General features: G+C 59.1%; 39 protein-coding genes and 1 pseudogene (2 of these 40 only partly in view). 22 read left to right on the top strand and 18 right to left on the bottom strand.

Annotated elements, in window-relative coordinates; all coding sequences use genetic code 11:
- From LOY36_RS04750 to LOY36_RS04735, 4 genes are all read left to right on the top strand, one after another.
- Positions 1-1,468, top strand: partial view of an alkaline phosphatase D family protein gene (locus tag LOY36_RS04750; protein ID WP_258672424.1) — the 3' portion only. The gene continues 470 nt to the left of window position 1, outside the view; only the last 1,468 of its 1,938 coding nucleotides appear in the window; its start codon lies beyond the left edge, outside the window; the stop codon is at positions 1,466-1,468.
- A gap of 16 nt (positions 1,469-1,484) precedes the next feature.
- The gene (locus LOY36_RS04745) at positions 1,485-2,012 is read left to right on the top strand and encodes an adenylate kinase (RefSeq protein ID WP_258672423.1); all 528 of its coding nucleotides are present in this window, start codon (positions 1,485-1,487) and stop codon (positions 2,010-2,012) included.
- Positions 2,013-2,240: 228 nt separating this feature from the next.
- Positions 2,241-2,495 (top strand): type II toxin-antitoxin system prevent-host-death family antitoxin, encoded by a 255-nt coding sequence (locus LOY36_RS04740; protein ID WP_007940444.1) that lies wholly within the window; start codon positions 2,241-2,243, stop codon positions 2,493-2,495.
- A complete protein-coding gene (locus LOY36_RS04735; protein ID WP_007940443.1) occupies positions 2,492-2,746 on the top strand; it encodes a Txe/YoeB family addiction module toxin in 255 nt (84 codons plus the stop codon). The genes LOY36_RS04740 and LOY36_RS04735 overlap by 4 nt, the downstream gene beginning before the upstream one ends.
- 6 nt (positions 2,747-2,752) lie before the next feature.
- Here LOY36_RS04735 and LOY36_RS04730 read toward each other — a convergent pair whose 3' ends face one another.
- On the bottom strand, positions 2,753-3,928 hold the full coding sequence (locus tag LOY36_RS04730) for an aspartate aminotransferase family protein (protein WP_258672422.1): 1,176 nt from the start codon (positions 3,926-3,928) through the stop codon (positions 2,753-2,755).
- Between the two features lie 102 nt (positions 3,929-4,030).
- On the opposite strand from LOY36_RS04730, the gene LOY36_RS04725 reads away from it, so the two are divergent.
- Both LOY36_RS04725 and LOY36_RS04720 read left to right on the top strand, forming a co-directional pair.
- Positions 4,031-4,936, top strand: a complete 906-nt coding sequence (locus LOY36_RS04725; RefSeq protein WP_138866847.1) for a LysR family transcriptional regulator — start codon at positions 4,031-4,033, stop codon at positions 4,934-4,936.
- A gap of 75 nt (positions 4,937-5,011) precedes the next feature.
- The gene (locus LOY36_RS04720) at positions 5,012-6,025 is read left to right on the top strand and encodes a sensor domain-containing diguanylate cyclase (RefSeq protein ID WP_258672421.1); all 1,014 of its coding nucleotides are present in this window, start codon (positions 5,012-5,014) and stop codon (positions 6,023-6,025) included.
- A 15-nt stretch (positions 6,026-6,040) separates the two neighbouring features.
- Here LOY36_RS04720 and msrA read toward each other — a convergent pair whose 3' ends face one another.
- The 3 genes from msrA to msrB are packed head-to-tail and all read right to left on the bottom strand — an operon-like array spanning position 6,041 to position 9,153.
- A complete protein-coding gene (msrA, locus tag LOY36_RS04715; protein ID WP_258672420.1) occupies positions 6,041-6,757 on the bottom strand; it encodes a peptide-methionine (S)-S-oxide reductase MsrA in 717 nt (238 codons plus the stop codon).
- Between the two features lie 28 nt (positions 6,758-6,785).
- Positions 6,786-8,594, bottom strand: coding sequence for a cytochrome c biogenesis protein DipZ (locus LOY36_RS04710; protein ID WP_258672419.1), 1,809 nt, complete (start codon positions 8,592-8,594; stop codon positions 6,786-6,788).
- Between the two features lie 43 nt (positions 8,595-8,637).
- Positions 8,638-9,153, bottom strand: a complete 516-nt coding sequence (msrB, locus tag LOY36_RS04705; RefSeq protein ID WP_019651784.1) for a peptide-methionine (R)-S-oxide reductase MsrB — start codon at positions 9,151-9,153, stop codon at positions 8,638-8,640.
- Positions 9,154-9,305: 152 nt separating this feature from the next.
- Between msrB and LOY36_RS04700 the strand changes: the two genes are divergently transcribed.
- The 4 genes from LOY36_RS04700 to LOY36_RS04685 all read left to right on the top strand — a co-directional run bounded on the left by LOY36_RS04700 (position 9,306) and on the right by LOY36_RS04685 (position 12,965).
- Positions 9,306-10,022, top strand: a complete 717-nt coding sequence (locus LOY36_RS04700) for a response regulator transcription factor (RefSeq protein ID WP_018930163.1) — start codon at positions 9,306-9,308, stop codon at positions 10,020-10,022.
- Positions 10,019-11,542, top strand: a complete 1,524-nt coding sequence (locus LOY36_RS04695; RefSeq protein ID WP_258672418.1) for a HAMP domain-containing sensor histidine kinase — start codon at positions 10,019-10,021, stop codon at positions 11,540-11,542. The genes LOY36_RS04700 and LOY36_RS04695 overlap by 4 nt, the downstream gene beginning before the upstream one ends.
- A 66-nt stretch (positions 11,543-11,608) precedes the next feature.
- Positions 11,609-12,124 (top strand): hypothetical protein, encoded by a 516-nt coding sequence (locus LOY36_RS04690; protein WP_258672417.1) that lies wholly within the window; start codon positions 11,609-11,611, stop codon positions 12,122-12,124.
- Positions 12,125-12,260: 136 nt separating this feature from the next.
- A complete protein-coding gene (locus LOY36_RS04685; protein ID WP_258672416.1) occupies positions 12,261-12,965 on the top strand; it encodes a hypothetical protein in 705 nt (234 codons plus the stop codon).
- 132 nt (positions 12,966-13,097) lie between these two features.
- Here LOY36_RS04685 and cyoE read toward each other — a convergent pair whose 3' ends face one another.
- The 8 genes from cyoE to hmpA form a co-directional block, all read right to left on the bottom strand.
- The gene (gene cyoE / locus LOY36_RS04680) at positions 13,098-13,985 is read right to left on the bottom strand and encodes a heme o synthase (protein ID WP_007941628.1); all 888 of its coding nucleotides are present in this window, start codon (positions 13,983-13,985) and stop codon (positions 13,098-13,100) included.
- Positions 13,986-13,996: 11 nt separating this feature from the next.
- A complete protein-coding gene (gene cyoD / locus LOY36_RS04675; protein WP_007941629.1) occupies positions 13,997-14,326 on the bottom strand; it encodes a cytochrome o ubiquinol oxidase subunit IV in 330 nt (109 codons plus the stop codon).
- The gene (locus LOY36_RS04670; RefSeq protein ID WP_258672415.1) at positions 14,327-14,953 is read right to left on the bottom strand and encodes a cytochrome o ubiquinol oxidase subunit III; all 627 of its coding nucleotides are present in this window, start codon (positions 14,951-14,953) and stop codon (positions 14,327-14,329) included.
- A 3-nt stretch (positions 14,954-14,956) separates the two neighbouring features.
- Entirely contained in the window at positions 14,957-16,987 is a 2,031-nt protein-coding gene (gene cyoB / locus LOY36_RS04665) for a cytochrome o ubiquinol oxidase subunit I (protein WP_018930157.1), read from the bottom strand.
- 3 nt (positions 16,988-16,990) lie between these two features.
- Positions 16,991-17,935 (bottom strand): ubiquinol oxidase subunit II, encoded by a 945-nt coding sequence (gene cyoA / locus LOY36_RS04660; protein WP_026286728.1) that lies wholly within the window; start codon positions 17,933-17,935, stop codon positions 16,991-16,993.
- A gap of 828 nt (positions 17,936-18,763) precedes the next feature.
- Positions 18,764-19,273: a disulfide bond formation protein B gene (locus LOY36_RS04655; RefSeq protein WP_019582334.1), complete on the bottom strand. Its 510-nt coding sequence runs from the start codon at positions 19,271-19,273 to the stop codon at positions 18,764-18,766.
- 25 nt (positions 19,274-19,298) lie between these two features.
- Positions 19,299-19,859 carry an ester cyclase gene (locus tag LOY36_RS04650; RefSeq protein ID WP_258672414.1) on the bottom strand — a complete coding sequence of 187 codons (561 nt, stop codon included), beginning with the start codon at positions 19,857-19,859 and terminating at the stop codon, positions 19,299-19,301.
- Between the two features lie 249 nt (positions 19,860-20,108).
- A complete protein-coding gene (gene hmpA, locus LOY36_RS04645) occupies positions 20,109-21,290 on the bottom strand; it encodes an NO-inducible flavohemoprotein (protein ID WP_258672413.1) in 1,182 nt (393 codons plus the stop codon).
- A 147-nt stretch (positions 21,291-21,437) separates the two neighbouring features.
- Between hmpA and norR the strand changes: the two genes are divergently transcribed.
- The 5 genes from norR to LOY36_RS04620 all read left to right on the top strand — a co-directional run bounded on the left by norR (position 21,438) and on the right by LOY36_RS04620 (position 25,800).
- Entirely contained in the window at positions 21,438-22,991 is a 1,554-nt protein-coding gene (gene norR / locus LOY36_RS04640; RefSeq protein ID WP_258672412.1) for a nitric oxide reductase transcriptional regulator NorR, read from the top strand.
- 189 nt (positions 22,992-23,180) lie between these two features.
- A complete protein-coding gene (locus LOY36_RS04635; RefSeq protein ID WP_018930150.1) occupies positions 23,181-24,083 on the top strand; it encodes a chemotaxis protein CheV in 903 nt (300 codons plus the stop codon).
- A gap of 27 nt (positions 24,084-24,110) precedes the next feature.
- Positions 24,111-24,569, top strand: a complete 459-nt coding sequence (locus tag LOY36_RS04630) for a GNAT family N-acetyltransferase (protein ID WP_258672411.1) — start codon at positions 24,111-24,113, stop codon at positions 24,567-24,569.
- Positions 24,570-24,640: 71 nt separating this feature from the next.
- Positions 24,641-24,967 carry a hypothetical protein gene (locus LOY36_RS04625; protein ID WP_258672410.1) on the top strand — a complete coding sequence of 109 codons (327 nt, stop codon included), beginning with the start codon at positions 24,641-24,643 and terminating at the stop codon, positions 24,965-24,967.
- Between the two features lie 83 nt (positions 24,968-25,050).
- Entirely contained in the window at positions 25,051-25,800 is a 750-nt protein-coding gene (locus LOY36_RS04620) for a YkgJ family cysteine cluster protein (RefSeq protein WP_258672409.1), read from the top strand.
- A gap of 55 nt (positions 25,801-25,855) precedes the next feature.
- Here the strand turns inward: LOY36_RS04620 and LOY36_RS04615 are convergent.
- The 3 genes and pseudogenes from LOY36_RS04615 to LOY36_RS04605 all read right to left on the bottom strand — a co-directional run.
- Positions 25,856-26,611, bottom strand: a pseudogene (locus LOY36_RS04615) (transporter substrate-binding domain-containing protein); the annotation flags it as partial.
- A gap of 139 nt (positions 26,612-26,750) precedes the next feature.
- Entirely contained in the window at positions 26,751-27,008 is a 258-nt protein-coding gene (locus LOY36_RS04610) for a hypothetical protein (protein ID WP_018930146.1), read from the bottom strand.
- Between the two features lie 161 nt (positions 27,009-27,169).
- Complete coding sequence (locus LOY36_RS04605) at positions 27,170-27,541, bottom strand: DUF6124 family protein (protein ID WP_258672407.1); 372 nt, start codon at positions 27,539-27,541, stop codon at positions 27,170-27,172.
- Positions 27,542-28,615: 1,074 nt separating this feature from the next.
- Between LOY36_RS04605 and LOY36_RS04600 the strand changes: the two genes are divergently transcribed.
- The 7 genes from LOY36_RS04600 to LOY36_RS04570 all read left to right on the top strand — a co-directional run bounded on the left by LOY36_RS04600 (position 28,616) and on the right by LOY36_RS04570 (position 38,581).
- Positions 28,616-29,776, top strand: a complete 1,161-nt coding sequence (locus LOY36_RS04600) for an efflux RND transporter periplasmic adaptor subunit (protein ID WP_258672406.1) — start codon at positions 28,616-28,618, stop codon at positions 29,774-29,776.
- Positions 29,773-32,874: a multidrug efflux RND transporter permease subunit gene (locus LOY36_RS04595; protein ID WP_258672405.1), complete on the top strand. Its 3,102-nt coding sequence runs from the start codon at positions 29,773-29,775 to the stop codon at positions 32,872-32,874. Before LOY36_RS04600 ends, LOY36_RS04595 begins: the two co-directional genes overlap by 4 nt.
- A 9-nt stretch (positions 32,875-32,883) precedes the next feature.
- On the top strand, positions 32,884-33,561 hold the full coding sequence (locus LOY36_RS04590) for a heavy metal response regulator transcription factor (RefSeq protein WP_007943491.1): 678 nt from the start codon (positions 32,884-32,886) through the stop codon (positions 33,559-33,561).
- A complete protein-coding gene (locus LOY36_RS04585) occupies positions 33,551-34,915 on the top strand; it encodes a heavy metal sensor histidine kinase (RefSeq protein WP_258672404.1) in 1,365 nt (454 codons plus the stop codon). Before LOY36_RS04590 ends, LOY36_RS04585 begins: the two co-directional genes overlap by 11 nt.
- 282 nt (positions 34,916-35,197) lie before the next feature.
- On the top strand, positions 35,198-35,422 hold the full coding sequence (locus LOY36_RS04580) for a hypothetical protein (RefSeq protein ID WP_258672403.1): 225 nt from the start codon (positions 35,198-35,200) through the stop codon (positions 35,420-35,422).
- A gap of 194 nt (positions 35,423-35,616) precedes the next feature.
- The gene (locus LOY36_RS04575; protein ID WP_258672402.1) at positions 35,617-36,936 is read left to right on the top strand and encodes an OprD family porin; all 1,320 of its coding nucleotides are present in this window, start codon (positions 35,617-35,619) and stop codon (positions 36,934-36,936) included.
- A gap of 148 nt (positions 36,937-37,084) precedes the next feature.
- Positions 37,085-38,581 carry a sensor domain-containing diguanylate cyclase gene (locus LOY36_RS04570; protein WP_258672401.1) on the top strand — a complete coding sequence of 499 codons (1,497 nt, stop codon included), beginning with the start codon at positions 37,085-37,087 and terminating at the stop codon, positions 38,579-38,581.
- Between the two features lie 67 nt (positions 38,582-38,648).
- On the opposite strand, the gene lpxC is transcribed toward LOY36_RS04570, so the two are convergent.
- The 3 genes from lpxC to ftsA all read right to left on the bottom strand — a co-directional run.
- The gene (gene lpxC / locus LOY36_RS04565; protein WP_007939852.1) at positions 38,649-39,560 is read right to left on the bottom strand and encodes a UDP-3-O-acyl-N-acetylglucosamine deacetylase; all 912 of its coding nucleotides are present in this window, start codon (positions 39,558-39,560) and stop codon (positions 38,649-38,651) included.
- A gap of 112 nt (positions 39,561-39,672) precedes the next feature.
- Positions 39,673-40,866 carry a cell division protein FtsZ gene (ftsZ, locus tag LOY36_RS04560; RefSeq protein ID WP_007939850.1) on the bottom strand — a complete coding sequence of 398 codons (1,194 nt, stop codon included), beginning with the start codon at positions 40,864-40,866 and terminating at the stop codon, positions 39,673-39,675.
- A gap of 66 nt (positions 40,867-40,932) precedes the next feature.
- A protein-coding gene (gene ftsA, locus LOY36_RS04555; RefSeq protein WP_007939849.1) for a cell division protein FtsA crosses the window boundary here: on the bottom strand, positions 40,933-41,968 show its 3' portion. 224 nt of this gene lie beyond the right edge of the window; only the last 1,036 of its 1,260 coding nucleotides appear in the window; its start codon lies beyond the right edge, outside the window; its stop codon occupies positions 40,933-40,935.

The following is a 41,968-nucleotide window of genomic DNA, read 5'->3' as shown; positions in this document are numbered from 1 at the left end:
CGCAAGCAAGCGTCCTGCTCTATTAATGATGAGCGGCGATCAGGTGTATGCAGATGATGTCGCGGGGCCGATGTTGCGTGCGATTCATGCCTTGATCGAACATCTGGGGTTGTTCGACGAACACCTCGACGGCGCAGTAGTCAGCGACAGCGCCAGACTCTACGAACATCCGGCCAGTTACTACCATCGTGCGGATTTGTTACCGGCGCTTGAGAGCAACGAAACCCTGCGCGAGCGATTTTTCGGTGGGGTGAGTAAGCCGATTTTCACCAGCAGCAGCGCCGACAATCATTTGGTGACCTTCGCCGAAGTCATGGCCATGTACCTGCTGGTGTGGTCGCCAACGCCCTGGACGTTGATCGCGCCGCAACCACCGACACTGACGCCCGAACGACGCAAGCGTTATGCCCTGGAGCAGACGCGCATCGATGGGTTCAAGGCGGGGCTGGGTGGCGTCGCGCGAGCGATGGCGCATTTGCCATGCCTGATGATTTTCGATGACCACGATATTACCGATGACTGGAATCTTTCTGCGCAATGGGAGGAAACGGCCTACAACCATCCGTTCTCCAAGCGCATCATCGGCAACGCGCTGCTTGCTTATATGTTGTGTCAGGGTTGGGGTAACAACCCGGATGCGTTTGGCAGCGTACTGGAAAAAGCCCGGTTATTGAGCGTCACGGGGCAAGACCATCACCTCGACAGCGAGGTCCAGGACGAATTGATCGATGAACTGCTGAGTTTTCAGCAGTGGCATTACGTGCTGCCCACCCGCCCGGCGCTGGTGGTGCTCGACACCCGCACCCGGCGCTGGCGCAGCGAGATGAACCTCAAGCAGCCGTCAGGCCTGCTGGATTGGGAAGCGCTCAGTGAGCTGCAACAGGATTTGCTCGATCATCCTTCGGCGATCATCGTTTCACCGGCGCCGATCTTCGGCGTCAAACTGATCGAAACGGTGCAGCGAGTGTTCAGCTGGTGCGGTTATCCACTGCTGGTGGACGCCGAAAACTGGATGGCTCATCGCGGCGCGGCGCAGGTGATCCTGAATATTTTCCGACACTCCCGCACACCCGGTAACTACGTGGTGCTGTCCGGTGATGTGCACTATTCCTTCGTCTATGAAGTATTGATCCGACACCGCAAGGCCGGTCCGCGTATCTGGCAGATCACCAGCAGCGGCATCAAAAACGAATTCCCACCCGCCCTGCTCGAATGGTTCGACCGCCTCAACCGTTGGCTCTACTCGCCCCGCTCCCCCCTTAACTGGCTGACCAAACGCCGACGCATGCGCATTGTTCCGCACATTCCCGAACACGCCGAAGCTGGGGAACGGCTGTGGAACTCGGCAGGAATTGGCCAAGTGTTCTTCAATGAAAAGGGCCAGCCACAGGAAATTTATCAATTCAATGCAGATGGATCGCCGAAGACGCGAATGATTGCGCCAGAAATGTCCGAAACAGCCGACTGACTTTGCACGAACGACCATGAGCAATCATTACCCGGCGACCCTAAACCTCACTCGAACCCTGATCATCGGCAACTCCGGCTCGGGCAAGAGCTGGCTGGCCAAACGACTGGCCGAGCATCTGCAAGTGCCTTGGACCGATCTCGACCTGATTCACTGGGTATCCGATGAACACAGCATCGCCCGTCCCCGCAACGAAGCACTGGGAATGGCGCGGGTGGCGGCGAGTGAAGAGCGCTGGGTTATCGAGGGTGTTTACGGCTGGATGGTCAGCGAACTTCTGGAGCAGGCCACTGCGCTGATCTGGCTGTGTCTGGAGGACGAAGATTGTGTGAGCAACATTCGCCAGCGAGAAGCGACGCGGGACGAGAAGGAAGAGTTGATGATTGCGTTACTCGATTGGGCCGGTAGCTACCGTACTCGCGAAGACTCCAGTGGGTTTGCCGCGCATCAGCGTTTGTTTGAAGGGTTTAGCGGTTCGAAACGCCAACTGATGAATCAGGCTGAAGTCTCGGCTTTCGTCAGTGCGGTGCAACCAACCGACTGATCGTCCCTGCCGTTTTCTGCGTGCGAATCGGACTCCTACATTGGACACGACTAGCTGGCGAGATTGTCAGAATGGGATTACATCGTTCGCAGAAACGTCTTGAAGAAGCTTCAGCGATACTTTAACCCAAGCGTGGATATGTCGTCTGCGTAATGACCACTCGTAGGTGTCGCCTTGTCATCATGTACTCATTTCTGTACGTTCTTTGCATTGAGCGAGGACTACAACATGCAAACCATCAACTACACCACCGCACGTGCACATCTGGCCGAAACCATGGATCGGGTCAACGAAGACCGTGCCCCATTGCTGGTTACCCGCCAGAAAGGCGAACCTGTGGTGATGATGTCTCTGGCGGAGTACAACGCTCTCGAAGAGACAGCCTATCTGCTCCGTTCTCCAGCCAATGCCGAGCGGCTGATCAAATCAATCGGTAACCTGCGAGCAGGGAAGACCAAAGTCAGGCAACTTATCGAAGAATGAATATCGAGTTCACTCCTGAAGGCTGGGACGACTATTTGTGGTTTCAGCAAAACGATAAGGCCGGGCTCAAACGAATCAACCTACTGATCAAGGCGATCCTGCGTGAGCCCTTCGAAGGTTTGGGGAAACCTGAACCGCTCAAACACAACCTGAGCGGCCTCTGGTCACGCCGAATCACCTCCGAGCATCGTCTGGTTTATGCAATCGAGAATGGTGAGGTGCGCATCGTGCTTTGCAGGTATCACTACTGAGCACATTCAGGCCGCTTTCACCGCCCGCCCCACTCCTCTGACAATCATTTCCACTTCCCGCTCATCGATCGTCAGCGGTGGCAGCAGGCGAATGGTCTTGCCCCGTGTCACGTTGATCAGCAAACCGTGATCCCGTGCGGCGATCAGGGTCAGGTCGCGGATTGGTTGGGCGAGTTCGATGCCGACCATCAAGCCCTGGCCGCGGATCGCCAGGACGTTCGGGTCGTCGGCCAGTTCGACGCGCAATCTGGCAAGCAGGCGTTCGCCCTGAAGTCTGGCGTTTTCCAGCAGGCCTTGTTCCTCGATGATCTCCAGCACGGTGCAACCCACCCGACACGCCAGCGGATTGCCGCCGAATGTACTGCCGTGGCTGCCGGGTGTGAACAAATCTGCGGCTCTGCCCCGGGCCAGGCAGGCACCGATGGGCACTCCGTTACCCAGGCCTTTGGCTAAGGTCATGACGTCCGGGATGATGCCTTCGTGCTGGAACGCAAACCACTGGCCGGTACGGCCGATGCCGGTCTGGATTTCGTCGAGCATCATTAACCAGGCGCGCCGGTCACAGAGCTCGCGCACCGCTTTGAGATAACCGGGCGGCGCCACTTGCACACCACTTTCGCCCTGAATCGGCTCCATCAGAATCGCCACAATGCGTGGGCCGTGGGCTTTCTGCGCCTTCTCCAGGGCAGCAAGGTCGCCGAATGGCACTTTAATGAAGTCCCCCGGCAACTTGTTATACCCCAGGCGCACCGCCGGGCCGTCACTGGCCGACAAGGTGCCGAGGGTCCGGCCGTGGAAAGCGTTCTCCATGACCACTATCAGCGGCTGCTCGATGCCTTTGTGCCAGCCGTAAAGCCGCGCCAGTTTCAGCGCGGTTTCGTTGGCTTCGGCACCGGAGTTATTGAAGAACGCCCGCTCCATGCCCGATAGCCGAACCAGTTTCTGCGCCAGCCGCTGTTGCCAGTCGATGCTGTACAGGTTGGAAGTATGCAACAGCAACCCGGCCTGTTCGCTGATGGCCGACACGATTCGCGGGTGGGAATGGCCGACGTTGGTCACCGCCACACCCGCCACCGCGTCCAGGTATTCACGACCGGCCTGATCCCACAGGCGCGTGCCCAGGCCTTTGCTGAAACTCAGGGCCAGTGGTTGGTAAGTGCTCATCAGGCAGGTGGCGGTCATGACATCAAGCTCCATCAATGGTCGGTGTTTTTGCAGTATGGTTAGCCACCTGAGCTGGATAAACATTGCAACACTTCAATCATTTTAAAGCTGGGCTTGATAATGGATTTATTCCAGGCAATGACGGTTTACGTAAGAGTGGTGGAAGCCGGCAGCATGACCGCCGCCGCTTTGCAATGCGAAATGTCCACGACCATGGTCGGTAATCACCTGCGGGCTCTGGAGCAACGCCTGGGTGTGCGCTTGCTCAACCGTACGACACGGCGTCAGCGTTTGACGGAATTCGGCACGGCGTACTATCAGCGGTGTCTCGAAGTGCTGGGGCTGGTGGCTGATTCCGAACGCCTGGCCGAACAAACCCTCGATGAGCCGAGCGGCACTCTGCGCATCACCGCACCGCTGACCTTCGGCACAGAACGGCTCGCGCCGGCCCTGAGCGAATTCACCCTGCGCTGTCCGCAAGTCAAACTCGACGTCGTTTTGACCAACCAGCGCCTGGACTTGCTCGACAACGGTTTCGACGTGGCGATTCGTCTGGGCACGACCGAACTGTCCAACATGATTTCTCGCCCGCTCATCGACTACACGATGACCCTGTGCGCATCGAAGGATTATCTGGAGCGTCGAGGCACACCGGAGAAACCCGCCGACCTGCAACACCATGACTGTTTGGCCTTCGCCTACCCGGCCGGAGATGACTGGCACTCGGTAGCCAAACAATGGCGCCTGAAGGGGCCCGAAGGTGAAGTCATGGTGGCGGTCAGCGGGCCGATGTTGATCAACAGCTCGGCGGGGCTGCATCAAGCAGCGCGAACCGGCATGGGCATCGTGATGGTGCCCGATGCGCTGGTGGAGCAAGACCTTCGGGACGGAAAACTGGTGGCCTTGATGCAGGACTACCAACTGCCAAGTCGGCCGATGAACCTGGTGTATGCCCAGGACCGCTACCGTTTGCCGAAATTGCGCAGCTTCGTTGACTTTGCACTGCAGTGGTGGGGCAAGCACTAGCCGGGGCAATACGCCATGAACTAATCTCCTCGACTGACGAGTCACGTTAATATCAGGACGGCAGGGAGACCGATGATGGGTGAGGCATCGAAAATCGAGCCGTTGAAGTTCGATCTGTCAGATTTTAACGAAGACATGCTGCACACCATTCTGGAACTGGTCAGCGATGGTATCTGGGACTGGAACGCCAACACCGGGTTCGTCTATCGCAACCCCGGGTGGTACGAGATGCTCGGCTATACGCCTCATTCCCTGGATAACAATGTGTTGACCTGGGAAAACGTGATCCACCCCGACGACTATTCGCGGGTCATGGCGTTGTTTGATGACTACCTGGATCAGCGCGCTCCCGGTTATCAGGCCGAGTATCGCTGCCGCATGCGCGATGGCACTTACACCTGGATCGAGGATCGCGGCTACGTGCTGGCACGTAATGCCGACGGCTCGGTGGCGCGAATGATCGGCGCGCACCGCAGCATCGAAGACAAGAAACGCCTGATCGAAGAAATGGAGCGGCGTAATCAATCCCTGGAAGCCATCGTCAAGGAACGCACTCGGGAGTTGTCCCGGGTCAATCAGCAGTTACAGACTCAACTCGAAGAAAATCGCAAATTGGCAGAAACCGATGTGCTGACCGGCATCGCCAATCGCTATCGACTGGAGAAAACCCTGCCCAAGGAATGCGACCGCGCCCAACGCTTCCGCGAACCCCTGTCGCTGATCGCCATGGACCTCGATGACTTCAAAAACATCAACGATCACTACGGTCACGCCCTGGGAGATGCAGCGTTGGTGCAAGTGATCGAGAGTGTGAAGCACTGCGTGCGCAAAGGCGATCTGTTGGCGCGCTGGGGCGGTGACGAATTCATCCTGATTTTGCCCAATACCTTGTTGGCCGACGCCAGGTCACTCGCTGAAAGAATCCGTCATGGCCTGGCGAGCCTGCTGCCGGTCGGGGACTATCAAGTGACCATGAGTTTTGGCGTGGTGCAGCGCTTTGAAGAAGAACAACAGACCGGGTTGCTGGCCAGGGCCGATCAGGCGTTGTATCGGTCGAAAATCGCGGGCAAGAACCTGATTTCTGGGTGAGGCGACTCCGTCCTGTCAGCCGCCCTGCATGCCCGCTTTCACCAATACTGGTTTTTCCTGATACCGATCCGGATATAGCTGCTTCAACTGCGACACTTTCGGCAGGTCATTGATCACGATGTAGGGGTACGTCGGGTGCTCGGTCAGAAAATCCTGATGTTCCTCCTCCGCCGGGTAGAAACCGTTGTAGCTTTCCAGCTTGGTGACAATCGGTTTGTTGAACGAATGGGCAGCACCGAGCTGGGTGATGTAGGCCTGGGCGACGCGTTGCTGTTCGGTGCTTTTCGGGAATAGCGCCGACCGATACTGAGTGCCTCGGTCCGGGCCCTGGCGGTTGAGTTCGGTGGGGTTGTGGGCCACCGAGAAATAGATCTGCAACAGGGTTCCGTAACTGACCTGAGCAGGATCGAAGGTCACTTCGACAGCCTCCGCATGGCCGGTGTCACCCTCGCTGACCCGTTCGTATTGAGCGGTATTGGCTGCGCCACCGGCATAACCGGAAACCGCATTTTTCACCCCTTTGACATGCTGAAACACGCCTTGGACGCCCCAGAAGCAACCGCCGGCAAAAACCGCCGTTTCGCTGTGCGCCTGGGTGGTTTCGTCAAGCGTCGGCGCCGGGATGACGACCGCCTCTTCGGCGCCTGCGAACGAGAATGCAGAGCACTGACCGATAACGCTGGCGGCGGCCAAACCCAGAAATGTGCGACGCCAGTTGAATGGGGTTTTCATGGGCTGTCTCCTGAATGAATGGGGGCTATCAACCAAAGGTAAACGCATACGCCGACACACCCGGATCGAGAAACTCGATGCTGAAAGTCCGGTCCTTTACGCCTGTGGTCTGGCGTACCAGTTGATACAACCGCTGCTCGGTGACGCTGCCGCGGCCATCAGGCGCGACGTCGATACCGTGGGCATCACCTGGGGGCTTGCCGTCGATCAACACTTTGAAACGCACCGGTTTGCCGTCAGCACCGGGGCCCAACACCAAGTGCAAGTCGCGAGCGTGAAAGCGATAGACGATACGACTGGCCGCAGCGTTTGAAACGGCCCGCTCCGGACCGACAGCCCATTGACCATCCAGGCTCCAGTCATTGAGGGCCAGTTGTGACGGTGGCTTATAGGCAGTCGCCTTATCCGGCACCAGGCTGGTTTCAGAGGCGAAATGCTCCATCCGCCGGTAGCCGACATAGGTTTCGGGGGATTGCACTTCATTCATGTCCGGGGCGAGTTGAACACCCTGGGCGTTGGCATTGATCAGCCCCTGCGCGACTTTCGCAGCTCCCGCCTCACGTAATAGTTGCTGAATCACTTGCTCGGATTCGGCGTACTTGCCTTCACCAAAATGGTGATAACGAATGCGTCCCTGAGCATCGGCAAAGTAATGGGCCGGCCAGTATTCGTTGTTGAAAGCACGCCAGATCTTGTAGTCATTATCAATGGCCACCGGGTAGGTGATGCCCAGGTCCTTCATGGCTTTGGTGACATTGCCTACATCCCGCTCGAAGGCAAACTCGGGCGCATGGACACCGATCACCACCAAACCCTGATCGCGATACTTCTCGGCCCAGGCCTTCACATACGGCAGGGTGCGCAGGCAGTTGATGCAGGAGTAAGTCCAGAAATCCACCAGCACGACCTTGCCCTTCAACGCCTGAGCGGTGAGTGGGGGCGAGTTGAGCCATTGCACGGCGCCGTCCAGGGATGGAAGGCTGCCCTCAATCGGCAGCGCGTTCGGCGCCTTCGCGGTCACTTTCATCGCATCGCCAGCGGCCATCATGCTGCCGGCGGGTTGATCGCCGGCCCGTGGAATCTGCGCCATCATTGTCCCGCTGTTGGCCGGTGTCTTACTGGCCAATCGGTTAACCAGCACCTGCTCGATGCCGCCGGTGGACGCCGTAGAAACCCGCGCCAGAATCCCGGTATCCAGCCCAAGGGCAATCGCCACCACACCAACCAGCATCGCGACGCCCAGGCCACGACGTAGCCACTCGCCAGCGCCTATCGAGCGCTTCATTGCGGCGAAGACCTTACCGCCCAGCAGCAGTGCCGCAGCGAGAGAAGTGGCGGCGCCGGCCGCGTAAGCCAATAACAACAGGGTGGTCGCGATGCTTGCCCCTTGCAGCGCCGCACCGGTCAGCAGCAAACCCAGAATCGGTCCGGCGCAGGGTGCCCAGAGCAGGCCCGTGGCGACGCCGATCAGGAATGAAGCGCCGGGACGCGGCCGGGAATCTACGCCCGCGGCTTGCGACAGCCGACCGCCGGCCGCCACCAATGGACGCGTCAGGCGTTCGGCCAGCTGCGGCAGCAACAGCGTCAACCCGAACAGTGCAACGAACAGCAACGCGAGCCAGCGACCGTATTGATTGACTTGCACCACCCAACCGCCGCCCACCGCCGCCAACGAGGCGACGAGCGCGAAGGTCAGCGCCATCCCCGCCAGCAGCGGCAAGCCACTTTTAATAAACGGCTGCCCGGTACGAGCGAAGACAAAGGGCAATACCGGCAGAATGCACGGGCTGACAATCGTCAGCACACCACCGAGATAAGCGAGGACCAGAAGCCACATATCGTCGACCTGCATGAAGTGAGTGAAAGGAAGTGTCCATGGATCACGCCTGTGGCTTGAAGGTCAGCGCCAGGCCGTTCATGCAGTAGCGCAGACCGGTGGGCTTTGGCCCATCCTCGAAGACATGCCCCAGATGACCGCCGCAACGACGACAGTGCACCTCTTCGCGCAATACACCGAAGGAGCGGTCCTGTCGGGTGGCCACCGCGTTGTCCAGGGGGGCCCAGAAACTCGGCCAGCCAGTACGACTGTCGAACTTGGTGTCGGAAGAAAACAACGGCAGATCACAACCGGCGCAGGCAAAAACGCCTTTGCGGTGCTCGTTGTTCAGCGGGCTGCTGTAGGCCCGTTCGGTGCCCTCTTCGCGCAGTATTTCGTACTGCTCGGCGCTGAGCCGGGCACGCCATTCGCTGTCGCTGTGGGTCACCTCGAAAACCTCCTGCGCGCGGGCTTCATCGACCAGCGCAACGCTTGTGGAAAATTTTGGCAATACACCGATCACCAGGGCTGCAGCCCCCAGCCCGCCGCTCGCTACAAGAAACTGTCGCCGTGAAAACATGGCCTTCTCCAAAATTCCAGGTGCCTTGCATGGAACACAGCCTAGGCTTGAGTTGATCGCCAAATCCTCACGAGGAGTTAAATAATTCGTGATAACTCAACCTCAGGAAAACCCGCACAATGTGTTCATTGCGTCACAAAGGATTGAGCTCCATGGAACAGACCAAACGCGTCCTGGTGGTCGAGGACGACCTGCACATCGCCGACCTTATCTGCCTGCATCTGCGCGATGAGCAGTTCGAGGTAGTGCACTGCGCCGACGGCGACGAGGGCATGCGTCTGTTGCAGCAAGGAAGCTGGGACGCACTGATCCTCGACCTGATGCTGCCCGGCGTCGATGGCCTGGAAATCTGCCGCCGCGCCCGGGCCATGGCCCGTTACACACCGATCATCATCACCAGTGCGCGCTCCAGCGAAGTACATCGGATTCTGGGACTGGAGCTGGGCGCCGACGATTACCTGGCCAAACCCTTTTCCATGCTCGAGCTGGTGGCACGGGTCAAGGCGCTGCTGCGACGGGTCGACGCCATGGCTCGCAATCTGAAAATGGATGCTGGCAGTCTGATCAGCGATGGCCTGTCCATCGACCCGATCACCCGTGAAGTCTCCCTCGACGGCCGGCGTCTTGACCTCACGCCACGGGAATTCGACCTGCTGTACTTCTTTGTCCGTCAGCCCGGCAAAGTCTTCTCGCGCATGGACCTGCTCAATGCGGTGTGGGGCTACAGCCACGAAGGCTATGAACACACGGTCAACACTCATATCAACCGCCTGCGGGCAAAGATCGAGGCCGATCCGGCGCAACCGGCGCGCATCCTCACGGTGTGGGGCCGTGGCTACAAATTCGCAGCAAGCGGAGAGCAGCCATGAGGCTGACCCTGACTCAACGCCTGTCCCTGGTGTTCGCCGTGCTGTTGCTGGTGTGCTGCGGCACCTCGGCATGGATGCAGGTGCGTTCCAGTCAGATGCATGAACTGGAAGTGGTGCAAGGCTTGTCGCGGGATCTGGCGCAACACATTGCCCACGACACCGTGCTGATGGACCGCAATGGCCCGATGCCCAATGCCGTGCGCGAACTGTTCAGCCAACTGATGCTGGTCAATCCCAGTGTAGAAGTCTATCTGCTGGATACCGGGGGCCGAATTGTCGGCAGCGCCGCGCCCGAGGGGCGGATACGCCGGGAGCAGGTCGATCTGGCGCCGATCCAGCGGTTGCTCAAAGGCGAGGCATTGCCGATTCTCGGCGACGATCCGCGCAGCGTCGACGGTCGCAAGGTGTTCAGCGCCGCGCCTTTGCGGGTCAACGGTCAGCCGGCCGGTTATCTATATGTGGTGTTGCTCAGCGAAGCGCATGACCGCTTCGCCGAACGCGGTGCCACCAGCGCCGCGCTCAATACCGCATTGTTGTCCATTGGGCTGGTGGCGTTGCTGTGCCTGATTGCCGGCCTCACGGCATTTGCCCTGATCACCCGGCCATTGCGTCGTTTGACCGAGAAAGTCAGTCAGTTTGATATCAACGGTGTTCCGACCGCTTCGCCCGAACCTGAGCCGGAGCCGATAGAAAAGGCCGCCAGCCATGATGAGATAGCCGTACTCGACGCGGCCTTTCGGCAGATGCAAGCGCGCCTCGGTGAACAATGGCGCTCGCTGACCCGTCAGGATCAGGAGCGTCGCGAACTGGTGGCCAACATCTCCCACGACCTGCGCACACCGCTGGCCTCGCTGCACGGTTACCTGGAAACCCTGTCGCTCAAGGACGCCACCTTGTCCCCCGCCGATCGCCGTCGTTATCTGGAAATCGCCCTGGATCAAAGCCGCAAGGTTGGCGGCCTGGCGCAATCACTGCTGGAACTGGTGCGGCTGGAACACGGTTTCGTGCAACCGGTGCTGGAGCGTTTCTCCCTGACCGATCTGGTGCAGGACATTTTTCAGAAATTCGAACTCAGCGCCGAAGCGCGCCAGATCGAACTCAAGGCCACCTTCGCCCCCAACGTCGCCGTGGCCTGCGCCGACCTGGGGCTGATTGAGCGGGTGCTGACCAACCTGTTCGATAACGCCCTGCGCCACACCCCCCAAGGTGGAGAAATCGAACTCAGCCTCCGCCCTCAAGGGTCTTTTATCGAAGTGACCGTCAGCGACACCGGCCCCGGCATAACCCCCGAATTACGCGAAGGTCTGTTTCTGCGTCCATTCAACATTGGCGGCGCACGGCGCGATGGCGGGCTGGGATTGCGGATCGTGCACCGGATACTGCAATTGCACGGTCGCGAGATCGAGCTGATCGATGTGCCGGGACGCGGCGCGACTTTTCGCTTCTCCTTGCCGGTGGATGAGCAAACGGCGGAGCAGTGGATGACTCGTTCGATGAATATGAATTCGACGGGGAAATAGTCGATAGCATCGGCCATGGCAGCAGCTATTATCCGGACTCTTCATTCCCGGCACGGACGCTACGTAATGCTCAACACCCTGCAAAACACCCCGCTATGGGTTTATGCGATCTTTCTGCTGCTCTGTTACTACGGCGTCAAAGCCTTGTCCCCCACCCATGAAAGCAAAACGTCGTTGCTTGTCACTCCACCGCTGTTGCTCGGCTGGTCGTTGTACTCGCTGAACCTGACGCTGAGCCCTCAAATATCGATTGGCTGCTGGTTGGCCGCCGTCATTCTGGGCAGCCTCGCGGCACTGGTTGTATTTGCGCGCAAAGGTATTGAGCTGGATGATCCGGAAACCGGGCTGATCGTGCCGGGCACGGTTAAAACACTGGTGCTCTACCTGCTGTTTTTTGCCGTGAACTATTACTTCGGCTATCAGGATGAGGTGCATCCGGAGTTCGCCGTCACGGTTGAGATGGTGCTGCTCAAGGCTACGGCGTCGGGTTTTGTCTGCGGATTGATCAGCGGGCGGGCGCTGAAACTTTATCGGGTGCTGCTGACACTCCAGGCAAAACGCCCGCAGATGTCAGTCGGCTAAAAGCGCTCTCACCAAAAATGCAGACCAGCCACCGGTTCATCCGTGACAACACAGCGCTGGTCCAATAGATTAGGCGGCCTGAAAAAGCCCCGTGCTTTCTCGCCTCAATCCAAGTTAAAGAAGTAGTGAAATTTCAATGTCCGATTCCAATACCGCTGAATCCGTAGTCACCTTGTCGTCCAAAGCGGAATACGAAAACTCCATCAATCTTTCACAACACGTGCCTCAGGCCAAGACCATCAGCGAGATGGTTCTGGACGCTTTTCAATCCACCCGGGAAAGCGACCAGATCCGCGAACTGCGCGCCGCGATTCGCCAGGCTCACGACAGCTTCGATGACGATAAAGCCTACGAATTGATGGGCGAACTCAAGCAATTGAAAGACGCCGAAGCGGCCGATATTGCCGCCCTGGAAGACCTGAGCAGCAAATTCCCGATCAGCCGCATTCTGTCCAGCTTCAAGGACGACCCGGCGTTCCAGGAAATCGTTTATGGCCTGGCGCTGAAAGTGCTGAACCAGACTCACCAAGCCATCAGCAACCCGAGCAGCGGCAAGAGCAAAGCGGCTCGCGCCAAAAAAGAAGTCGAAGTGTTCACCATCAGCAAGGACGGCATCAGCGTCACCCTGCCCCTGCGCACCCCACGCTCGCGCCTGAACGTTGACCGTGAAGCGCTGGAATTCCTGGGCTTCACTTTCGTCGGTGAAGGCGAAGAAGCGGAGCTGGAAAGCGAAACGTTCCTGGACAACGCCGGGGCCGAACAAGCGGTCAACCGCAAGAACATCATCACCGCGCTTCAGCAACAAACCGCGTTCGACGGCTACAGCATCACTGCGCAATAACGCTAAACGCTGCACACAAAAATCCCCGCCATCAGAGCGGGGATTTTTATTGCCTGTATGCCAATCGTAATTAAACGAAAAAGCCCCGCCTTTCTCTCGAAAGGCGGGGCTTTTCTTTACAGCATCCGACGCTTAAGGCGCGTACGTCAGCAACAACTCGCTCGGCACTTTGAAGTCCAGGGACATCATCACGCTCAACGCGGTAATGGTGAAGATCGAGAACACGAACAGCTTGCGTGCCCAGACCGTGTCATCCACTGCCTTGTAGCCGGTCCAGGCCATGTACAGCCAGTACATGCCCATGGCCGCGGCGACGGCGAGGTAGCTCATGCCGGCGTAGCCGCTGAAGGTCAGCATCAAGGTCGCCACGAGGAAGGCCAGGATGTAGAGCAGGATGTGTTTCTTGGCCACTTCAATGCCGCGCTTCACTGGCAGCACCGGAATCGATGCGGCCAGGTAATCGTTGAAGCGGAAGATTGCGATGGCGTAGGAATGCGGCATCTGCCACAAGCTGAACATCACCAGCAACGTCAGTGCGGCCATGTCGAAGTTATTGCTGACCGCGACGTAACCGATCACCGGCGGCATCGCCCCCGACAGACTGCCCACCAGCGTGCCGTGAACCGACTTGCGCTTGAGGTACAGGCTGTAGAAGCCGACGTAGATGACAAAACCGATCACCGCGAACAACGCGGCCAACGGGTTGGCCACCTTGTACAACAACGCAACGCCGGCGACACCCAGGACGGTCGCATAAGCCAGGGCCAGTTTCAGGGAGATTAAGCCCTGGACCAGCACCCGGTTCTTGGTGCGTTCCATCTTCAGGTCGATGTCGCGGTCGATGCAGTTGTTGAACACGCAACCGGAAGCCACGACCAGGGACGTGCCGATCATCGCGGCCAGGAAAATGGCCAGATCGACATGCCCTTTGGAGGCCAGGAAAAATCCGCCTGCCACAGAAAGCACGTTACCGAAAATGATCCCCGGTTTGGTGATTTGGATAAAGTGCTTAAAGGACATCCGGACTTACCTCACTTCGCCATCATGTTGGTGTGGATGCTGAACATGATCCACAGCGACAGGCCAACCAGCAGGACAATCACGATCGCGGCGAAAACAAACGCAATCACGTTGTTACGCTGCGCGGCGGAACGGTCGAGGTGGAGGAAGTACACCAGGTGCACCAGCACCTGGATAACGGCGAAAGCCAGTACGATCCACAGGGTCAGCGACTTCGGCAGCGACGGGTACATCACCAGACCGAACGGGATCAGGGTCAGGATTACCGACAGAACGAAGCCAATGACGTAGGACTTGACGCTGCCGTGACCGGCGTCGTCATGAGAGTGCGCGTTAGCCATTTACATAGTCCCCATCAGATAAACAACGGTGAATACGCAGATCCACACCACGTCCAGGAAGTGCCAGAACAGGCTCAGGCAGCTCAGACGGGTCTTGTTGGTCGCCGTCAGGCCGTTTTTCTGCACCTGGTACATCATGATCGCCATCCAGATCAGACCGCTGGTCACGTGCAGACCGTGGGTGCCGACCAGGGTGAAGAACCCGGACAGGAAGCCCGAACGGTTAGGGCCATAGCCCTCGGAGATCAGCATGTGGAACTCGTTGATCTCCATGCCGATGAAGCCGGCACCGAACATGAAGGTCAGGGCCAGCCAGCCCAGGACCTGCTTCTTGTTGCCACGGAAGAACGCCAGCATGGCGAAGCCGTAGGTGATCGAACTGAACAGCAGCAGAGCGGTTTCGCCCAGTACGTATGGCAGTTCGAAGATGTCGTGGCCCGACGGGCCACCCGCTACGTTGTTAACCAGTACCGCGTACGCTGCGAAGATCGACGCAAACAGAATGCAGTCGGTCATCAGGTAGAGCCAGAAACCGAATACGGTCATCTCGCCCGAGTCGTGGTGATGGTCATCATGCCCATGTCCATCGACATGGGTGTGTCCAGCATTGGTCACTAAGTTCGACATGGTTTAAGCCTGTTCCAACGAGGTTTCAACACGGGTGGTGGTGGCTGGGACTTTCCCGGCTGCTACCAGACGCTTGTGCTGCTCGGCTTCGATGCGCTCGATCACGTCGACCGGCACGTAGTAGCCTTGATCATCACGGGCCGCGTGGATCGCGAAGTAGATCACGGTGCCTGCCAGGCTGGCGATTGCCAGCCACCAGATGTGCCAGATCATCGCGAAACCGAATACGGTCAACAGTGCGCCCATGACCACACCGGTCGCGGTGTTGTTTGGCATGTGGATCGGCTCGTACTTGGTCGGAGCCTTGTACGCGGTGCCGTTTTCCTTGGCTTCGGTGAACGGGTCGACAACGTCGGCTTTTGGCAGCACGGCGAAGTTGTAGAACGGAGGTGGCGAGGAGGTCGACCATTCCAGGGTGTGGGCATTCCATGGGTCGCCGTGCTCGCACATGTTCTGCGGCAGCTTGCGGTCACGGATACTCACGTACAGCTGGATCAGCTGGCAGGCGATACCGGCTGCGATCATCACCGCACCGAACATGGCAACGTACAGGTACGGCACCCACTCAGGGTTGGTGGTGGCGTTCAGGCGACGGGTCATACCCATGAAGCCCAGTACATAGAGCGGCATGAACGCGACGAAGAAGCCGGAGATCCAGAACCAGAATGCTGCCTTGCCCCAGCCTTCGTGCAGCTTGAAGCCGAACGCTTTCGGGAAGTAGAAGGCGAAACCTGCGATGTAACCGAATACCGCGCCGCCGATGATCACGTTATGGAAGTGCGCGATCACGAACAGGCTGTTGTGCAGTACGAAGTCAGCACCCGGGATGGCCAGCAGTACGCCGGTCATGCCGCCGATGGCGAAGGTCACCATGAAGCCCAGGGTCCACATCACCTGGCTGGTGAAGCGCAGACGGCCCTGGTAGATGGTGAACAGCCAGTTGAACAGTTTCACACCCGTCGGGATGGAAATCAGCATCGTCGCCAGACCGAAGAAGGCGTTGACGCTGGCACCCGAACCCATGGTGAAGAAGTGGTGCAGCCAAACCATGAAGCCCAGGATCGAGATCGCGCCCGAAGCGTAGATCATCGAATGGTGGCCGAACAGCTTCTTGCCGGTGAAGGTCGAGATGACTTCGGAGAAGATACCGAACGCCGGCAGGATCAGGATGTAAACCTCAGGGTGACCCCAAGCCCAGAACAGGTTGACGTACATCATCGGATTACCACCAAGTTCATTGGTGAAAATGTGGAAATCCATGTAACGGTCAAGCGTCAGCAAAGCCAGGGTAGCGGTCAGGATCGGGAACGAAGCCACGATCAGGACGTTGGCCCAGGTGCAGGTCCAGGTGAAGATCGGCATGTCCATCAGCTTCATGCCAGGGGTACGCATTTTCAGCACGGTGGCCAGGAAGTTGACCCCCGTCAGCGTCGTACCTAGCCCGGATAGCTGCAGCGCCCAGATGTAGTAATCCATCCCCACGCCCGGACTGTATTGCAGACCCGACAGCGGCGGATAGGCAACCCAACCAGTCTTGGCGAATTCGCCAACGCCCAGGGACAGGTTGATCAGCACCACGCCGGAAACCAGCAGCCAGAAGCTCAGGGAGTTCAGGAACGGGAAGGCAACGTCACGCGCGCCGATCTGCAACGGCACTGCAAGGTTCATCAGGCCGGTGAAGAATGGCATCGCCATGAAAATGATCATGATCACACCGTGGGCGGTGAAGATCTGGTCATAGTGTTCAGGTGGCAGGTAGCCAGGCGAACCCTCGGTGGCCATGGCCAACTGGGTACGCATCATGATGGCGTCGGCAAAGCCGCGCAGCAGCATGACCATGGCGACGACGATGTACATCACGCCGATTTTCTTGTGGTCGACCGAGGTCAACCACTCGGTCCACAAATAGGTCCACTTCTTGAAGTAGGTGATTGCAGCGAACAGTGCCAGACCACCGAGCGCGATCATGGCGATGGTCACCATTACGATCGGTTCGTGGAACGGGACCGCTTCCCAACTTAATTTACCAAACATCGTTTACTCCTCTGCCCCGGCAGCTGAATGCGAACTCATGTCCATTCCTTCCATGGCGGCCACTTCGTGCTCTTTCTTCTCGTGGTGCACTGGCTTGCCCGGTTTCATGCCTTCGTACTTGTCGACGATGATCTGGAACAGGTTCGGCGTGACCGAGGAGTAAAGCTCGACTGGGTTGTTCTGGCTTTGTTTGGACAGGGCTGCGTATTCAGCTTGTTCAAGCTGTTTAGGTGCCTTTTTGACTTCGCTTACCCAGGCGTCGAAATCTTCCTGAGAAGTGGCGATAGCTTTGAATTTCATGCCGGTGAAACCCGCGCCGCTGTAGTTGGCGGAGATACCGTCCATTTCAGCGTTCTGGTTGGCGATCAGGTGCAGTTTGGTCTGCATGCCCGCCATCGCGTAGATCTGACCGCCCAGAGCAGGGATGAAGAACGAGTTCATCACGGCGTCGGAAGTGATCTTGAAGTTGATCGGGGTGTGCGCCGGGAACACGATCTTGTTGACCGTGGCGATGCCTTGTTCCGGGTAGATGAACAGCCACTTCCAGTCCAGCGCGACCACTTCAATGGTGACCGGCTTGACGTCGGATTCCAGCGGCTTGTAAGGATCCAGTGCGTGGGTCGACTTGTAGGTGACATAACCCAGGGCAATGATGATCAGTACCGGAATAGTCCACACCGCGATTTCGATCTTGGTGGAGTGGGACCATTTTGGCGTGTAGACGGCGTCCTGGTTGGAAGCGCGGTATTTCCAGGCGAACAGGAACGTCATGACGATGACCGGCACGACGACCAACAGCATCAGCAGCGTTGCGGTGATGATCAGGTTTCGCTCATCCAGGCCGACCTGGCCCTTGGGATCGAGCAAGGTCATGTTGCAGCCTCCCAGCAACAACGTGCCGAGCAGCGGCAATAAGCCTAGTAGTCTGGGGTACCTGTTTTTACTCATCTCACGACCTCTAAAGCAGCTTGCGCAATGCAGTTGGGTTTTGATCGCCAACACTTCACCCTGCCAAGGGTTGGCATTTTTCTTGGATTGAATAAGGGCCTGCCCGTCGCGCGTCAGACGCGGTTCGACAATTGCTGGGCCTGCGGTGTGTTCTTATTCGAATTCGTGGTCAAGGGCCTTGTTACAGACCAATTCCATTTGGTGCGGATCGTCGGAAGGCACCGACAATGGGGGGTCGCATGAAGCCATCAGGCTTCTCGACGCCCTGTTCTACTCATAAGCCTGAGTCAGGATGAGCAGTGCCGGGAATTCAGTGCGGGCGATTGTAGATATGTAGCGATTCATAAACCATGTCTCATCCCGAAATAATTTTTATCCGTTCCAGCAACAATCATTCACGGTTTTTGCAAAAGTGGGCCATGGTATCGAAATTAATTCTCAACAAAAACACCAAAAAATGTAGGTGTACCGCGCGAAGTTCAGACAGCTTCCTGGGCTCTGCGCTCGCCTCAGACCCTGCTCTACCCCCTATGTGACAAGGGCTTTGGCAATTCGCCAGCCCCTGTTAAAACTGCCTGTTTGGGCTGATTGGCACTGAAAGAGGTAGTGGCTTGCAGAGCCTGTTTTGGGTACCTTGAGGTGTCCCGATTCCATGTCTTGAAATGACTTGCGACACTCGAGCTGTGACAACATGTCGCACACATGCCGCATCCAAAATTGTCGCGCATCAAGGTCTTTTCATTTGAGCTTTGAACATGCAAAACGCCCCGGTCTCTCAACGAGGACCGGGGCGTTTTTTTGTTTCCTGCAACGCTGTGGCGGACGGCCTCAGCGCAGCGCTTTGCGGTTACGCCAAGTGAGCAGCGGCACCAGCACCACGACCAGCACGAACGCCGTCAGCGCCCACTGTGCCAGGGACAAACCAAGGATCGGCGGGTACGGCGTGGAGCAGAAACCGTCGACCTGGAAGCCCAGCGGGAAGATCTTCGCCAGCGGCAGGCCGTCGACGATCGGTTGCAGCACATCGATACCACAGCTGACTTCCGGGTACAGCTGGGTATAGACGTGATGCCCGGCCACCCCGACGCCTGCGATGGCGCTGATCACCACCAACGCCTCGAACAGCGTGATGCTGCGGCGGGTGCGCATCGCCGCGCCGATAAACGCGAAGAGCGCGATCAACAGCAATGCGTAGCGCTGCAAGATGCACAGCGGGCACGGCGCCTCGCCGAGCACCACTTGCATGTACAGCGCGCCACCGATCAGCGCCAGGCAGATGATGCCCAGCAACACCAGATAGCGCCGTTCACGTCCCAACCGCATTGTTTCCTCGCTCATCGCGTTTCCCTTCTGTGTCCGTGGATCAGCTCGCCGGCGGCTGCGCTTGCAGCTGCTGCATCAGGCTGATGTTGTCTTCGATATGCCAATTGGCCGCGATGCGACCGTTGTCGATCTGATAGATATCGGTTGCCCGGAAGTCTACACGCTGGCCCTGACCTTTGAGAGCCTTGAACGGGCCGGTGAAGTGCCCTCGAAAGTGCAAATGCACCACCACCCGATCACCGGCAATGATCATTTGTTCGATCTCGCAGCTCAGGTCCGGCACCGCCGCGCGAAAGAACTTCGACGCCAGCAGCGGCCCGGTTGGCCCCTGAACCCGGCCTTCGGGCGGGGTCTTGTCGACGAACTGTTCCGACAAGGCCGCCTTGGCCAACGCCTCCTCCCCGGTATTCCAGAAGCTGCCATAACGCCGGGCGGCCAATTCCATGGAATCGCGCTGCGCCTTGGGCAGGCTCTGATCGACGATCAGGGATTGCGGCTGGAGCAAGGCTGGCTCGGCGCAAGCAAAGGGACTCGCCAGCAGCGCAGCGGTCAGGCTGAGGCCGGCCAGGGTTGAACGGCAGGAGAAGATGATGTGAGTCATGGGGCGATCCTGATCATGTAAACGAACGAGCGCCTATCATCAGCATCGGGGAATAAACGATAAACCGGTTAAGAACGGATTAACCTTTAAGCGTTTTTTACGAATTAGGATCGTGGTGCCGCTATCGCGGGCAAGCCCGGCTCCCACAGCATAGATGTCGTACACAACGTTTGTGATCGACAACAATCCTGTGGGAGCCGGGCTTGCCCGCGATGAAGGCGACTCGGTCTCCCGAGTCGCCGCAACCGTTTACTCCAACGCCGCAGCCGGCCCGAAGAACTCGTAACGGCTTTGTTTCTCCGGCACACCCAAGGCCTTGAGGTGACGCTTGATCGCCGACATGAAGCCTTTAGGCCCCAGGAAGTAAGCATCGACATCGCGCTGCTGCGGCAACCACTCGCCGAGTTGCTCCTGGCTCAGCAGGCCAACCTTGTCCGCCGCCGGGCTGACGCCATCGTCTTCGGCGTAGCAATAGAAGCGCTTGAGCTGCGGATGACGTTCGGCCAGCCCGTCGATCCAGTCGCGGAAGGCATGCACGCTGCCATTGCGCGCACAGTGGATAAAGTGCACCGGCCGCTCGGTCGCCAGCGCCGCTTCGAGCATCGCCAGTGTCGGGGTGATGCCGACACCGCCACTGATCAGCACCAGCGGTTTGTCGCTGGCGGTCAGGGTGAAGTCGCCCGCTGGCGGGAACAGCATGATGCTCGCGCCGACGTGCAGTTGATCGTGCAAATGGTTGGAGGCGCGGCCACCAGTTTCGCGCTTGACGCTGATGCGGTACTGGCCCTTGTTCGCCAGCGCCGACAGCGAATAGTTACGCCGGATTTCCTCACCATCGAGGATCAATTTCATGCCGATGTACTGGCCGGGCTCGGCCGCGAGAATCGGCCCTTTATCCGCCGGCTCGAAGTAGAACGAAGTGATTTCCGAACTTTCCTCGACTTTGGCCGCCACGATGAATTCCCGCGCGCCGCGCCAGCCGCCCGGTGCCTGGGCTTTCTGGTCGTAGATACTGGCTTCGGCACCGATCAGGATTTCGGCCAGTTGGTTGTAGGCCGCGCCCCAGGCGCTCATCACTTCAGGCGTGGCAATTTCGTCGCCCAGTACTTCAGAGATTGCCCGCAACAGGCAGCTGCCCACGATCGGGTAATGTTCCGGGAGGATTTGCAGGGCCACGTGCTTGTTGATGATCTTGGCCACCAGGTCGCCCAACTGATCGAGCTGATCGATGTGCCGCGCGTACATCAATACACCGTTGGCCAAGGCGCGAGGCTGATCGCCGCTGGCCTGGTGGGCCTGGTTGAACAGCGGGCGGACTTCCGGGTATTCGGAGAGCATCATGCGATAGAAGTGAGTGATCAACGCTTCGCCACCGCTTTCCAACAGCGGCACGGTGGATTTGATGATGGCACGGTCTTGAACGCTAAGCATAAGAGCAACTCCTGGGCTTTATATGAATACCCTTTGCTTATCAGTTTCCATGCCAACAATTAAAACCTTATAAATCAAACAGTTAAAAACAAAGTAGTCATATCGACACACATCGATTTATAGTCATAGCGACTACACGGAGTCATTATGACTGCAAAATTACTGCTCACGACCCTGCTGCCCCTGGTCTCCGACCTGTCCCGCGAGCTACCCGAAGGCGAGCGCTATCGGCGCCTGCTCGAAGCCATGCGCGCCCTGCTCCCTTGCGACGCCGCCGCCCTGCTGCGACTCGACGGCGAATGGCTGGTGCCGCTGGCCGTGGACGGGTTGAGCACCGATACCCTCGGCCGACGCTTCAAGATCAGCGAACACCCGCGCTTCGAAGTGCTGCTCAGCAGTCCCGGCCCGACCCGCTTCGCCGCCGACAGCGACTTGCCCGACCCTTATGACGGCCTGGTCGATGGCCTGCACGAGCATTTGGAAGTCCACGACTGCATGGGCTGCCCGCTGTTTATCGACGAGCGCCCGTGGGGTTTGCTGACCCTCGACGCCCTTGACCCTGAACGTTTTGAACCGATCGAACTGGACGCCCTGCAAGCCTTCGCCAGCCTCGCCGCCGCCACCGTAAACGCCGCCGAGCGCATCGAACGGCTGGCCAATCGCGCCGAAGACGAACATCAACGCGCCGAGGTTTACCGACAGGCCAGCGGCCAGCAGAGCCGCGAAATGATCGGCCAGAGCAAGGCTTACAAACGCCTGGTGGAAGAGATCAACCTGGTGGGCGGCAGCGATCTGACGGTGCTGATCACTGGCGAAACTGGGGTCGGCAAAGAGCTGGTGGCGCAGGCCATTCACGCCGCGTCGCCCCGGGCCGACAAACCAATCATCAGCCTCAACTGCGCCGCCCTGCCGGACACCCTGGTGGAGAGCGAACTGTTCGGCCATGTGCGTGGCGCCTTCACCGGCGCGATGAACGATCGTCGCGGCAAGTTCGAACTGGCCAATGGCGGCACGTTGTTCCTCGATGAAGTGGGCGAACTGTCGCTGGCGGTGCAGGCCAAATTGCTCAGGGTGCTGCAGAGCGGGCAATTGCAGCGGCTGGGGTCGGACAAGGAACATCAGGTCGACGTGCGGCTGATCGCGGCGACCAACCGCGACCTGGCCGAGGAAGTACGCAGCGGCCGCTACCGCGCCGACTTCTATCATCGCCTGAGCGTTTACCCGTTGCTGGTGCCTGCGCTGCGAGATCGCGGTCGGGATGTGCTGTTGCTCAGCGGCTACTTCCTGGAGCAAAACCGCTCACGCATGGGCCTCAACAGCCTGCGCCTGACCAGCGATGCCCAAGCGGCATTGTTGGGGTATGGTTGGCCGGGGAACGTGCGGGAGCTTGAGCACTTGATTGGCCGCAGCGCGTTGAAGGCGCTGGGTAATTGCACGCAACGGCCAAAGATTCTCAGCTTGAGCGCGGCGGATCTGGATTTGCCCAATAGCGGCGTAGAACAGGCAGCGGAACCCGTGGTCGCTGCGCCGGTAGCAGAGTTGATTCCAGGGGATTTGCGTGAAGCCACCGAGCACTATCAGCGCCAACTGATCAGCGCTTGCCTGGAACGGCACCACCACAACTGGGCCAGCGCGGCGCGGGAGTTGGGTCTGGATCGGGCGAACCTGGGGCGGATGGCCAAGCGGCTGGGTATGAAATAAGCAAAGATCGCAGCCTTCGGCAGCTCCTACGCCGATCGCATTTCCCTGTAGGAGCTGCCGGAGGCTGCGATCTTTTGATCTACCCAACCTTTATTGGTGCTAAAGCCAGCCTATAACAAGTCGATAACCCGGCATCGATAGCTGTTGGCGATGCTCATAATCGCCTCACCTTTTCCACAGAAGGTTTTTATGTCTTCCAACAAAGCCCGCGCAGATTCACTTTCGCTTCTGCTGTTTACCTTGCGCAGCGGCAAGCTGATGGCGATCAACCTGCTGAAAGTCAGCGAAATCATCCCCTGCCCGCCGCTGACCAAGCTGCCGGAGTCGCATCCCCACGTCAAAGGCATCGCCACCCTGCGCGGCGCGTCGTTGTCGGTGATCGACCTGAGCCGCGCCATCGGCGAACGACCGCTGGAAGACCCGAACGGTGGCTGCCTGATCGTCACCGACGTCAGCCGCTCCAAACAGGGCCTGCACGTTCAGGCGGTGAGCAAGATCGTCCACTGCCTGACCACCGACATCCGCCCACCACCCTTCGGCTCTGGCGGCGTGCGCTCGTACATCACCGGCGTGACGTCGGTCGACGGCACCCTGGTGCAAGTACTGGATATCGAAAAGGTCATCCACGGCATTGCGCCGGCGCAGATCGAAATGGCCCCGACCGAACTGAGCATGGAAGAGGCTGAAGTACTGGGCAATGCACGGATTCTGGTGGTCGATGACAGCCAGGTCGCCCTGCAACAATCGGTGCACACCCTGCGCAACCTCGGCCTGCAATGCCACACTGCGCGCAGTGCCAAGGAAGCCATCGATTGTCTGCTGGACCTGCAAGGCACCGCCCAGCAGATCAACCTGATCGTCTCGGACATCGAAATGTCGGAGATGGACGGCTATGCCTTCACCCGCACCTTGCGCGAAACCCCGGACTTCTCGCACCTCTACGTGTTGCTGCACACCTCGCTGGACAGCGCGATGAACAGCGAGAAGGCTCGACTGGCCGGGGCCAACGGGGTGCTGACCAAGTTCTCCTCGCCAGAACTGACCAAGTGCCTGATCGAGGCGGCCAGGGTCGTCGCCGAACAAGGTCACTGAGTGTTGGCCGAGGAATTTTGCTTTCTGATGCGGCGCAACCTCGCTGAGGATGTGCCGCTTTCCACTTGGCCAAATGGCGTTGAGCTGACCGAGTACCGTCCCGAACTTGCCGAAGCCGTTCATCACTTGATGGAACTGGGCTATCGGGATGGCGGCGGCCGCGTACCGGCGCTGGAAGTCTGGCAACAGCGGTTTGAAGCCGATCCTGAGTACGATCCGACCCTGTGCTTCATCGCTCTGGATGCCGAAGGCATCGTCGGCGTCGCCCAGTGCTGGACCAGTGCCTACATCAAGGATTTGGTGGTGCACCCGCGTGCTCGAGGCCTCGGACTTGGCCGTGCGCTGCTGCTCCATACTTTCAAGGTGTTTGCGCAGCGCCGCGAAGGTTTTGTGGATTTGAAGGTGCGGGAAGACAACCTTCGGGCGCGGGGTTTGTATGAAAGTGCCGGGATGTATGTGGTCCGGCGGGAGCCGGTGCCTGTCTGATACACCGCTTTCGCGAGCAAACCATCAGGCATACTCCGACCTTGACCACTACACGCCAAGGATGCCTGATCATGAAAGCCACCACCCTGACCTTCCTCTGTCTCACCACCCTCGCCGCCCAGGCCCACGCCTCCAGCCCCGATGCCTGGGCCGCCTTCGACAAAGCCGTGCTCGCCGGTTGCACCAAGGCCAGCGGCCTGAAAAACCCCCAACCCGTCGGCAATGCCGCGCAGTTCGATGACCGGGTCGGTTATGCCGCACTCCTGCTGCAAGGCCAGTACCCGCAAAAACACATGAAAGGCCAGCAAGGCACCGAGCTGTGCCTCTACAACAAGAAAAGCAAAACCGCCTACGTCACCGAATGGGACTCCATCCGTCCAACCACAAAAGCTCAGTGAATGGCGCATAACTTGCTTTGGCACAGGCCTTTGCGGTGGCTTTCTGTCGCCGTTTCATACCCTCACAGGTCACTGGCCGTTCAATGAATACACCGTTTTCCTGCGTAGGTTGTGGCAAATGCTGCACCGACCACCACGTGCCCCTGACACTGGCCGAAGCCCGCATGTGGGCGGCCGATGGCGGCCAGGTGATCGTGCTGGTGGAAGCCTTTCTCGCCAACGGCCTGGGCCTGCCAGCACAACAACGCGAACACGCCGAACGCCGTTCGGCGCTGGTTCGCAGCGGCACCTGCGAAGCGCACGTGGCGATCACCTTCGCCGCCTACAACGTCGGCCCCTGCCGGAATCTTGACGAAGACAACCTCTGCCGCATCTACGAACGCCGCCCGCTGGTGTGCCGCATCTATCCGATGGAAATCAACCCGCATATCCCGCTCAACCCGGCAACAAAGGATTGCCCGCCCGAGTCATGGGAAAAAGGCCCGGATCTGATTGTTGGCGGTGAACTGGTCGATCAGGAATTGGCAGGATTGATCCAGCGCTCCCGCCAGGCGGATCGCGACGAGATTCAGGCCAAGGATGCGATTTGCGCGCTATTGGGGATTCGAACGACAGCGCTGAAGGGCGATGGGTTTACCGCTTATCTGCCGGACATGACCGCGTTTGCCATGGTGATCGATCAGGTGGCGCAGCAATCGCAGGCCGGGGCGGGCGGTGAATGGCTGTTTCATGTGTCTGGCGATGATATCGCCGGGCAAGTGCTGGCGGCCGGGGCGCAGGTGGTGACTGAAGCGCCGCTGAACTATGCGTTTATTTCGTTGCGGGCGGCCTGAACCGCCAAACCGCCGCGCAGTGTCCTTGCGCAGCGGTTTTTTTAACCTCTTAGCGAGGCAGGTAACGCCCGGTAATCGCCTGGTACTGGCCATTCTGCTTGAGACGCTCAAGGGCCGCATTCAGCTCATCGCGCAAGGCGGTGTCGGATTGGCGCACAGCCATCGCCACGCCACTGCCCAGCATGGGGTCCTTGAGCGCAGGCCCGGAAAAATCAAATCCTTGCCCCTGAGGCTGACTTAAAAACGCCTGGGTGATCTCAATCGAGTCTTGCAGGGTCACGTCGATCTCACCCGCCAGCAGGCTGGCTATCAGTTGACTGTTGAAATTGAAACTGCGCACCGTCACTCCCGCCGGAGCCCAACGGGCCTTGGCGAACGCCTCACGGCTGGTGCCTGTCAGAACGCCGACACGCTTGCCTTTGAGCGATTGCGCATCCGGCTGCAGATTCGCCCCTGTACGCGCCACCAGACGGCTGTTCAAGGGATAAAGATTATCGGTGAAGTCGAGCCGTTCTCGACGCGCCGGCGTTGCCGTCATGGGCATGATCACATCGAAATGGTTGGCCTCCAGGGCCGGGATGTTGGTGGCGTAATCCTGATCAACCCAGACACAGCGTTTTTTGAGCTCGGCGCATAGCGCATTACCCAGTTCGATGTTCAATCCGACCAGCTCACCTTTGTCGTTGCGACTCTCGAAGGGGGGAACCAGGGCCTCGACCCCGAAACGGATCTGTGGATTGGCCGCAGACGAAACACAGCCGGCGGTCAGGACCACCAGCGACAACAGGGAGAAGATTTTTACCAAAGGCATTTCGGTGACCGTCATCAAGCATTCAGGGACATGAATCTTTGATGAGTGGTCACCGACTTCCCAGAGGACAAATCGCTCATCCTTGTGGGAATTGTCTCAATGACAGAAGGAACTGCTACCGACAAAAAACGCCTGGCGGTCAGCGTTTGCCCATCGAACGACGAGTGCCGGGAGGCGCTGCGCCCGGGGTCTTGGTGTGGCCGTTCTTGGCGCCATTCTTGTACCAAGGCTGGCTGGCGCTCTTCGCGGCGGCCAGTTCGCCCGGCTTGAACGGAAACTTGAACGCCGGGATCGCCGCTTTGGTTTCGCTGTCGGCGCTGGAGTCGACGCTGTCGGGCAGGTCTGCCTGGTCGTCGCGCAAAGCGTCGGCAACCGGCGGTTGTGTCGGGGAAGTCATGAAAGCTCCGGGTGATGCTAAAGAGTCGGGCCCGGTAGGCGAGCCACGAAAGGCGGCAGTATACCTGTGTCGGAGGCTGCAGGCTGCAGCTGGTCAGTCGGGTTTTGTGCCGACTGACCAACCGCCATCGCAAGCCTGCTCGCGATGAACGATAACGCAGTCTACGCCGGATCGACGTTATCCAGCGCCCGGTTCACCGCCAGCTCCGCCAGCATGATGCTCTGTTGAATCGCCAGCGCCGTGTAGCGCTGCGGGCCAGTCAGGTCGTTGGAGAAATCGCTGGCCAGGACACTCGCCGTGGCTAACGATTCGTAGGCGTGGGCCAAGAGGCTTTCGGTATCCATATTCGGGGCGACCATGAACATGGTGCTGGGGCGGCGTTTTTTTTCGGTGTAGGGCGTTGGGGGATCGAGGTAGTAGTCGAGGGCGCGTTTTATGGCTTCGCGGTCTTTGAGTAATTCTTCGGCGCGCGAGGCTTCGGCGGTGGGTGTGGTGGTGGTGTTGAAGGGTGGATCGGGGACTAACTTATCCATGGAAACTCCTGCTGGAATGGGTGCCACCACTCGCCGGATCTCAAGCGACGAAGAGGTGGCAGCTATGTGCAGAGTGAGATCCACCGGTAGCAGGCAACCGGCCAGACCGAAGTCTGCCCGCACACAGCTGCCATAACGCATTTACAGGCAGCGGATAAGCTGGCGCCAATTATGGTGGTATTGGCGCTAGATGCATACTAATTGCCGGGGATCTCACGCCCGGTCGCTGAATTGTCAGCGACAGCCAAAGACTAGAGAGCCCGCTTCCGACGGACAACCTGAAAGATGTGTGGGAAAGGTCTGCGTTCTGACACATCGATTAAACATTCAAAAGCGGAACGCGGAAGGCATTGCGCCCCACAACCCACGCCTGACACCGCTTTGCGTAGGAGCTGCCGAAGGCTGCGATCTTTTGATCTTGAAAACCAACGTCAAAAGATCGCAGCCTTCGGCAGCTCCTACATAGGTTTGTGTACACCCGCTATGGATTGGTCGGCTGTCAGGCCGCCTTCGCGGGCAAGTCGGATCGCCGCACCGCTCGCTCCTACGGTGAAGCGGCGCACACCTCTGCCCTTCACCACTCAACAGGTCGAGCGTTAGCTCGCCTGCCGCTTTTGATCTTGATTCACCCGCCCCTTCGGGAGGCTGAGCGCAGGTGTTCATCTGGGGATTGGCGCGCAGCGCCGTTCGACGCAGTCGAACCCATCGCATGTAGGTTGAAGCGAAGCCAACCGTAGGGCGATGCCCCCAGATGGATACCGGAGCGAAGGAACCCCGAGCCTTAGCGAGGGGCCGGACGCTTGGGGCGAGCGTTTTTTGCTTCCTTTTTTAGGCGCTTGTAAAAAAGGGAGTCGCCGTAAGGGCGAAACCGCCAGCTGCCGTTACCGCAGAAATGGATATGTACTCCGTAAGTAAGAGCTTGGTCGGCTATAAGGCCGCCAAGATCAAAACAAGATCCCGGTCCAAACTGACAGCGCCGTCAGTTACCAGTCACGCTCCTGACCGGCGAACAGGTTTATAAAGGAAGGTATAAACCTGACAAAACCAGACCACTCAGCCCGGCGCCCCACTCGCATGCGAATTCAGAAAAAAACCGCCCTGCTCGCCGCCCTTCTGATCGCCTTGGCAGCGACGGGCGTTTGGTACGCCACCAAACCCACCACCGCCAAACTGGCCGCCCCCAGCGCCATCCCCGTGCGGGTGGTCAGCGTCGCTGAAAAAGATGTGCCCTGCTACGTCAGCGGCATCGGCTCGGTGTTGTCCTTGCACAGCGTGGTCGTGCGCCCGCAAATCGACGGCATCCTCACCAAACTGCTGGTCAAGGAAGGCCAACTGGTGAACCAGGGCGACCTGCTGGCCACCCTCGATGACCGCTCGATCCGCGCCAGCCTCGACCAGGCCCGGGCGCAACTGGGCGAAAGCCAGGCGCAACTGCAAGTGGCCCAGGTCAACCTCAAACGCTACAAACTGCTCAGTGTCGACGACGGCGTGTCCAAGCAGACCTACGACCAGCAACAAGCCCTGGTCAACCAACTCAAAGCCACCGCCCAAGGCAATCAGGCCTCGATCGACGCCGCTCTGGTACAGCTTTCCTACACACAGATTCGCTCGCCAGTCACCGGTCGCGTTGGTATTCGCACGGTGGATGAAGGCAACTTCCTGCGCATGACCGACACCCAAGGCTTGTTCACAGTGACCCAGATCGACCCGATCGCCGTGGAGTTTTCCCTGCCGCAGCAAATGCTGCCGACCCTGCAAGGCCTGATCAACAATCCACAGCAAGCACCGGTCAAGGCTTACATCGGCGCCGACACTGACGGTGAAACCGGCAACCTGCTGGGCGAAGGTCACCTGACCCTGATCGACAACCAGATCAACGCCAACACCGGCACCATCCGCGCCAAGGCCGAATTCGCCAACCCCGCACAGAAACTCTGGCCGGGCCTGCTGGTGACGGTAAAGATTCAGACAGCGCTGGATAAAAATGCGCTGGTGGTGCCGCCCACGGTCGTACAACGCGGGCTCGATCAACATTTCGTGTACAGGGTCAACGGCGACAAGGTCGAAGCCGTGCAGGTGCAAATGGTCTATCAAGGCAGCGGCCAGGACATTATCAAAGGCGTTAAACCGGGCGACGTGCTGGTCAGCGACGGCCAATCGAGGCTCAAACCCGGCTCGACGGTTCAGGTACTGAGCGAGCCACCGCAAGTGGTCCAATCGGAGCCAAAACCATGAAGGGCCACGGTTCCATTTCCGCGTGGTGCATCGATCATCCGGTGGCGACGGTCCTGCTGACCTTTGCCCTTATATTGCTCGGCGTCATCGCCTTCCCGCGACTGTCGATTGCGCCACTGCCGGAAGCGGAATTCCCGACCATTCAGGTGGCCGCGCAGCTGCCCGGCGCCAACCCGGAGACCATGGCCTCATCGGTGGCCACGCCGCTTGAAGTGCAATTCAGCGCCATCCCCGGCGTAACCCAGATGACCTCGAGCAGCGCCTTGGGCTCAACAATCCTGACCCTGCAATTCACCCTCGACAAAAGCATCGACACCGCCGCCCAGGAAGTCCAGGCCGCGATCAACACCGCCGCCGGCAAACTGCCCAAAGACATGCCGAACCTGCCGACCTGGCGCAAGGTCAACCCGGCCGACAGCCCGGTGCTGATCCTCAGCATCAATTCACCGCAAATGCCCGGCACCGAACTCAGCGATCTGGTAGAAACCCTGCTCGCCCGTCAGATCAGTCAGATCGACGGTGTAGGCCAAGTCAATATCACCGGTCAGCAACGTCCGGCGATTCGCGTGCAGGCCTCGGCGGACAAACTCGCCGCCATTGGCCTGACCCTGGCGGACATTCGCCTGGCGATCCAGCAAACCAGCCTCAACCAGGCCAAAGGTGCGTTGTACGGCGAGTCGAGCATCTCGACCCTGTCCACCAACGACCAGTTGTTCCACCCCGAGGATTACAGCCAACTCATCGTTTCCTACAAGAACGGTGCCCCAGTTCATCTCAAGGACGTGGCCAAAGTGGTCAACGGTTCAGAAGATGCCTACATCCAGGCCTGGGCTGACGGCCAGCCGGGGGTGAACCTGGTGATTTTCCGGCAACCGAGCGCCAACATCGTCGAGACCGTTGATCGTATTCAAGCGGCCCTGCCGACGCTGAATGCCATGTTGCCGGCCTCGGTGCAGGTCAAGGTGTTGATCGACCGCACCCAGACCATCCGCGCCTCGCTGCATGAAGTGGAAGTCACCCTGCTGATCGCGATCCTGCTGGTGGTGGCGGTGATGGCGCTGTTCCTGCGGCAACTGTCGGCGACCCTGATCGTGACAGCGGTGCTCGGTGTGTCGCTGACTGCCAGTTTCGCCCTGATGTACATCATGGGCTTCAGCCTGAATAACCTGACGCTGGTGGCGATCGTGGTGTCCGTCGGGTTTGTGGTCGACGATGCGATTGTGGTGGTGGAAAACATTCACCGGCACCTGGAGGCCGGCGACGGCATGCGCGAGGCGGCGATCAAAGGCGCCGGCGAGATCGGTTTTACCGTGGTCTCGATCAGTTTCTCGCTGGTGGCGGCGTTCATTCCGCTGCTGTTCATGGGCGGCGTGGTCGGGCGGCTGTTCAAGGAGTTCGCCTTGACCGCGACCTCGACCATCCTGATTTCGGTGGTGGTGTCCCTGACCCTGGCACCGACGCTGGCCGCGCTGTTCATGCGCGCACCGGTGCATCATGCCCACAGCAAGCCGGGTTTCGGCGAGCGCTTGCTGGCGCTGTACGATAAGGGCCTGCGCCGCGCCCTCGCCCATCAGACATTGATGATCGGTGTGTTCGGCCTGTCGCTGGGGCTGGCCATTGCCGGTTACATCTTCATCCCCAAAGGCTTCTTCCCGATACAGGACACCGGATTCGTCCTCGGCACCACCGAAGCAGCTGCAGATATTTCCTACGGCGACATGGTGAAAAAACACTTGGCGATGGCCGAAATCGTCGCCGCCGACCCCGCCGTCGAGACGTTCTCGCACTCGGTCGGCGTTTCAGGCAGCAACCAGACCATCGCCAACGGCCGCTTCTGGATTTCGCTGAAAAAACGTGGCGACCGCGATGTGTCCGCCAGCCAGTTCATCGACCGGATTCGCCCGCAACTGATGAAAGTCCCGGGCATCGTGCTGTACCTGCGCGCCGGGCAAGACATCAACCTCAGCTCCGGCCCGAGCCGCGCCCAGTACCAATATGTGCTCAAGAGCAACGACGGTGCCCTCCTGAGTACCTGGACCCAGCGCTTGACGGAAAAACTGCGCAGCAACCCGGCGTTCCGCGACATTTCCAACGACTTGCAACTGGGCGGCAGCATCACCCACATCAGCATCGACCGCAGCGCCGCGGCGCGTTTCGGCCTGACCGCCAGCGATGTCGACGAGGCGCTGTACGACGCCTTCGGTCAGCGGCAAATCAATGAATTCCAGACCCAGACCAACCAGTACAACGTGATTCTGGAACTGGACACCAAACAGCGCGGCAAGGCCGAAAGCCTCAACTATTTCTACCTGCGCTCGCCGCTGAGTGGGGAAATGGTGCCGCTGTCGGCCCTGGCGAAATTCGATGCACCGACCATCGGCCCGCTGTCCATCGCTCACGACGGGATGTTCCCGGCGGCCAACCTGTCATTCAACTTGGCATCCGGCGTGGCGTTGGGTGATGCGGTGATCATGCTCAACCAGGCCAAGGCTGACATCGGTATGCCGGCCGCCATCAGCGGTAACTTCCAGGGCGCGGCCCAGGCGTTCCAGAGTTCGCTGGCCAGCCAGCCGTGGTTGATTCTGGCGGCGTTGGTGGCGGTGTACATCATTCTTGGCGTGCTGTACGAGAGCTTCGTGCATCCGCTGACGATCATCTCGACCCTGCCCTCGGCGGGGCTCGGGGCGGTGATCATGCTGTGGATCTCTGGCCAGGACTTTTCGATCATGGCGCTGATCGGGCTGGTGTTGCTGATCGGCATCGTCAAGAAGAACGGCATTCTGATGATCGACTTCGCGCTGGATGCCCAGCGCAACCGTGGCCTGCCACCGCTGGAGGCGATCCATGAGGCCTGCCTTACACGGTTCCGGCCGATCATCATGACCACGCTTGCCGCCCTGCTCGGCGCCTTGCCGTTGATGATCGGCTACGGCACCGGCGCCGAACTGCGTCAGCCATTGGGTATTGCGGTGGTCGGCGGCTTGCTGGTGAGCCAGGCGCTGACGCTGTTCACTACGCCGGTCATATACTTGTGGCTTGAGCGGCTATTTCATAGACCCACACCAGCACAGCAGCCGGTGCTGGTGACCACAGACTGAGGCGGGGTCATGCGCGTTCTGATTATCGAAGACGAGGAAAAAACCGCGGATTATCTACACCGTGGTTTGACGGAACAGGGCTACACCGTGGATGTGGCCCGCGATGGCGTCGAAGGCCTGCACCTGGCGCTGGAAAGCGACTACGCGGTGATTGTCCTCGACGTCATGCTGCCGGGCCTCGACGGTTTTGGCGTGCTGCGGGCCTTGCGTGCGCGCAAGCAAACCCCGGTGATCATGCTCACCGCCCGCGAGCGGGTTGAAGACCGCATCAAAGGCCTGCGCGATGGCGCCGACGACTACCTCGGCAAACCGTTTTCCTTCCTCGAACTGGTAGCGCGTTTGCAAGCGCTGACCCGTCGCAGCGGTGGCCATGAGCCGGTGCAGGTGAGCATCGCCGACCTGTGGATAGATTTGATCAGCCGCAAAGCCACCCGCGCCGGCACCCGTCTGGACCTGACCGCCAAGGAGTTTTCGCTGCTCAGCGTACTGGCGCGGCGACAAGGGGAAATCCTCTCGAAAACCGCCATCGCCGAGATGGTCTGGGATATCAATTTCGACAGCGACGCCAACGTGGTCGAAGTCGCGATCAAACGCCTGCGGGCCAAGCTCGATGGGCCGTTCGACGAGAAATTGCTGCACACGATTCGTGGCATGGGTTATGTGCTGGAGAGCCGTGGTGTCCAGTAATTCCATCGCGCTGCGCCTGAGCGGGATGTTTACGCTGGTGGCGCTGCTGGTGTTCCTGTTGATCGGCGGTGCGCTGTATCAACAGGTCGACAAGGGCTTGGGCCTGCTGCCCGAAGCCGAGCTCGATGCCCGCTACAGCGTGCTCGAATCGGCGCTCAACCGTTACGGCACGCCCGAGCATTGGGTGAAGATCAACGCCAAGCTCAAGCTGCTGAGCGAAGAAGACAAGCGCATTCGCTTTTGGGTGGTCAGCGGTAATCCCGGTTATGAATACGGCCAACCCGACGCGTCGATCCGCGCGTTCGCCCAAGGCCCATTGGGCATGCGCGACATGGAATTACCCGACCATCCGTACCCGCTGAAAGTGCTGCTAACCGAGTTGCCAGCCAAGGACCAGCGCCCACCGCTGCGCTTCATGATCGGCATCGACACCGAAACCTTTTACGAGACGCAGCACCACTTGCTGATCGCCCTGATCAGCCTGGCGATCATTGGGGTATTGCTGGCCTCGCTACTCGGTTACTGGGTGGCGCGGATCGGCCTCAAACCGCTGATCAAGTTGTCGCAGGAAGCCCAGCGCCTGGCGCCACCACGGCTGTCCGGGCGCTTGCAATTGTCGCCATTGCCCCCGGAGCTCGATCAGTTCGTCAGCTCATTCAACGCCACACTGGAACGGGTGGAACAGGCCTACTCGCGGCTGGAATCGTTCAATGCCGACGTGGCCCATGAACTGCGCTCGCCGCTGACCAACCTGATCGGCCAGACCCAGGTTGCACTGACACGCGGGCGTTCAGCCGAACACTATTTCGAAGTGCTGCAATCGAACCTCGAAGAGCTCGAACGGCTGCGCTCGATCATCAACGACATGCTGTTCCTCGCCAGCGCCGACCAGGGCAGCAAGGCCACCCAACTGACGTCCACCTCGCTGGCCGACGAAGTGGCGACGACGCTGGAGTACCTGGATTTCATTCTTGAGGATGCACAGGTTCAGGTCGAGGTCAGTGGCGACGCGCAGGTGCGAATCGAGATCGCACATCTGCGCCGGGCGTTGATCAACTTGCTGAGCAACGCGGTGCAGCACACCGCGCCCGGGCAAGTGATTCAGGTGCGGATCGAAGTCGAAGAGCACCAAGTGAGCATCGGCGTCGCCAACCCGGGATCGCCGATTGCCAGTGAGCATCTGCCGCGCCTGTTCGAACGCTTCTACCGGGTCGATGCGTCACGCAGTAACAGCGGCAACAACCATGGCCTGGGGTTGGCGATCGTCAAGGCGATTGCGCTGATGCATGGCGGGGATGTGTTTGTGCGCAGTGATCATGGGATGAATACATTCGGCATTCACCTTCCAGTCTGACCCCCCACTCCCTGTGGCGAGCGAGCTTGCTCGCGCTGGGCTGCGAAGCGGCCCCAAAAATACGACTACATTCAATCAGACAGACCACATACTCCGATTACGACTGCTGCGCAGCCGAGCGGGAGCAAGCTCCCTCGCCACAAAAAAAGCCAAGACACTTGCAACTGCGGACTGTTACTTTTAGCGCAACAGTCCTTTATGCAATCCACTCTTTTTCCCCTCGCCCAAGCCCCTTATCGTTGCCCCATCAAACAGCACTTGCCAAGCAAGAAGGTTCAAAAGATGTCCAACAGTATGGGTATTGCCAGCGCTTTCGTTTTGTCGTCCTTGCTTCTGTCTCCGTTCGCCATGGCTGAAGAGTCGCAGACATTCGTCGCACAAAATGCCGAACGCGCCAAGGCCTACGAACAGTATCAAAACGAACTGACAGCCAAGGCCCAAGAGGCTGCGCAAACCCCTCAAGCGTCGAGCACTCAAGCCCAGCCACGGGTTGAGAAAGACAGCTGATCCATACGTATCGCTCTGTTTCCCTCGACACTTTTCATCGGCTCTTCCCTTTGAAAAGTTGTCTTCAAAGCCGCTGCTATCAGCGGCTTTTTTTCGTGGTGGTTTTAAACCCCTGCCGTTCGTCTTCCCTGACAACAAACATCCGCACTTCAAAACAATGAAATACTTAGTTGACCCAAGGAGCTTTACCGCACGTGCGCTTCCCTCTCAGATTCAGTCCGCTGTTCATTGCAATCACTGCAACGATGGCCAACAACGCGCAGGCCGACGACGAATCCAGCCGCGAAGGCTTTGTCGATGGATCGAGCCTCAACCTCAATGCCCGCAACTACTACATGAACCGCAATCGCCTGCAAAAGGCCGATGACAACATCGAATGGGGTCAGGGCTTTCTCGGCCGCTTCGAATCGGGCTTCAGCCAGGGCACCGTCGGTTTCGGCGTTGATGCCCACGCGATGCTCGGGCTCAAGCTCGACGGCGGCGGTGGCACCGACGGGTCGAGCATCCTGCCGATCAGCGATGGCAACGGCAAGGCACCGGGCTCGTTTTCCACGGCTGGCGGCACCCTGAAAATGCGGGCCTTCGATACCGAATTGAAGGCCGGCGACCTGTTCCTTGCCAACCCGGTGATCGCCGGTGGCGAAACCCGCATGCTGCCGCAGACCTTTCGCGGCGTCAGCCTGACCAACCACAGTGTCGACGGGTTGATGATCGAGGGTGGTCAGGCCAGCTTCACCAAACTCTACAACCAGAGCGGCCACACCCGCATCGGCACGTCCTATGGCAGCCTGGCCGATGGCGATGAAAGCCGGCATTTGAATTGGGCCGGCGTGGCCTGGAGCGGCCTGCCGGGCCTGACCAGCAGCCTGTATGCGGCCGAACTCAAGGACATCTGGAACCAGTACTACTACGACCTGGATTACACCTATGCGCTGAATGACTTGGTCAGCCTCAACCCGGGCCTGCACTTCTATCACACGCAAGACACCGGCGATGCACTGCTGGGCAACATCGACAACAACACCTACAGCCTGCATTTCACCATTGGCGTGGGCAATCACAGCGTCACCGCCGCCTATCAGCGGGTCAACGGCAACACGCCGTTCGATTACATCAGCCAGGGCGACAGCATTTATCTCGACAACTCCCAGCAGTATTCGGACTTCAACGGTCCGAATGAGCGCTCGTGGAAACTCAAGTACGCCTACGACTTTGCTGGCCTCGACATGCCCGGCCTGACCTCGGCGGTGTCCTACTCACGGGGTGAACTGGACCTGACCAAGGTCGATCCGGACAGCCGCGGTTACGCCTCGTGGTACAGCGCCGACGGCAGAAACGCCAGGCATTGGGAGCGAGACATCGATCTCAAGTACGTGGTCCAGGGCGGCAAGGCCAAAGACCTGGCGATGCGTCTGCAATGGGCGTCTAACCGTGGCGGCAATGGTTACGGTGCGCTGGATCAGGACACGGATGAATACCGGGTAATTGTCGACTACCCGCTGAATGTCTTCTAAGCTTCTATTAGCAAAAGGCCAGCATGTTTTGCTGGCCTTTTTTTTATCCGGGATTTATATAGGCGCGCTGGACGCGACCGGTTTCTGGGACTCTGCCCGATTCTTGTAAAAGCACTTTCATAACGCCTTATTTGCAGAAGTCAGAACCATGAGTGTGAACAGTGCGAAATCCCGTGATCCGATCCGCTCGACACGCTCGGAGCGGCTTCTGGTTCTTAGTAGTGTGTTGTTGGTGATCGCAATACTGAGCATTGTCGCGTTCCTGCTGATCCGCGAACGCGCCAACGCCGAATCGTCCGCCGCTCGCGCCGCCAACAATATCGTGCAATTGATCGACGCCGACGTGCTGCGCAATGTCGAACTCTATGACGTGTCCCTGCTGGGTTTGATCGCGGCCTCCCAGCGTGAAGACCTCAAGAGCGTTTCCCCTGCCATCCGCCATCTGGCCTATTTCGACCGCGCCACTGCCGCGCCGTACAAGGGCAACATCTTGTTGCTCGACAACAAGGGCGACGTGATCGCCGACTCGGCCTCGGTGGAACCCAGAAAGAGCAACTTTGCCGATCGCGAATACTTCCAGTCCCACGTGAACAACCCGGACCCGGGCATGTTCATCAGTCGCCCCTTCAGGGCCAGGGCGCCGGAACAGGATTGGCGGATCAGTTTCAGCCGCCGGATGAACGGTCCCCAGGGCGAGTTCCTCGGTGTGGCCGAAGCCGCCATGCGTTTGAGTTACTTCGATCAGTTGTTCAACAGCTTGAGCATCGGTCGCGACAGTACGATCAATCTGATCAGCAAGGACGGGACTCTTCTGGCTCAGCAACCCCGTCTGGCCGAAGAACTGATCGGCAAGAACTTCAGTAATCGCCCCAATTTTCAGCGCATCGTCAAAGAAGGCAACGGCAGCTTCACCAGCATGTCCGATCGATACCATGACAAGCGCTTGTACACCTTCTCCAAGGTCGGGAACTTGCCGTTGATCGTCATCGTTGCGCTGTCCAGCGATGAAGTCTTTGCGGCCTGGAAGCGCACCGCGGTGGTAGTCACTTCTGCGACCGTTGCCCTGTGCGTGAGCCTGCTGTGGCTGACCTGGTTGCTCTGCCGGGAGCTGCGTCGACGCCAAAGTGCCGAGCAGGAACTGGCACAACTGGCCGCCACCGACCCCTTGACCGGTCTGGCCAATCGCCGAAGCCTGGATCAGGCCCTGCACCATGAATGGTTTCGTGCCCAACGTTCCGGTCAGCCGTTGTCGCTGTTGATGATCGATATCGATCACTTCAAGGCGTTCAATGATCGCCATGGCCACCAGGGTGGCGACGATGCCTTGCGCTCGGTGGCCAAGGTGATCGACACCCATGTCCGACGGCCGGCGGACCTGGTCGCCCGGTATGGTGGCGAGGAGTTTTCAGTGATCCTGGCTGAAACCGACAGCGCTGGAGCTCAGCAGATTGCCGAAAAAATCCGTATGGCGGTAGAGCAATTGCCGTTGGTGGGAGGTGATGTGTCACCGATTACTGTCAGTATTGGTATCAGTACCTGGACGACAGCAACCGATATCAGCCTGGAACAGTTGCTGTTTTCAGCGGACAAGGCGCTGTATCAGGCCAAGGAAAACGGGCGGAACCGGGTGGTCGCTGCGGGTTGATCTTTCCCGCAGGCATAAAAAAAGGCCACCCGAAGGTAGCCTTTAAAAAACTAGAGAGGTTTTTTGCTTACACGGCCGCAACAGGACGCATGTAAGAGATCGGTGCGGTGCTGGCGTCTTCGAACGTCACGACTTCCCAAGCATCTGTCTGCTCAATCAACTTTCGCAGCAGCTGGTTGTTCAATGCGTGTCCGGACTTGAAGCCCTTGAACTCACCAATCAGGCTATTGCCCAGCAGGTAGAGGTCACCAATCGCATCGAGGATTTTGTGCTTCACGAATTCGTCTTCATAGCGAAGGCCGTCTTCGTTCAGTACACCATCCGCGTCGACCACAATTGCGTTTTCAACGCTGCCGCCGAGTGCGAGGTTGTGCTTGCGCAGGTACTCGATATCACTCATGAAACCAAAGGTACGCGCGCGGCTGACTTCTTTTACGAACGAAGTGCTGGAAAAATCCACGCTTGCACTTTGTGTGCGGTCACGGAAAACCGGGTGATCGAAATCGATCTCGAAGCTCACTTTGAAACCTTCGAAAGGGACGAAAGTGGCGCGCTTGTCGCCGTCTTCCACTGTCACTTCCCGCAGGATCCGGATGAACTTCTTGGCAGCGTCCTGCTCTTCCAGGCCGGCCGATTGAATCAGGAATACGAAGGGTCCAGCGCTACCATCCATGATCGGGACTTCGGACGCGGAGAGCTCGACGTAGGCGTTATCGATGCCCAGGCCAGCCATGGCCGAGAGCAGGTGCTCCACCGTGTCCACTTTGACGTCACCGTTAACAAGCGTGGTCGACATAGTGGTTTCGCCAACGTTTTCCGCGCGGGCAGGAATCTGCACCACAGGGTCGAGGTCAGCACGACAAAACACAATGCCGGTGTCGACAGGCGCTGGCTTGAGGGTCAGGTAGACCTTCTCCCCGGAGTGCAGGCCGACACCTGTGGCACGGATAATATTCTTCAGGGTGCGTTGTTTAATCATGGCATGGGCCGCTTCAGCGCAAATTGCGAACTGGTATCAACAAAGGCTGGCGATGATAGCAGACCAGACCTTTGCTGAACACCAATCACCCTAATACCCCTGATACATTTCATCAATCGGCCTGACGACGCAGGAAAGCCGGGATGTCCAGGTAGTCCAGATCATCTTGCGGGTTCATCTTCGCGGCAGTCGCAGCACCGGCCTGAGCCTGGTTGCGCATGACGGTCGGACGGTCCAGGTCACGGTAGTTCACCGCAGGCTGTTCCTGACGAACAGGGGCTTGTTGTTGTGGCTGGGAGGCCATCGAGGTGTGAACGGTGTTGTCGATGACCTTCACAGGCTTCTCGATTTTAGCGCCCAGCCCCGTGGCAACCACAGTCACGTGCAGCTCGTCGCGCATGTCCGGATCGATAACGGTACCGACCTTGACCATTGCGTGCTCGGAAGCGAAGGCTTCGATGATGCTACCCACGTCGGAGTACTCACCCAGAGACAGGTCAGGACCGGCGGTGATGTTCACCAGAATGCCGCGTGCACCTTGCAGGTTCACGTCTTCGAGCAGCGGGTTGCGAATGGCCGCTTCGGTCGCCTCACGTGCACGGTTCGGACCGCTGGCGCAGCCAGTGCCCATCATCGCCATACCCATTTCGCTCATCACGGTACGCACGTCGGCGAAGTCGACGTTGATCATGCCCGGACGCTTGATGATGTCGGAGATACCGCGAACGGCGCCGGCCAGTACATCGTCGGCCTTGGCGAAAGCCGACAGGAGGCTTGCGTCTTTGCCGAGGATGGTCAGCAGCTTCTCGTTGGGAATGGTGATCAACGAGTCGACGCTTTCAGACAGCAGACGGATGCCCTCGTCAGCGAGCTGCATGCGCTTGCGGCCTTCGAACGGGAACGGACGGGTCACCACCGCAACGGTGAGGATCCCCATTTCCTTGGCCACTTCAGCAATGATTGGCGCTGCACCGGTACCGGTACCGCCGCCCATGCCGGTCGTGATGAACACCATGTTGGTGCCCTGCAGGACTTCGGCAATGCGCTCACGGTCTTCGAGAGCGGCCTGACGACCTACTTCAGGGTTGGCGCCGGCGCCCAGACCTTTGGTCACGCTGGTGCCCAGTTGCAGAATGGTCCGCGCGCTGATGCTTTTCAGCGCTTGGGCATCAGTGTTGGCGCAGATGAATTCAACGCCTTCAATGTTGCTCTTGACCATGTGATTGACAGCGTTGCCGCCGCCTCCGCCAACACCGATAACTTTAATAACCGGGCTTGCGGGGATGTTGTCTACGAGTTCGAACATTTTCCCTCTCCTTACATTCTCTAGTTTTTTCGCCTACTGCTTTTGAAGCGGTGTTGCGGTAAAGCTTTAGAAATTGCCTTGTACCCAGCTCTTGATGCGATCGAGCAGAGCGGCTTTCGGTTCGTCATTGCTGTAGCTGTCGCGGCTGCCGATGCCCGAGAACGAAATCCCGTCGGACTGCTTCTGCAGGCCGTACATCAACAGGCCAACGCCGGTGGAATAGATCGGGTTGCGGACCACGTCGTCCAGACCCTTGACGCCATGGGGCACGCCCAGGCGAACCGGCATGTGGAAGATCTCTTCGGCCAGTTCGACCGCGCCTTCCATCTTCGACGTACCGCCGGTCAGCACGATGCCGGCCGGGATCAGGTCTTCGTAGCCGCTGCGACGCAGTTCGGCCTGGATCAGGGTGAACAGCTCGTCGTAACGCGGCTCGACCACTTCGGCCAGGGCCTGGCGGGACAGTTCGCGCGGTGGACGGTCGCCGACACTCGGCACCTTGATGGTTTCGCCGGCACCGGCCAGTTTGGCCAGGGCGCAGGCGTAGCGAATCTTGATTTCTTCGGCGTACTGGGTCGGGGTGCGCAACGCCATCGCGATGTCGTTGGTCACCTGGTCGCCCGCAATCGGGATCACTGCGGTGTGGCGGATCGCGCCTTCGGTGAAGATCGCGATATCGGTGGTGCCGCCACCGATGTCCACCAGGCACACGCCCAGTTCTTTCTCGTCGTCGGTCAGCACCGAATACGCCGAAGCCAGCTGCTCGAGAATGATGTCGTCGATTTCCAGGCCGCAGCGACGCACGCATTTTTCAATGTTCTGTGCGGCGTTGACGGCGCAGGTGACCACGTGAACCTTGGCTTCCAGACGCACGCCGGACATGCCCAGGGGCTCGCGAACGCCTTCCTGGTTATCGATCACGTAATCCTGCGGCAGGGTGTGCAGCACGCGCTGGTCAGCCGGGATTGCCACAGCCTGGGCGGCGTCGAGGACGCGTTCAAGGTCGGCGGAGCTGACTTCGCGATCACGAATCGCCACGATGCCGTGGGAGTTCAGGCTGCGGATGTGATTGCCGGCCACGCCGACGAACGCCGAGTGGATC

It is taken from the genome of Pseudomonas sp. B21-019 (genome assembly GCF_024749225.1).
GTDB lineage: Bacteria > Pseudomonadota > Gammaproteobacteria > Pseudomonadales > Pseudomonadaceae > Aquipseudomonas.
Note: the sequence above shows the minus strand (reverse complement) of the source record. Positions and strands in the feature narration are given on the sequence as shown.

Excerpts from the sequence above, each read along its gene's own strand:
- cyoB (WP_018930157.1), bottom strand. The coding sequence starts at position 16,987 with ATGTTTGGTAAATTAAGTTGGGAAGCGGTCCCGTTCCACGAACCGATC.
- LOY36_RS04685 (WP_258672416.1), top strand. The coding sequence starts at position 12,261 with ATGTCCGATTCCAATACCGCTGAATCCGTAGTCACCTTGTCGTCCAAA.
- hmpA (WP_258672413.1), bottom strand. The coding sequence starts at position 21,290 with ATGCTTAGCGTTCAAGACCGTGCCATCATCAAATCCACCGTGCCGCTG.
- LOY36_RS04730 (WP_258672422.1), bottom strand. The coding sequence starts at position 3,928 with ATGACCGCCACCTGCCTGATGAGCACTTACCAACCACTGGCCCTGAGT.
- LOY36_RS04625 (WP_258672410.1), top strand. The coding sequence starts at position 24,641 with ATGAAAGCCACCACCCTGACCTTCCTCTGTCTCACCACCCTCGCCGCC.
- LOY36_RS04630 (WP_258672411.1), top strand. The coding sequence starts at position 24,111 with ATGCGGCGCAACCTCGCTGAGGATGTGCCGCTTTCCACTTGGCCAAAT.
- norR (WP_258672412.1), top strand. The coding sequence starts at position 21,438 with ATGACTGCAAAATTACTGCTCACGACCCTGCTGCCCCTGGTCTCCGAC.
- LOY36_RS04635 (WP_018930150.1), top strand. The coding sequence starts at position 23,181 with ATGTCTTCCAACAAAGCCCGCGCAGATTCACTTTCGCTTCTGCTGTTT.
- LOY36_RS04600 (WP_258672406.1), top strand. The coding sequence starts at position 28,616 with ATGCGAATTCAGAAAAAAACCGCCCTGCTCGCCGCCCTTCTGATCGCC.
- LOY36_RS04735 (WP_007940443.1), top strand. The coding sequence starts at position 2,492 with ATGAATATCGAGTTCACTCCTGAAGGCTGGGACGACTATTTGTGGTTT.
- LOY36_RS04570 (WP_258672401.1), top strand. The coding sequence starts at position 37,085 with ATGAGTGTGAACAGTGCGAAATCCCGTGATCCGATCCGCTCGACACGC.
- LOY36_RS04740 (WP_007940444.1), top strand. The coding sequence starts at position 2,241 with ATGCAAACCATCAACTACACCACCGCACGTGCACATCTGGCCGAAACC.
- LOY36_RS04725 (WP_138866847.1), top strand. The coding sequence starts at position 4,031 with ATGGATTTATTCCAGGCAATGACGGTTTACGTAAGAGTGGTGGAAGCC.
- LOY36_RS04605 (WP_258672407.1), bottom strand. The coding sequence starts at position 27,541 with ATGGATAAGTTAGTCCCCGATCCACCCTTCAACACCACCACCACACCC.
- LOY36_RS04620 (WP_258672409.1), top strand. The coding sequence starts at position 25,051 with ATGAATACACCGTTTTCCTGCGTAGGTTGTGGCAAATGCTGCACCGAC.
- LOY36_RS04710 (WP_258672419.1), bottom strand. The coding sequence starts at position 8,594 with ATGTGGCTTCTGGTCCTCGCTTATCTCGGTGGTGTGCTGACGATTGTC.
- LOY36_RS04670 (WP_258672415.1), bottom strand. The coding sequence starts at position 14,953 with ATGTCGAACTTAGTGACCAATGCTGGACACACCCATGTCGATGGACAT.
- ftsZ (WP_007939850.1), bottom strand. The coding sequence starts at position 40,866 with ATGTTCGAACTCGTAGACAACATCCCCGCAAGCCCGGTTATTAAAGTT.
- LOY36_RS04745 (WP_258672423.1), top strand. The coding sequence starts at position 1,485 with ATGAGCAATCATTACCCGGCGACCCTAAACCTCACTCGAACCCTGATC.
- lpxC (WP_007939852.1), bottom strand. The coding sequence starts at position 39,560 with ATGATTAAACAACGCACCCTGAAGAATATTATCCGTGCCACAGGTGTC.
- LOY36_RS04690 (WP_258672417.1), top strand. The coding sequence starts at position 11,609 with ATGCTCAACACCCTGCAAAACACCCCGCTATGGGTTTATGCGATCTTT.
- LOY36_RS04595 (WP_258672405.1), top strand. The coding sequence starts at position 29,773 with ATGAAGGGCCACGGTTCCATTTCCGCGTGGTGCATCGATCATCCGGTG.
- LOY36_RS04700 (WP_018930163.1), top strand. The coding sequence starts at position 9,306 with ATGGAACAGACCAAACGCGTCCTGGTGGTCGAGGACGACCTGCACATC.
- LOY36_RS04610 (WP_018930146.1), bottom strand. The coding sequence starts at position 27,008 with ATGACTTCCCCGACACAACCGCCGGTTGCCGACGCTTTGCGCGACGAC.
- LOY36_RS04720 (WP_258672421.1), top strand. The coding sequence starts at position 5,012 with ATGGGTGAGGCATCGAAAATCGAGCCGTTGAAGTTCGATCTGTCAGAT.
- LOY36_RS04580 (WP_258672403.1), top strand. The coding sequence starts at position 35,198 with ATGTCCAACAGTATGGGTATTGCCAGCGCTTTCGTTTTGTCGTCCTTG.
- cyoA (WP_026286728.1), bottom strand. The coding sequence starts at position 17,935 with ATGAGTAAAAACAGGTACCCCAGACTACTAGGCTTATTGCCGCTGCTC.
- LOY36_RS04650 (WP_258672414.1), bottom strand. The coding sequence starts at position 19,859 with ATGACTCACATCATCTTCTCCTGCCGTTCAACCCTGGCCGGCCTCAGC.
- cyoE (WP_007941628.1), bottom strand. The coding sequence starts at position 13,985 with ATGTCCTTTAAGCACTTTATCCAAATCACCAAACCGGGGATCATTTTC.
- LOY36_RS04590 (WP_007943491.1), top strand. The coding sequence starts at position 32,884 with ATGCGCGTTCTGATTATCGAAGACGAGGAAAAAACCGCGGATTATCTA.
- msrA (WP_258672420.1), bottom strand. The coding sequence starts at position 6,757 with ATGAAAACCCCATTCAACTGGCGTCGCACATTTCTGGGTTTGGCCGCC.
- LOY36_RS04655 (WP_019582334.1), bottom strand. The coding sequence starts at position 19,273 with ATGAGCGAGGAAACAATGCGGTTGGGACGTGAACGGCGCTATCTGGTG.
- LOY36_RS04695 (WP_258672418.1), top strand. The coding sequence starts at position 10,019 with ATGAGGCTGACCCTGACTCAACGCCTGTCCCTGGTGTTCGCCGTGCTG.
- cyoD (WP_007941629.1), bottom strand. The coding sequence starts at position 14,326 with ATGGCTAACGCGCACTCTCATGACGACGCCGGTCACGGCAGCGTCAAG.
- msrB (WP_019651784.1), bottom strand. The coding sequence starts at position 9,153 with ATGTTTTCACGGCGACAGTTTCTTGTAGCGAGCGGCGGGCTGGGGGCT.